We start from the raw sequence: 57,671 nt of genomic DNA, 5'->3' as shown, positions 1-57,671 counted from the left end.
GTACAACAAGGTATCGCTGAAGAATTAGGTATCATCGACATCGCTAAGGAACACGTTCAAGGTGACGCAATCGACTTAGCAGATGCTACTCCATGGACTTACCCAAAGAACATCTACGCAGCTGATTACCCAGACTGCAAGGACGCAGACTTAATCGTTATCACTGCTGGTGCTCCACAAAAGCCAGGTGAAACTCGTCTTGACCTTGTAAACAAGAACTTGAAGATTTTATCATCAATCGTTGAACCAATCGTTGAATCAGGCTTTGATGGTATCTTCTTAGTAGTTGCAAACCCAGTTGACATTTTGACTCACGCAACTTGGAAGATCTCAGGCTTCCCTAAGGATCGTGTTATCGGTTCAGGTACTTCACTTGACACTGGTCGTCTTCAAAAGGTTATCGGTGAAATGGAACACGTTGACCCACGTTCAGTTAACGCATACATGCTTGGTGAACACGGTGATACTGAATTCCCAGCATGGAGCTACAACAATGTTGGTGGCGTAAAGGTTAGTGACTGGGTTAAGGCTCACGGTATGGATGAATCTAAGCTTGAAGACATCCACAAAGAAGTTGCTAACATGGCTTACGACATCATCAACAAGAAGGGTGCTACCTTCTACGGTATCGGTACTGCTTCAGCAATGATCGCTAAGGCTATCTTGAACGACGAACACCGTGTACTCCCACTTTCAGTAGCTATGGATGGTCAATACGGCTTACACGACCTTCACATTGGTACTCCTGCAGTTGTTGGCCGCAAGGGTCTTGAACAAATCATCGAAATGCCATTAAGCGATGATGAACAAGCTAAGATGGAAGCTTCTGCAAAGCAATTGAAGGAAGTTATGGACAAGGCCTTCAAGGAAACTGGCGTTAAGGTTCGTCAATAATCCATTAAACTTTAATTAAAAAAGCATCTCCGTGTAGTGACCCTCGAAATTCGGACATGAATCTCGAGGGTTTTACTATGTCTAAACTAACTAAAAAGGATAAAATTCATATTTTTGAAGAATGGACTTTAGAAAATAAACGTGGAACGTACTTAAGTAAGAAATATGGTATCAGAAGAGAAAAGGTAAATTATCTAATAAATTTAATTAAAATTCATGGCTTATCAGTACTTGATAAATCTTATACGCATTACTCAAAAGAGTATAAAGAACATGCCATAAAAAGAGTGCTTTTAGGAAATGAATCGATTAATGCAGTAGCACTTGATCTAGGTTTGCCTGGTAATGGTATGTTAAGCAATTGGATTCGCTCTTACAAAGAAAATGGATATAATGTCGTTATCAAGAAGAAAGGACGACGAATCCATGAGCAAGAAAGAGTTAAACGAATTAGAACGGCTCAAGCAAGAAAACGCCAAGTTGCGTCGCCAGAATTTAAAGCTTACTGTCGAAAACGCATATATAAAAAAATTGGATGCCTTGGTTCAAAAAAGAAAGAGCCAACCAAAACAGAAATAGCACAAGCTGTTACCGAATTGAGGCATGAACTGGGGCTCGCAGTAAAGAAGATCATTGAAATTATTAACGCTAATGAAGATCTGCCGCACATCTCGCGCAGTAACTACTATGACGTTTATACTCGTGAGGATAAGGATCAAGTTCATCATAGTGATGTGATGATGCGCATTCGGGAGATCTATGATGAGATTAAGAATCGTTATGTTGCCCCAGGTTATCGTCGTATTACACATATTTTGCATCGTGAAGGCTATCAGATTAATCGTAAAACTGTTAATCGTTTAATGCGCAAAATGGATTTGTACGGTTATGTGATGAAGCGTAGACATCCATATAGCAGCTATCAAGGAGATATTAAAGGCAGAATCAAACCAGACTTAATTAAACGCAAATTCTTTGCTTTAAGACCGAATATGAAATGGTATACCGATATTACCGAATTCAATCTAAGGGGTAAGAAACTCTATTTATCACCTATTATTGATGGCTGCGGACGTGATATCGTTGCTTATAATATTTCTTGTCATCCTAATCTGAAACAAGTGATGTCAATGTTGGATAATGCTTTTAAAACTAATCAGGCACTAAATGGTTTAATCTTTCATACAGATCGAGGCTGGCAATACCAACACAAGGCTTATCAACATGAACTAGCTATTCGCGGTATTGAACAAAGCATGTCTAGAAAAGGCTGTTCTCCAGATGATGGCTTAATGGAGGGCTTCTTTGGCATTCTCAAACGTGAAATGTTCTATGGCCAGGAGAAGAAATATGCTTCACTTGACGAATTAGAGCAAGCTATCAGAAAATATATAGACTATTACAATACGGAAAGAACTAAGGATAAACTAAAAGAACTTACTCCGATAGAATATCGGAATAAGTCCTTAGTCGCATAATATCAATAAAGTGTCCGAAAAATGCGGGTCACTACACCGCTAAGAAGATGCTTTTTTATTTGCCTAACTATTGTTAAAATATAGTTGATTATCTTAGCTGGTCTTTAATTAATATTTAATTAACTCATTGATTATGCTATAATTACTTGTAATATTTTACCTTTGGAGGCGAACTCATGCTTATTAAATCTTTAGTTATTAAGAAAAATTATTTAACTACAGTTAATGAAAAAGCCACGTTAGCAGAAGCATTAAAAGTCTTAGAAGATTCAGGTTATAGATGTGTGCCTATTGTAGATGATACTGGTACAATTTTCCGCGGTAACATTTATAAGATGCACATCTATCGTCATAAGTCACAAGGCGGCGATATGAATTTACCTGTAACCTACTTGCTTAAGAACGCAACTAAGACCATCAAGGTTAACTCACCTTTCTTCAAGGTATTCTTTAACATCAAGGACTTACCATACATCGCTGTTTTGGATGAAGAAAATCACTTCTACGGTATTCTTACCCACTCAAGATTGCTTGATATGTTGTCAGATGCTTGGGATATCAAGAACGGTTCCTACGTTTTAACTGTTTTGTCAGACAACGCACGTGGTAACTTGATTAAGATGTCTAAGATCGTGTCTAAGCACACTAACATGTCTAGTGTAATGACACTTGATGCGGCAGCTGGTGAACTTCAAGGCGACTTCGTAAGAAGAACATTATTCACCTTACCTGCTGGCGTTTCAGAAATCACTATGAAGACTATTGTTGATAAGCTGCAGAAAAAAGGTTTTGTCGTTTCAGAAATCGAAGATTTGCAAGCTGGTATGACAATCATGAGTGATGAAAACCCTGGCGTATTTATTGAACGCCCATCACAAGACTAAATGAAAATTTGACCTTAATAAAAAGCTTCTAGAAATTCTAGAAGCTTTTTTGTCTGCCTAATATATTTAAATATTACTTTTCGTAGTAAACACGTGGCAAACGATCATTTAATAAGCAAGCTACTTCGTAGTGAATAGTATCAACGTAGTCAGCTGCAGCCTTAATGTTGTTAGGAGCAGTAGGATCAGCTGAGATGATTTCTACCTTAGTACCTACTGGCATCTTTTCTGGCATTTTTACCATAAATTGATCCATACAAATACGACCAACAATTGTGCAATACTTGTCTCCTACCTTAACCTTGAATCCTTGGAACTTTCTGATCCAGCCGTCGGCATAACCAACAGGTACAGTACCGATAATCGTATCTTCATCAGCCACAAAAGTTGAACCGTAACTTACACCGTCACCCTTATGAATTGTCTTAACATGAGTCAATTCACTTTCAAATGACAAGGCTGGTTCAAGCTTAAATGCAGGCTTTAAATCAGGGGTATCAGGAGTTGAAGATGGGTTTAAACCATAAATTCCGATACCAAAACGAACTAAATCACTCTTGATGCCACTGTGGAAAATACTTGCGGCAGTGTTGTCAATGTGGATCCACTTTGGCTTAACTGTTAACAAGCTTTCCATATGTCTGAACTTCTTAATTTGACGTTCAAAGTAAGATTCATCGCTACTGTCTGCAGAAGCAAAGTGAGCAAACATGCCCTCTACAAAGAAGTTGTCATTGTTTTCCAAGAACTTGTTGGCAGCAATAAAGTCCTCATCTTCGTTAAAGCCGATTCTGCCCATACCTGAATCAATACCTAAATGAATCTTCAATTGTAAGTTGTCTTTTTCTAGGTACTTTTCAGCTTCTTTAAGCCATTCTAAGTTTGGTACAGTCAATGAAACGCCATTGACAGCGGCAATTGGTGCATATTCAGGTGATACAACACCTAAAACCAAAATTGGCTTAACAATGTCGTTGTGACGCAATTGCAAAGCTTCATCCAAAATAGCAACACAAAAACCAGCTGCACCGACTTCATCAGCTACTTTAGCAACTTCAACTGCACCGTGACCATAAGCGTTGGCCTTAACAACTGCCAGCATCTTTTGACCTGGTTCAAGATGCTTCATTTCATTTTCAAGATTTCTTCTAATCGCACCCAAATTAACTTTTACTACTGCAGGACGATGATAGCCTGGAACCATTATTAATTTTCCTCCAAAACTACAAATGTAATAATTTCATGATTATCATGTGTGATACTTGGGAAAATCTTCCCATCAAACTTGGTTGAGGTCATTACAGGATGACCCAAATCATCCCATAGGGTTTCAACGTCTTGAAAACCGACGTACTTGCCAAGACCTGTCCCCATTGCTTTAGAAAAAGATTCTTTTAGTGAAAAACGACCACCAAGATATTCAACTTTTCTTTTGCCCTTCATCTTTTGATATTGAGCAAATTCGTTTGGAGTCAATACTTTTTTAGCAAAGGCATCACCTTTGTCTACAATTTTCTTTACTCGTTCAACTTCAACTGAGTCGATTCCTACACCTTTAATCATAATTTTCACCTCACACAATGACATCATTATAATACAAAAAAGAAGTTGTCAGAATAACAACTTCTTTTTTAGGATAAAAATTAATCTTTTTTATTCTTGATAATAAATTCATGACCATTGCCACGACCGCGCTTACCACGATTGCCATTATGACGATAGTTGTGGTTGTTGCGACGGTGATAATTACCATTGCCATGTCCACGATTGTTGCGTCCCTTGCCGCGACCGCCACGGTGGTGACGACCATCTCCCTTGTATGGAAGTGGCTTTTCTGGGGTGATCTTAACCTTAACGTCAGTAGAATCTTTAGAAAGATTCTTCAAGAAGGCTGCAACCAAATCAAGTGCTGAGTAGTTATCAAGCAGTTCACTAGCTTCTTGCGTGTACTTGCCCAAATCACCATTCATCAAATCTTCGATTTCAGCTTCAGCTTGCTTCAATTGACCACGGAAAGCTTGCGCATCTGTAGGTGGACGAAGTGGTGACATCTTCTTCTGGGTTAATTGTTCGATGGTTCTCATGTAGCCAATTTCATTTGGCGTTACAAAAGTTACTGAAATTCCGTTTTGACCGGCACGACCAGTTCTACCAATACGGTGAACGTAAGAATCTGGATCTTGCGGAATATCGTAGTTATAAACGTGAGTAACACCTGAAATATCAAGTCCACGAGCAGCGACATCAGTGGCTACCAAAATATCAAGCTTACCTTCACGGAATCGCTTCAAGACGGCCATTCTGCGAGCTTGTGACAAGTCACCGTGAATACCGGCTGCATTATAGCCACGAGCTTGCAAGCCACGTGTCAGCTCATCTACGCGGCGTTTAGTACGACCAAAGACCAAAGCCAAGTCTGGACCTTGAACATCGATTAAACGACACATAATGTCGAATTTTTCTGATTCTTTGGCACGAACAAAGTATTGATCGATTAAGTCTGCAGTTAATTCCTTAGCCTTAATTTGAACAATTTCAGGATGGTTCATGAACTTTTCGCCAATACGTAAGATTGGCTTAGGCATCGTTGCACTAAAGAGCAAAGTTTGCTTGCGGTTCTTGGCATACTTCAAAATGCTTTCAATATCTTGTATAAAGCCCATATCAAGCATTTCGTCTGCTTCATCTAGAACAACAGCCTTAACTTTGTCCAAATTAATTGTGCCACGCTTTAAGTGATCCAATAAACGTCCTGGAGTACCTACTAAAATTGATGGTACATGGTGCTTTAAAGAACGAATTTGACGACCAATATCAGCTCCACCATAAACTACTTGTACGTGGGCATGTTCATCACGACCTAGACGGAATAATTCCTCTTGAGTCTGAATAGCCAACTCACGCGTTGGTTCAATAATGATCGCTTGAATTGCTTTTTCTTTTTTATCAATAGTTTGTAAAATTGGCAAACCAAAAGCAGCAGTCTTACCTGTACCAGTTTGTGCTTGACCAATTACATCCTTGCCCGCTAAAGCAAGTGGAATAGTTTGTTCCTGGATTGGAGTTGCTTCTTCAAAGCCTGAGCGTTTAATTGCCTTAAGAAGCGCATCGTTTAATCCTAATTCTGAAAATTTCAAAAAATTTATTCTCCTATCTTAGTCGGGCTAAGACATTTTCAAGGTGCATCCCGTGTGAACCCTTTAATACAACAATGTCGTCCGGCTTAATATCATTTTTAAGATCGTCGATCATACGATCCATTTGATCTTGTGTATAATAATGCAAATGTTCTGGCTTATACTTGTCTTTCAATGCATCGTACAAGTTCTTCATTTCAGGGCCGTACAAATATACTTCATTGATGATTTGTGGATCCAAAGTATCACTTAAACCAGCGTGAAGTGCAGGAGAGTTCTTACCTAATTCAAGCATATCGCCCAAGACGGCAATTCTACAACCGTCGTCTTTAACTTCAACTTGACCAAAGCTAGTAACAACGGCTCTAACAGCAGTTGGGTTAGAGTTATAAACGTCGCTCATAATTGCTTCGCCGGCATCGCCCTTTTCCCACTCCATTCTGTTAGCAGTTGGCTTGAAGTTAGAAAGTGATGAGGCAATTTCTTCATCGCTTTCGCCAAAGTGACGACCAACACTAATTGCAGCCATAGCGTTTGAAACGTTGTGCTTACCAATCATTGGGATTGAGAACTTTTGCTCTGAATCGTTAATAGTGAAAGTAGCATGGTGCATGTAGCTCTTAAAGCCAGTAGCGTGAACTGTATCTTCATCCCTGAAGCCAAAGGTAGCCTTAACTTGATCAAGCTTCTTAGCACGTTCTTGTAACAATGGTTCATCACCGTTGAAGATAAATTCACCGTCTTCACGCAAGAAGTCGGTAATTTCCATCTTGGCATCGGCAATCTTGTCACGTGTACCAAAGAATTCGATGTGAGCTTCACCAATCATAGTGATTACGGCTACATCAGGATGAGTCAATTCACTTAAGTGGTGTAATTGACCAGGTCTGTCCATACCCATTTCAAGTACCAAAATTTCAGTATTTGGCTTCATTTCAAGAATGGTCATTGGCACACCAATCTCGTTATTAAAGTTGGCTTGTGTCTTATGAACGTTAAAACGCTTGGACAAAACGGCAGCTACCATGTCTTTAGTAGTAGTCTTACCATTTGAACCAGTAATACCAACTACAGTTGGGTTAACCTTGCGTAAGTAGTAGCGTGCCAAATCTTGCATTGCGCTAAGTGGATCATCTACTTCGATTACCGCAATATTCTCTGGTTTGTTAGGGTGTCCCTTCTTCCAAAGCGTAGCAGAAGCACCATTACTAATAGCACCAGCTACGAAATCATGTCCGTCACGTTCACCTTCAAGTGGTACAAACAAACCACCATTTGTGATCTTTCTGGAGTCAAAGGCAACAGAAGTAATAACTGTTTGATCGTCGCCTTCACAAGTTGTATTTAAAGCCTTGGCAATTTCCGCCATTTGCATTTTCATTGAATAATTACTCCCATAAAAACAATTTTATACAGACACCATTATACTGTCTTTCAAGTATTCTGCCAAATAATCTATAACAAAAAAGCAGCCCCCAATGGGACTGCTTCCACCAGATAAAGGTTTACTTCTTCAAGCCGTACTTCTTGTTGAACTTTTCGATTCGACCATCTGCTTGAGCAAACTTTTGCTTGCCAGTGTAGAATGGGTGTGAATCTGATGAAACTTCAACACGTACTAATGGGTAAGTCTTACCTTCGTAGTCGATAGTTTCTTCTGGCTTCAAAGTTGAACCAGCTAAGAACTTAGCACCAGTAGCTGAGTCCATGAAAACTACTTTTTGATAATCTGGATGAATACCTTGTTTCATAATTTATTACTCCTTTGCCATGACCGTATTACAGATCATAGATTAATCGATTAACGTAGACTAGAATACCATCTTCAAGTTATTAATTCAAGATATTTTTTCAATAACTACTACTTAATTATTTTGCAGGCAAAAGCTTCATATGGCTTAAGAGTAATATCGTTTAAATCATTTCTTTCGTCATAGTTAGCAACCAAAACTTGGTCGATCTGATCAGCTGAATTAAACTTCTGCTCCCTACCAGATAAGTTGGCAACTACTAGCCACTTTTCATCACCTAATACGCGGTAGTATGCAAGGACTGCATCCCCTGTATCAGGAATCAATTCGAAATCACCGTTTACCACAACATCATTTTCATGCCGCAACTTAATCAATTTTTGATAAGTGTAAAAAATTGAATCTGGATCAGCCAATGCTTTTTCTACATTAATATCAACATAGTTAGAATTAGTTGCTAGCCATGGCCTACCATCTGAAAAGCCGGCATTCTTATCATCATTCCATTGCATAGGACGACGAGCATTGTCACGGCCCTTAACATTGATGGCATGAATCAGCTCATCTTTGTCATTGCCTTCAGCTAAACGCTCGTTGTACATATTAATGCTTTCGATATCTTCTACTTCACTAATATCTTTTACCGGACAATTAGTCATGCCGATTTCTTCACCATTAAAGATGTATGGTGTGCCGTGCATCATGTGCAAAACGATGGCAAACATCTTAGCACATTGTACGCGATATTCTTTGTCATTGCCCCAGCGAGAAATTACTCGTGGAATATCATGGTTTTCCCAGAATAAACTGTTCCAAGCATGGTCAAAATCAATCTCAGTTTGCCATTTAACTAAAACTTTCTTCAATTCGCCCAGATCGAGCGGACGCAAATCCCACTTTTCTTTACCTGGTTGTTGGTCTAAAGATTGATTTTCAAATTGGAAGACCATCGATAATTCATGACGTGCAGGATCAGAATATTCTTCCGCAATCTTTGGTGTTGCATTCCAAGTTTCACCAACTGTCATCACATCACGCTTGCCAAAAGTATTCTTGTTCATTTCTTGCAAATATGGATGAAGCATTGGGCCATTTTCACGAATCATCTTGTCGGGATCCTTACCGATCAATTCGATCACGTCCATCCGGAAGCCGCCGATACCCTTATTAAGCCAGAAATTCATCATGTCGTAGATCTTATGGCGCAATTCTGGATTCTTCCAATTTAAATCTGGCTGTTGATCAGCAAAAAAGTGTAAGTAATATTGACCTGTTTTTCCATCAAATTTCCAAGCTGACCCTGAAAAGGCTGACTTTAATTCATTAGGTTCATGACCATCAACTGGATCACGCCAAATATAATAGTCACGATAAGGATTATTTTTACTCTTTCTAGACTCAATAAACCACTTGTGTTGATCTGAAGTATGATTGACTACCAAATCCATAACAATGCGAATATGATGTTCTTTTGCCTTTTTAATCAGTTCATCCATATCAGCCATCGTGCCATATTGCGGATCAATAGCCTCATAATCTGAAATATCATAGCCATTGTCGACGCCAGGTGATTGATAAACTGGTGAAAGCCAAATGGCATCAATCCCTAATTTTTCTAAGTAACCTAATCTTGAAATAATTCCTTGCAAATCCCCAATTCCATCGCCATTGCTGTCTTGGAATGACTTAGGATAAACTTGATATACAACTGCTTTTTTCCACCATGGAGTCATATCGTGTTCCTCTAATTCTAAAAATTTACTTTCTTACTATTAAGATAAAAAAAGATGTAAGCACTTGCAAGAAAATGGTAAACTGTTAACGGTATCAATTTTTATTTGGAGGATTTTTATGTCAGAGCTCCCTTTTAAAGCCGTCGCAGTAGATGTCGATGGTACTTTTGAAAATGATAATAAGGAATACAATCACGAAATGTTTGGCGAAATCTTATATAGATTACACAAACACGGTGCTCATTTCATTATTGCAAGTGGTCGTCCTGCTGGTCGCCTAAATGATGATTTTGGCGACTTTATCGATTCCGTTGACTTTGTAGCAGATAATGGCGCTGTTCTTGTTCGTGATGGAAAAATCATTCGTACTACCTGTTTTTCTAAAAAATGCATTTTAAATCTGATCGATTATTTTCGTTTACGCTACCCTGGAGCTGTTAAGACTTTATTAGTTAGTGGAGTTAAACACTCCTACTTTCTAAAAAGCACCCCACCACCCTTTAAACGTAGCCATCATTACTTTTATCCTAACAGCATTGAAATTGATGACTTCTCTCAAATCCCATCGGATGACCAATATACTAAAGTTACCGTTGATTATCCTAGCAAGGTACGACATGAACTAGAATATGGTTTTAATAGTCGCAGTATGGAGAAGATTCATGTTACCACTAGTGGCTGGAATTATATGGATATTATCCCTCAAGGCGTTAATAAAGCTACTGGATTAAAAGAATTTCTAGCCTACCTTGATGTACCAAGAAGCGAATTAATTGCTTTCGGTGACGGTGAAAATGACATTGAAATGCTTAAACTGGCTGGTTTTAGCTATGCAATGGAAAACGGCCAAGATAGCGTTAAAAAGATTGCCAAGTTTATTGCTCCAAGCAACAACGACAACGGTGTGTTCAAAGTATTAAATAAATACCTAAATGAAGCCAATAACTAAAAAGAGCTGCTGAGAAAAATCCCAACAACTCTTTATTTTTGCTTATTTTTATTTTGGACGATGTGTTCGGCATATGGATCTAATTGATCACGACCACTCTTAACGCCCCAGTAATAGAATAAAAGTGAAACGACAATGATAACGACAAAGTCAAATGGGTACTTGATCCAGTTTTGACCGCCAAAGCCGTTACTGCCGATATAGGACATAAACGACATAAAAATCAAATAGCCAATCATCCACCAGCAATTATGCAACTGCTTCTTTAAATCTGAATGCTGGTAGCGAATTTCATAATAGAAGTAAATTGGCAAACCTAGCGCAATTACCAAGATAACTTGAATCGTTGTTGGCCACATTGACCAATATATTGCCAAACTAGTTAAGACAAAAGCAATTGGTGCTAGCCATGGCATGTAACGTGGCTTAAATGGACGAGCAAGATCTGGACGAATTTTTCTTAAAGTCATTACCGTCACTGGACCAGTTAGGTAGGCAATCAAAGTAGAAGCTGTAATTACAGTAGCCAATAGGTTCCAGTTTCTAAATAAGCTAACCAAGATCACGGCCAAAATCAGATCGGTAGCCATTGCGTAACGTGGAATCATGTACTTTTGATTAATTCGTCCTAACCACTTAGGCAAATGACAAGTATGAGTCATAGCGGCTAATGCTCTTGAAGCAGTAGCTACGAAAGCAACTCCTGTACCAAACGGCGAAACAAAAGCATCAAGATAAAGCAAAATCACCAACCAATTGATGCCCATTAAAATTGCTAAATCCGCAAATGGCGAGGTGAAATCAATACCATGCCAACCTACTTTGGCTAGCATGCTTGGCTCCACAGCCCCGATAAATGTAACCTGCAACATAATATAAATTGCAGCCGTAATCAACATAGAGATAAGCACACCACGCACAATATTTTTGCGTGGATTTTTTAATTCTCCACCCATATTGATGATCGTTTGAAAGGCATCATAAGACATAATAATCCCTGAAACTGATGTAGCCTCAAAGATTGAACGTGAACCATATGGCATAAATTCATGGATATTTGTACCAAAGTTATGTTCATGGAATCCACTACAGATCAACGTCACAATTGTTAAAGTAGGTAACAGAATCTTGAAAATCGAGATTAAATTGGTAAAGTGCGTCATAATTTTTACTGACCAAAAGTTAATCATAGTAAAAATAAGCATAAAGATAAAAACAACGCCGATTCCTTCAAAAGTAATATCGCCATTCTTAATGAAGTTCTTCGTCCAATTAGCCCAACTCCACGGCCATGAACTCATATATTGCACGGCGGCTACGGCTTCCATCGGCACTAATGTAACCAGCGAAATCCAGTTAGCCCAAGCCGCGATAAAACCTAACAGCGGTCCGTGGCTATACTGCGCATACCGGCTCATCCCACCACTTTCAGGAAACATCGAACCTAATTCTACATAGGTTAACGCAATCGCAATAATAATTACTGCACCCAAAATCCATGAAAGAATGGCGGCTGGACCAGCAATCTTTGCGGCTGATCCTGAACCAAACAGCCAACCAGAGCCAATCAATGAATTTAGCGCCAGCATAATGGCAGAAAATAACCCTATTTTATGTCGTTTTAGTTTTTCCAAATCATCACTTATCCTATCCTCACCCCAATATCATACATAGCTCTGAATTATAACAAAAAAGCCCCTAGTTTTCTACTAGGGGTTAGCTACTTTATTCAACTGGATGCTTTTGCGTTAAAGCATGTACTTCATCTTTAACATGTTCAATCGTCTTTTCATCTTTTGGATTAGATAAGATTTCGATAATCAATGAAGCCGTCTTCTTAGCATCATCTTCATTAAAACCACGGCTGGTAATTGCTGGTGTACCAATTCTTAAACCACTAGTAACAAAAGGACTACGCTTATCACCCGGAATTGATTCCTTGTTAGTCGTAATGTTAACAGAATCAAGCAAGTTTTGCGCATCCTTACCAGTCAAACCAGTGTCAGTAATATCAATGATCATCAAGTGGTTATCAGTACCACCTGAAACCACCCGAATATTGTCTGATTGAGCAAAAGTTTCGGCCATTGCCTTAGCATTCTTTATTACTTGCTTAATATAATCAGTAAATTGTGGTTGCAAATCCTCATAAAAAGCCTGTGCTTTCCCTGCAATTACATGTTCAAGTGGACCGCCTTGAATGCCTGGGAATAAAGCTGAATTAATTTTTTTACCGATTTTAAGATTATTAGATAAAATCATCCCACCACGTGGACCACGCAAAGTCTTGTGCGTTGTAGTCGTGACCACATCGGCAACCGGAATCGGACTAGGATGTTGACCGGTGGCGACCAAACCAGCAATATGGGCCATATCTACCATAAGATAAGCACCAACTTCATCGGCAATTTCACGGAACTTTTGCCAATCAATAATTCGGCTGTAAGCAGATGCACCAGCTACAATTAATTTTGGCTTAACTTTTAAAGCAGTTTCTCTAATCTGATCAAAATCTAATTCTTCAGTTTTTACATTTAAACCATAGCTATAGGAATGATATTCTTTTCCACTAAAGTTGACTTTAGCTCCATGGGTAAGGTGACCACCGGCATCCATCCCCATACCCAAGATAGTATCGCCTGGTTTTAAAAGTGCCTGATAAACTGCCATATTCGCTTGCGAACCAGAATGAGGTTGAACGTTAGCAAACTTCGCATTGAATAATTTCTTAGCATAATCAATAGCAAGCTGTTCAACCTTATCGATATATTGGCAACCACCATAATAACGTCTACCAGGATAACCTTCGGCATATTTATTGGTTAAAACAGAGCCTTGTGCTTCACGAACGGCATCAGAAACAATATTTTCTGAAGCAATTAGCTCAATGGTATTCTGCTGGCGTTTTTCTTCTTGATGAATTGCATCCCATAATGCGGGTGATTTTTCTGCATATTTCAAGGATTTAGCCCCCTTATTATTTTTATTGAAATTATACTATTAATAAGAATGATTTACTATTCTAGCACTGTCATCAGATAAGCTCGATTGCTACGAGGAAACTCTTTTCTAAAAGCTGCTTGTACAGCATGTCGACAAGTAGATATTTCTTTTAATGAATAATTTTTAGAAAAATGCAAATAACCATTTTCAATTAAAGTTAATTCAGTGCCATTATTTTTAACTGTAATAGAGCGGTCCTTTTTAGCAGTGAGCAGTTTAATTTCACGATATTTACTTTTATCGTTACATATTCTTTTAAGCAAAGTAGTTGCCTGCTTAACAGGAATCAAACGCATACAATTCTTCCTTTCAATTTTTGAAAAGTACTCTTCAAATCCAATAATGGTTGTCATCTACTATATTTTTTCTTACAATAAAACCGTCTGTAAAAATACAGGCGGCTTTATTGTATTATGGGACATCATGCTTAGCTTCACGGAAAGCTAAGCATGTTTTTTACACGCCAAATAATAAAACGCCGTTTTTATAATTCTATGTGTACTAATTAATGAAAAAACGTAAAAAAGCTGCTTTTTGTTAAACTTAAAGGAAATACGATGTCAATTCAAATTAAAGCAATTCATAATCAAATAGATATTAATTTACCCAATGAACCATTTAAAATCTGGGGTCAAATGATTCCTAGTCTAGAAAACGGAAAATGGGATTATACTATTAAAAGATTTGAACAAACTTCAACTCAATGTTTTCCCAATGAAAATTATGATTATGATGATAATGCAATCTACTTAGGTGCTTATGAGGGCGAAAAATGCATTGGCTTAGCTATCTTGCAAAAAGACATGTTCAAGTATCTTTATTTAGATGATCTAAAAGTTAATTCTGCTTACCGTAAACATGGTATTGGTAGCAAACTTATCGCAGCCTGCATGAATGAAGCAAAAAAGAGAAAAATGCAAGGCATCTATACTATCGGGCAAGATAACAACTTATCTGCTTGTCTATTTTATCTAAAAAATGGTTTTGAAATTGGCGGCTTTAACAATCGTAATTACCGTGGCACACCACAAGAAAACAAAAATGATATCTACTTTTACAAAGATTGTGATGCCAATGCTTAAATTGAAATTTAGTCGTAAAGGCTGTAAAGCATTTTTTAAAAAACATCCTCAAGCTAAAAAGTTAGCTCAAACCAAAATTACAACTGCAATTACTAAAGAAGTGCAAACCGGCATGACAAAAGTCAAGGTTGCCACTCAACAGAAAATTAATGGACTTCCCTGCTATGAAATGCGACTAAATTTAGGGAAAATGGGTTCCGTCAGAATTGCTTTCACAGTTTATGATAACCAAGCTCAAATTCATTATCTAACTACTACATTGCAAAAAGACGAATTTAGTAAAGAATTAGAAAAAATTTTGAATTAACGCATTCTTTAGCCTTTCCCCGAATATTTCTTTATTAAGATAAACCTATTCAAGCTGAAAAAGATGATTTATCTAAAATTTTGTGCTATTCTGCTATACATCGAAAGAAAATATGTTTATAATTTTTAGGTTGAATAGGGGTGAAATTTCTGATCATGAAAGGTGTTAATTATACAAAAAAACATCACATGTATTTAATGAATCATGTTAATGGTGATGTTATCGAAGTTAAAATGGACCACAAAGATAAGTCTTTCAAAAAATTAAGACTCTATCGTCAAGACGGTTTAGGAAACTATTATTTGGATCCACACGCACAATTGGAAGATCAGAATGGTTTGGCCACTAAGGAGAACATCGTCAATGCTGGTAAGAAAGTGAGCCAACACATTGCCGATACAAAGAATTGGCACCATAAAGTTCATCCAATCTTTAACGCTGATCATAAGATCATCGACTTTGAGCCTAGAATTGCATTAAAACATTATACGCATATTCAAAATGCTAAGAGATATTTGCGTCACCTTAATAATCATCACGCCGATTTTTTATTCCGGCGTAATAATAAGGGGCGTTTATTAGCACCATGGAATTATGTAAAGGATGTCATCTACGAAGATCGTAACAAAGAAATGGTTCTAGCTCATAAAGTGCACAAATTATCTAAATAATGAGAAAGCTCTCAGCATTGTTTCGATGCCGAGAGCTTTTTTGGTGGTCTATTCCCTTATTCTCCATCACAGCTACAGCAGCTTTAGCATAATCACGTTTGTATTCCTGATTAACTTGATTCCAATTAACATTTTTAAAGTGCTTTTTCTAGACAATCACTTACAACATGTCTATAGTAAACACAAAGAGGCGATTTTATTATGGAAACAAAACAATTCTGTTACAGAAAAGCAAACTTTCAAATTTCTAAAGCCCCAACTTTTGTAGAAGACTCTAGTAAAAAATTAAAGAAAATAAAAAAACAAATCAAACAAAATATTAAGCACATTGATAAAGCACAAGCTAAAATGAATGCTCGACATGAATATAGCATTCTAATTGTATTACAGGGTATGGATGCGGCTGGTAAAGATAGTATGGTTAAGCATATTCTCTCTGGCGTTAACCCTAGCGGCTTTAATGTAGCCAGTTTTAAACAACCAACAGCAGAAGAATTAAATCATGACTATCTTTGGCGGGTTAATCGAGAATTGCCACCACGTGGACATATAGGTGTGTTTAATCGCTCTTACTATGAAGATGTTTTAATTTCACGTGTTCATCCACAGATTATATTGAATGATAATTTACCAAATATTCATTCTCTAACAGATATCGATGATCATTTCTTTGAGAACCGTTATAAAGATATTCGTAATTATGAAGAATATTTAACGAGAAATGGCTACGTAATTCTTAAATTCTTCCTCCATATTTCTAAAGATGAACAAAAAAGACGTTTTATGGCAAGAATTCAAACACCAAAAAAGAATTGGAAACTATCTTCTTCTGATATTAAAGAACGTCATTATTGGAATAAGTACCAAAGTGTTTATGAAAAAGCCATTAATGCCACAGCAACTGAGAAGAATCCTTGGTATGTCATTCCATCAGATGATAAATGGTACTCACGTTTAATCGTATCTGATATTCTGACTAAACGATTAGAAAAGTTACCATTAGCTTATCCAACGATGTCTCCAGATCAAGAAAAGGAATTGAATTTAGCTAAGCAATTACTACAGGATGAAGATAAATATTAATGCAATATAAACATACTAACCTAGTGTTGGATCATGAATCGACGGATTCGTGATCTGGCACTTTTTATTTTGTCTAAAATAAAAGGTGAAGATAAAGCAAACGAAGTCTTGTCCCTTTTGGCACACTATTTAGAGATGAAAAGATAGTATCATAACTACAAAAATATATTATTATACTTTTTCCTTGCTCTTTTCTAATTCAAGTAAATACTTCTTATTTTCTATTCCCGCTGCATAGCCGGTTAAACTACCATTTACACCAATCACACGATGACATGGTATTAATATCAAAATAGGATTAGTATGGTTAGCCATGCCAATTGCACGAGCAGCCTTCGGCTTACCCATCATCTGTGCGACTTCACCATAAGTTCTTGTTTCGCCATAAGGAATTTTTTGAAGAGTTTGCCAAACCTGTTCTTGAAAATCAGTCCCTTTAGGTGCTAATGGTAAGTCGAAATTTGTACGTTGACCTGCCAAGTATTCTTTTAGCTCTTGAGCACATTTTTTAACTAATTCGTTGGCATCCTCAGATAGTAATCTATTCTTTTCAACCTCAATAGGCTTAATCGCAATAATTGCTTTATCATTTGCTGTAATTTTGAGAAGACCTATTGGTGTTTCTAATGTCAGGCTATAGTTTTTCAATTCTTCACTTTCTTTTGCTTGGGATGTTCCTGTTAACTTTGCTGACATACATCGACCAGCACAAAAAATAAAAACGCCGCTCAATCTATTAACTTGGGTAAGTTATTGAGTAGGCGCATGTCGAAAATATAACTTTTAGCCACCGCTCTTAAGGCGGGCTGCAAAAAGAGATCTACGGATCTCTTTTTTCTTTACTTAAATTAAAACAAATTTACATCTAAAAAGCCCGCAAAATTAATTGTGAGCTTTTCTTATATTCATTTCTATTCCCATTCAATAGTGGAAGGTGGCTTACTCGTTACATCGTAAACTACACGGTTAACGTTATCTACTTCGTTAACGATTCTATCTGAAATGTGACCAAGTACGTCCCATGGAATTTTCGCAAAATCTGCAGTCATACCGTCAATTGAAGTTACGGCACGAATACCAATGGTGTAGTCATAAGTACGACCATCACCCATCACACCAACTGAACGAATTCCTGGCAAAACAGTAAAGTATTGCCAAATCTTTTCTTGCAATCCAGCTTTCTTAATCTCGTCACGCAAAATCGCATCAGATTCACGCACGATCTTCAGCTTAGGTTCAGTAACTTCGCCAAGAACACGAATACCAAGACCTGGACCTGGGAATGGTTGACGCCATACTAAGTCATGTGGAATACCAAGTTTTTCACCAAGTTCACGAACTTCATCCTTGAACAACTTGCGAAGTGGTTCAATAAGTTTAAAGTGCATGTCCTTAGGAAGACCACCTACGTTGTGGTGTGACTTGATAGTTTGAGCAGTATTAGTACCTGACTCAATGACGTCAGTGTACAAAGTACCTTGTGCTAAGAAGTCAACATCCTTAATCTTTTTAGCTTCTTCGTTGAAGACTTCGATAAATTCCTTACCGATGATCTTACGCTTCTTTTCAGGATCAGTTACGCCCTTAAGCTTGTCCAAGAATCTCTTTTGTGCGTTAACACGGATAATGTTAACACCGAGGTCCTTGTTCAAAGCCTTCATAACTTGGTCGCCTTCGTCCTTACGAAGCATCCCGTGATCAACGAAAATAGCAGTCAATTGATTACCAATTGCCTTGTGAAGCAAAGTGGCAGTAACACTTGAGTCAACACCACCAGAAAGACCTAAGATAACCTTCTTGTCACCGACTTCCTTACGGATTTCGCCAATCTTCATGTCGATGAAGTCATCCATCGTCCAGTTAGCTACGGCACCACAAACGTCAAAGGCAAAACGCTTCAAGATGTCCAAACCATATTCTGAGTTACGAACTTCAGCGTGGAATTGGATACCGTAGAACTTTTTGTCTGGGTTATCAATTGCAGCGATTGGACAGTTCTTGCTTGAAGCAGTTACTTCAAAGCCCTTAGGTGCTTGGGTTACTAAGTCACCGTGGCTCATCCAAACGTATTGCTTGCTTGGTAAGCCCTTGAATAAAGCACTGTCTGGATCTTCGACAGTAATGTTTGCTCTACCGTATTCCTTGTTATCAGCAGGTTCAACCTTGCCGCCCAAGTCATAGCTCATCAGTTGCATCCCGTAACAAATACCCAAAATAGGAATACCTAATTTAAAGATTTCAGGATCAACCTTCAAAGCACCATCGTCATAAACACTGTTTGGACCACCTGAGAAAATAATTCCTTTAGGATTCATTTCCTTGATCCTGTCAATTGAAAGATCGTGGGGCAAAAGTTCTGAGTAGATGCCAAAATCACGAATGCGTCGAGTGATTAATTGATTGTATTGACTACCAAAGTCAAGAACAATAATCTTGTCAAAATCGTCTAGATTTTTAGCCACTTGATTCTCCCTCTTTTCAACTACACATTTTTAATCAACTTTACTAGGAATTTTCAAAAAGGTCAATCAATATTTATGAAACCGAAGTTAAATGTTCAGCTTTTAGGTAATGCAACTACCAGTTGCAACCGCTAGTTGCCTAAGACGCAAGCAAAAAGTTCTTGTTAGCAACTAATTTTTTTATAAATTAAAATCATCACCAAAACAGAAAGGACGACCAATTATGAAACTAGGTCAAAAAATTGCAGAATTACGCAAAAAATCTGGTCTTTCTCAAGAAGCTTTGGCTGAAAAAAATGAATGTCAGTCGCCAAGCCGTTTCTAAGTGGGAAAGTAATCAATCGATTCCTGATATTGAAAAGATTGTCGATTTATCAGAATTATTCGGTGTTACCACTGATTATTTATTAAAAAATGGTACACCTTCTTTTGAATTACCCGGGAAAACAACGGAAGAAGAAACTAAAAAATTACCCAAGATTAGTGATCATGAAATCACTCAATATTTGGAAGTTGCAAAAAATGCAGCTCATTTTGAAAGTTTAGCTCTTGCTCTAATTTTTCTATCAATTGCAGCATTTTGTCTATTTTCTTCTTTCACATTTATCTCTCCTAATATTTTAGGGACAGTATCATATGTCTTACCTGTTATTATTGCCATTGCATTGGGCTGCTTTATTCATGGAAGATTAATAATGCGTGAATATAAATTACTCAAGAGCAATTCGATTTAACGACCGCGCAAAAAGTCAGCTAATTTAACTGCCACGGGAGTTTTACTTTGCATTCTAAGCTCGGCTCCCCTTCTTGCGCTCATTAGCTTTGCCAAGCTTGGTTCATCTACACCATCAGTAGACACGATGACTGCATTAGGCGTCATCATTTTACTGATCATCGTCGCTACCGGTGTCGCATTCTTCATCGCATCTAATCGCTACATCAAAATCTATGAAAAACTAGAATACGAGAACTGCACTCTAGACGAGGAAACGACTAAACAAGTTGAAGCCGAAAAAGAACAATATGCTTCAACCTACACAGCAATGACGATCACCGCCACCGTTTTATGCATCATCTCCGCCATTCCAATTCTCTGCGGCGCATTCTTCACCCAACATCTTTCCGGCAATCAAATCGATTCACTGATGACCGGTTCAGTTGCCATCACCCTGATTTTAATTGCTATCGGAGTTTTCTTCTTTGTCAAAACCAACACCATCGAAGATGGCTACGACATTCTTCTTCAAGTTAAAGACTACACGCCGCAAAACAAGCTGGGCCGTAAAAAGATGCGCAAATACGCTACTATCTACTGGCTAATCATGACCGCCATTTATCTTGGCTACAGCTTCTCTACTGAAAATTGGGAACACAGCTGGATCGTTTGGCCTATCTCCGGAATTACCTACAGCATTTTAGAAAAAATCTTCAGTATGAAAAGCGACGGCGTCGCCTCCGATTAGAAATAATCGAACATTAATGCTTAATTTCCCACTTGTGTTCGGCAATGTATTTTGTTACTATTAAACCAACACAAGAATATCTATATATCGTCGAAATAAGGTCGACAGTTTCTACCCACTACCGTAAATGGTGGACTATAGGTGAATGAAAGTTAAGAAAAACATCTTAAGGACTTCTTTTACCTAAACGTAGGTAGAAGAGGTCCTTATTTCTTTAGGAGGATTAAGTAGTTGAAGTTATTAGAAGACAGAATTAAACGAGATGGGGAAGTTTTAGACGGCGATGTTCTTAAGATTAACTCATTCTTGAACCACCAAGTTGATCCCAAGTTAATGATGCAAGTTGGTGAAGAATTCAAGCGACTTTTCGCCGATGAAAAAATCGACAAGATTTTGACCTGTGAAGCATCAGGTATCGCACCTGGCATCATGACCGCTTATCAATTGGGCGTGCCAATGGTCTTTGCCAGAAAGAAGAAGCCATCTACTCTTAACGACGCAGTTTACTGGGCAGATGTCTTCTCATACACCAAGAAAGTTACCAACAAGATCTGTGTTGAAGAAAAATTCTTACACAAAGGTGAACACCTTTTAATCGTTGATGACTTCGTTGCCCACGGTGAAGCCGTTAAAGGTATGGTTAACATTGCTAAACAAGCCGGCTGTGACATCGTTGGTGTCGGTGCCGTCGTTGCCAAAACCTTCCAAGGCGGAAGCGACTGGGTTAAAAACGAAGGCTTACGCTTTGAAGCTCTAGCAAGTATCGACAGTTTCAAAGACGGTAAAGTACACTTCGAAGGAGAAGAATAAATAAAAAATGGCACAAAAAGAAGTTAGTCACAAAAAAGCTGCTGTCTTAGGTTTGCAACACCTGCTCGCCATGTATTCCGGCGCTGTTGCCGTTCCTCTTTTGATCGGTTCCGCACTTAAATTCAATAGCGAACAAATGACTTACCTTGTTTCTATTGATATCTTCATGTGTGGTCTTGCCACCATGATCCAATTGTTCCGCAACAAATACTTTGGTATCGGCCTTCCTGTTGTTTTAGGCTGTGCCATCCAAGCTGTTGCCCCACTTGAAATGATCGGACAAAAATTTTCGATCAACACGATGTACGGCGCAATCATCGTCGCCGGTATCTTCGTTTTCCTAGTCGCTGGTTGGTTCTCAAAAATTAAAAAGCTGTTCCCGCCAGTCGTCACAGGAACTTTAATTACAGTTATTGGGTTAACTTTGGTTCCTGTTGCTGTCCAAAACATGGGCGGTGGCAATGCTCAAGCCAAAGACTTCGGTGATGCGAAAAATCTTATCGCTGCCTTTCTTACCATCCTCATCATCGTTGCCATCGAAGTCTGGACCAAAGGATTCCTTCGTTCAATTTCTGTTTTGATCGGATTAATCGCCGGAACCGTTATTGCAAGTTTCATGGGACTTGTTTCCTTAAAACCAGTTATACAAGCTTCATGGTTCCACCTGCCACAGCTTTTCTACTTCGGAGCGCCTGAATTTGAATGGTCGTCTTGTTTAACAATGATCATCATTGCATTGGTTTCTATGGTTGAATCAACCGGTGTCTTCTTTGCAATCGGCGACCTGCTTCATAAAGATATTACCGAAGATGACCTTAAACGCGGTTATCGTGCCGAAGGACTGGCACAAGTCTTCGGTGGGCTTTTCAACACCTTCCCCTACACTACATTCTCACAAAACGTTGGCCTGCTTCAATTATCTGGTATTAAAACAAAACGCCCAATCTACTGGGCTGCCGGCTTATTGATGGCTATGGGTCTTCTTCCTAAAATCGGCGCTTTAGTAACCATTATTCCTGATTCTGTCTTAGGCGGCGCCATGTTAGTCATGTTCACCATGATCGCCGTTCAAGGGATCAGAATGTTAACCAAAGTTGACTTTGAAAACAACCGTAACATCTTGGTTGTAGCTATCTCTATCGGATTAGGTTTAGGCGTTACCGTTTACCCACAAATTTTCCAAGACCTTCCTCAAACTATTCAATTGTTCTTGGGTAACGGTATCGTAGTAGCCAGCATTTGTGCTACTTTGCTTAACCTTATATTTAATGGAAGAAGTGGTGCCAAATAAGCTGAATATCCCATTTCATAATTTATAAATCTCACATATTTTTTCTATAAATATTTCTTTAGACCCTACATAAAACGCCTGACAAAAAATCAGGCGTTTTACTTTTTATGATAATGTCGTCTAGGTGCTCGATCAGGTGCGAAGAACGAAATGATGAGCAAAACTAAGTACATGATTAAGGTGATTTTAGGCAAAAGAATTAAAACTACAGCTAGTGGCATCCCGATCAACAGCGTTCTAACTAACGCGGTCTGCCAAACGGCTCCCTTATGAACACGGCCATAATTGCCAGCCACAAAGATCCAAAACGCACACACTTGCACCAACAGATAAACGCCGCCGTAGACTGCTAGCGCCATTTGCGAAGGATCAATGATAATCCACTTAGTCATCACGGGAATAAACGATAGTGTCAGTAGAAAAAAATCTGCGATGACGACCTGCTTCGTCGCTCTTTTAAAGGTGATAAAAATGCGGTGCGCATCATACCAAAAGTCGCCGTCACTTCTAAGTGCAGGAATCGACAACACCATAATCGTAATAATAATCGCAATCACGCCATCGTTAAAAGTGAGTAGGTGTTCTCTTAGCGATGTCTGAAATCGTTCAAAAAATCTATCCTGCTTGTCTTTTTCCATACTCATTCTTCCCCTTAATCTTAATCATTCTCTATAATAGGAATAGAAGAAAAGTTTTTCAATAGCGAGGAAAATATGCCGAACCAATATCATAATTTCAACAATCAAAATCTCGAAAGCCACATTCTATTTTATGGTGAGCAAGCTTGTCAGCCTGACGAATACTTCGAAGGCAATAATTTGCGCAAAAACGATGTCCTCTATTACATCATGTCGGGTAAAGGCACTTTTACTTCAAGCGGCCACCACTCAGTCAAATTAAAAGAAGGCGACCTATTCTACATTCCACGTAGTCAAACCTGCTACTTTCAAGCAGATCATGATGAACCATGGCAGTATTTCTGGATTGGGTTAGCCGGTCCTGGCACCAACCAGATGATTAAGGCTTCTAATTTACCTAATAAAAACTTTTTGCGGCAGATTCAAAACACTAAGTTCTTCACGACTTTACATAAAATCTACGGCATTTTAAACAAGAAGACCTCGCTACTTAATAACATTCAAATTGCCTCTCTCACCTATCAGCTCTTCTATCACCTCGTTAACGAATTTCCTGATCACCCACCGGTTCGCAAAACACCTAAGGTCGATCAATACCAAATCGCTATTGATTATTTGAACAAAAACTACACCGACCCTACTTGCAACATCGTGGAGCTCTGCAACCGGCTTGGCGTTTCGCGTAGTTTTTTGTATGCCCTATTTAGAAAGAATACCAAGATTTCACCGCAAAAATATCTGATGCAATTGCGGATGGAGGCCGCTAAGAAGGAGTTGCAAAATACTACGCATAATTTAAAGCAAATCGCGCATACGGTCGGCTACGGCGACGAATTCACCTTCTCCAAGGCATTTAAACGATATAGTGGCGTCAGTCCTAACGTATTTCGTGGAAATTAATGTCTTTTTTGCATACAATATTAATATGAAGTAAATCTTATCTAGTAAAGGAATGATCAAATGAAACAAACAGAATGTACTACTATCTTAGTAGGTAAAAAAGCAACTATTGACGGTTCAACTATGATCGCTCGTAGTGAAGATGGTGGTCGTGTTATTATCCCTGAAGGCTTCAAGGCAGTTAACCCAGAAGACCAACCTAAGCACTACACTAGCGTTATCAGCAAGCAAAAGATCGACGACGAAGATTTAGCTGCAACTCCTCTTCGTTACACCTCTGCACCTGATGTTTCAGGTAAAAACGGTATTTGGGGCGCAGCTGGTATCAACGCTGAAAACATTGCGATGACTGCTACTGAAACTATCACTACCAACTCACGCATCCAAGGTGTTGACCCACTTCTTGACCCATCAGAAGGCGGTTTAGGTGAAGAAGACTTTGTTACTTTAACTCTTCCATACCTTCATTCAGCATTTGACGGTGTTAAGCGTGTAGGTTACCTTGTTGAAAAATACGGTACCTACGAAATGAATGGTATGGCCTTCTCAGACAAGGACACTATTTGGTACCTTGAAACTATCGGTGGCCACCACTGGATCGCACGTCGCATCCCTGACGATGCATACGTTATCGCACCAAACCGTTTGAACATCGATGAATTCGACTTCGATGACACTGACAACTTCGCTGCAGCAAGCGACTTGAAGGACTTAATCAGTGAATACCACTTGAACCCAGACCGTGAAGGCTACAACATGCGTCACATCTTTGGTTCATCAACTATCAAGGATGCTCACTACAACAACCCACGTGCTTGGTACATCCACAACTACTTCGACCCAGACTTCGGTGGCACTCCTGCTGACCAAGATCAACCATTTATTTGCCACGCAAATCGTTTGATCTCAATCGAAGACATCAAGTGGGCTGAAAGTTCACACTACCAAGACACTCCATACGATGCATATGGTGATCAAGGTACTCCTGAACAAAAGAAGACCTTCCGTCCAATCGGTATCAACAGAAACTTCGAAACTCACATTTTGCAAATCAGAAACGACGTTCCTGCAGAAATCGCTGGTGTTCAATGGTTGGCATTTGGTCCAAACACCTTCAATTCAATGGTGCCATTCTATACTAACGTAACTACTACTCCAGAAAGCTTCCAAACTACTCCTAAGTTCAACTTGAACAAGATTTTCTGGCTTAACAAGTTGACTGCACAACTTGGCGACACCAACTACCGTGTATACGGCGAACTTGAAGATGCCTTTGAACAAAAGAGTTTGGCACAATGCCACAAGATCCAACACGACACTGACAAGGAAGTTAAGGATCTTTCAGGTAAGGAATTACAAGATAAACTTATTGCAGCTAACCAAAAGATGGCTGACACTGTTTACAACAACACTGTTGAACTTCTTGGTCAAATGGTTGACGAAGGTCACGGCTTGATGACTTTGAAGTACGACTTGCTCGATTAGTAAAAAACCAAATTTTAGATAATAAAAATCGCATGGCGAATGTCATGCGATTTTTTTGTACAAAAAAAGACGGAACAGCCTACCCTGCTATTCCGCCACAATATATGATTTTACTAATCTAAAATAATTATGCAAGTCCTGCTTTTATATATTATCTAAAATGCCGGGAACGGAAGGGTCATCTTTGATACTCACATCAGCACCAAGTTGACGCAACTTCTCTTCGACACGGTCATATCCACGCAAGATATTACCTGCCTTGTCGATTATCGTTGTTCCTGTAGCCATTAAACCTGCAATCATTAAACATGCACCTGCTCTAATTTCACCGGCAGTTACTTCTGCACCGTGAAGTTGAGGGGTTGGATGAGCCAAGATAATATTATCTTCAACCTTAATGTTAGCACCCATCTTTTGCAATTGCGCAATATGACCAATTCGCTTTGGATAAATGTTATCGATCACTACGCCTTCACCAGACTTAGCGGTCAAAAGAAGTGGCGTAATTGGCTGTTGTAAATCTGTCGCAAAACCTGGATAAACATCAGTCTTAACTTGCACCATCTTCAAATCACCGGCTGGGTACACATAAAGTGAATCTTCATCCGCATCAATAACAACGCCCATTTCCTCTACCTTAGCTAGGTATGAATCAAGGTGTTCCTCAATAATATTATGAATTCTAATGCCATTGCCGATGCATGCAGCAAGCGATACATAAGTACCTGCTTCAATTCGATCAGGAATAATCGTATGTGGAATTTGTGCCTTAAGCATGTCCACACCTTCAATTCTGATTGAGTCAGTACCTGCACCACGAATAACTGCCCCCATGTTGTTCAAGAAGGTAGCTAAATCAATGATTTCTGGTTCTTTGGCTGCATTTTCAATAATAGTTTGGCCTTGCGCAGTCACACTGGCCATAATAATATTCATCGTAGCACCAACGGATGGCATCTTAAGGTGAATCTTCGCACCATGCAAGCCATCTTCAGGAGCCGTAATTATAATTTGATCATTTTCATTTTTTACGCTGGCGCCTAAGGCTTCAAAGCCCTTAATATGTTGGTCAATAGGACGTGGTCCAATATCGTCACCACCAGGGAAGCCCACAACTGCTTTGCCAAATCGACCAAGAAGTGCACCCATAAAGTAATATGAAGCACGCAAACTCTTAATCTTACCAGCTGGCAAAGGACTCATCTTAATATCGGTTGGATCAATGCACAAAGTTGTCTCTCCGAAGTCACAATGCACATCCATCTCACTCAACAAGTCCATCAAGTTAATAACATCAGCAATTCTTGGGACGCCTTCCAAAGTTACCGGTGTTCTAGACAAAATCGATGCCGGAATCAATGCAACAGTTGAGTTCTTAGCTCCACCAATCCAAACATCACCCTGCAGGGGCTTTCCACCATGAATAATCATCTGCTTCATTGGCGAAAACAAATCCTTTTCTACTTTCAATTAATCATAATAATGTTAAAGGATATTCGCAAAAAAAACAAGAGCTGAGTCCCTCGGTTCTTGTTTTCTTAAGATTTTGTATAATTCAAATCTATTATTCTAGAATTTTTCAGCTGGAAGACCACTAGCTGCACCAATAAATGACTTGAACAAGCCTTCTGGACGTTGTGGACGGCTCAAGAATTCTGGGTGGTATTGAGCTGCGATGAAGAACTTCTTCTTTGGCAATTCAATAATTTCAACTAAGCGGTTGTCTGGTGAAACACCTGAGAAGACCATACCGGCCTTTTCAAATGCGTCACGGTACTTGTTGTTAAATTCGAAACGGTGACGGTGACGTTCTTGAATAACATCTTGGTCGTCGTAAGCTTCACGAGTCTTAGTACCCTTCTTAAGAGCAGCTGGGTAAAGACCTAAACGTAAAGTACCACCGATATTTTCTTCGTCACGCTTGTCAGCCATGATGTCGATAATGTTGTTCTTGCAGTCTGGTTCAGCTTCTGCAGAGTTGGCATCTTCAAGGTGCAATACGTCACGGGCAAATTCAACACTAGCCATTTGCATACCCAAGCAAATACCTAAGAATGGGATATCATTTTCACGAGCGTACTTGATAGCAGTGATCATACCTTCAAGACCACGAGTACCAAAACCACCAGGAACGATTAAACCATCTGAACCCTTCATGATTTCTGCAATGTTGTCTTCAGTTACATCTTCAGCTTGAACCTTATCAACTTCAATCTTAGTGTTGTAAAGGTAACCTGCGTGTTGCAAAGCGTCAGTAACTGAAATGTAGGCATCTTCAAGTTCTACATACTTACCTACTAAAGTAATCTTAGTCTTGTGCTTCAAGCTCTTAGCACGTTCGTCAAGCTTCTTCCAAGCTTCCATGTCAGCTTCTGGCTTTGGACTTTCAAGGTGCAAGAAGTCACAAACTTTTTGATCCATTCCTTGCTTTTGGAAAGCCAAAGGCACATCGAACAATGAAGGAGCATCAATTGATTCAATGATTCGGTCAACAGGAACATCGGTGAAGGTTGAGATCTTGTCCTTGTGTTCTTGGTCGATTGGCTCTTCCGCACGAAGAACAAGCATGTTTGGTTGAATACCGATGCTGCGAAGTTCTGCAACTGAATGTTGAGTTGGCTTAGTCTTCATTTCGTGAGCTGCATGAAGAAGTGGTACTAAAGTACAGTGAATGTACATTACGTTGTCTTCACCAACTTCACGACGCATTTGACGAATAGCTTCCATGAATGGAGTTGATTCGATATCACCAACAGTACCACCAATTTCTGAAATGATTACGTCAGAATCAGTAGTAAGAGCTGCACGCATGATCTTCTTCTTGATCATGTCAGTAATATGAGGAATTACTTGAACTGTTGCACCATGGTAGTCACCACGACGTTCTTTTTCCAAAACTTCTTGGTAAATCTTACCAGTAGTTACGTTAGAGTACTTGCTAGTTCTAACGTCTACGATTCTTTCATAGTGACCTAAATCAAGGTCTGCTTCTGTACCATCGTCGGTAACATAAACTTCACCGTGTTGGTATGGGTTCATTGTACCTGGGTCAATGTTGATGTATGGGTCAAACTTTTGCATGGTTACCTTTAAACCACGATTCTTGAGAAGTCGACCTAGACTTGATGCAGTAATACCTTTACCAAGTGAAGATACGACACCGCCAGTTACGAAGATGTATTTTGTCATTTTCTGCTCCTTTATTATTTATCCTTCAAACAAAAAAGCTCCCTCAAATTAGGGAGCTAAACGCACATAGGGTGCCCAAGAAAAATACTATCTGCTTTTTCTTCTTAAGTCAAGCGTCAAGCAAATTAATTATCTTCTTCGTCATCATCGTCATCGTTTAATTGTGACAATTGACCTTCGATACCGTCTGGCAATACGTCATCAGTATCATCGTTATCTTCATCGTAATCAGAATCGTCGTCGCCGTAGTCGTCATCGCTATCATCAGCAGTGGCATCTAAGTCGTCGTCTTCTGGGTCGTCATTGTCGTAGTCGATGATGTCATCGTCACCAGTTGCACTGGCTAAGAAGGCATTAACCTTCTTGTGGTGCTTACGTGCATCGTCTTCGTCTTCATCTTCTGGGTGGTTAACTTCTTCGTCAACTGATTCGTATGGGAACCATGAGCGAAGTGCCCAAACATTTTCACCCATGGAAATAAATTCACCATCGGTGTTCATGTCAGTATAGAATTGTGGCAAACGTTCACGAATTTCTTCGTCACTCTTGTTCAAGTATTTTTGTACGGCATTAACAATATCGGCAAATGCCATTCTCTTACCATTATCTTCCAAAATTGCACGAGCAACTTCGATCATTGATAATTCGTCGCGGTTTTTGTCTTTAAATTTGTCTAATCCCACAGCTGTACGTCCTCTCTTTTACAATCTTTACTATTCTACTAGGCGTTTAAGTAAAAATCAACGTGACTGCATAGTTACCTATTAAGTATAGTCCATTAAAGAGGTCATATTCAACCCGAAGTTTATGAGAACCTTCATCTTCTGTGTATTCGAGCAGGTTGGTCACGCTGACCATATCCATTTGTCTGCCTTCAACTACATAACGGCAGCTCTCCTTTTCACCGGGAACAAACTTCATGAACGAGTAGTTGTTGTGATCAACGCCTCGTCTGATCAACAATTTGTCGTCCTTTAAAAGCACTTTGACGGGAATTGCACCCTCTTCAGTGTAGGAAATGCGAATAATGTCCCCGTCTTCGGTCATCTTTCCTGGTGCTGTTCTGGTAAAAGTTTCAGTATCGTTATCTTGAGTAATTTTGCTAGTTAAATTGATTGTAATATCGGTCACGCTCTCATCCCTTCCGTTAAGCACTTCAGACACATCTTTGCTATAATTTATATAGGTATACTCTATTTTAATATATTTTTTCAAAAATTAAATTAACAAGCTTGGTGAATGTTTATGGCAAGATTTCAAAGTGAAAAACTAAAACAAGAAGTTGTACTCCGTGACCCGGTGCACGGCTACATCCATATTGAAGATAAAGTTATCTTCGATATCGTAAAATCAAAAGAATTCCAGCGGATGCGCAGAATTAAGCAGCTTGGACCTGTCAGCTATGTCTTTCCTGGGGGAACGCACACCAGATTTGAACATAACTTGGGCGTTTATGAATTAACGCGCCGCATCTGCGATATCTTCGCAAAGAAATATCCTTCGATAATACCAGGAGACGGCCTCTGGGACGATGATAACCGTCTGTTAGTAGAATGTGCCGGCCTGCTTCACGACATCGGCCACGGCCCTTATTCGCACACATTCGAGCACCTTTTTGGCACCAACCACGAAAAGATTGGGCAAAAGATCATCAAGGATCCTAATACTGAAATCAACAAGGCATTAAAACAAGTTGCGCCAAACTTTCCTGAACAAGTTGCTAGCGTAATTGCTAAAACTTACCCTAACCCTCAAGTAGTTAAGATGATTTCAAGTCAGGCTGATGCCGACAGAATGGACTACTTGCAACGTGATGCCTACTTCACTGGCGTTAACTACGGACGCTTTGATTTATCCCACATTTTGCGCGTGATTCGCCCATACCAAGGTGGCATTTGCTTTACCAATAACGGGATGCACGCGGTAGAAGACTATATCGTATCACGTTACCAAATGTACCAACAAGTCTACTTCCACCGCGTTGGTCGTTCAATGGAAGTTATCTTGCACCACTTGCTTGAACGTGCTCAAGACATTTACAAAGAAGGCAATTTAAAAGTTACACCAAGTTTGGCCAAGTTTTTGGCTGGCAACTGGACGCTTGAAGACTACTTAAAGTTAGACGACGGCGTCATGGAAACTAACTTCTTGATGTGGACAGAAGCGCAAGATCCCATTTTATCTGATTTAGCCAAGCGCTATTTATACAGAAAGCCACTCGCTAGCGTCAGAATCGATGAAGAAACTAAGAACTTGTTGCCAAAATTGAAGAATTTGATCAAGCAAGCCGGCTTCAACCCAGATTACTACACCGCTACTAACTCAGCTTTTGACGAACCATACGATGCTTACAAGCCTACTGGTAAAAATGCCAACAGCCAAATTGAAATCATGCAAGATGATGGTAGCTTAATCGAATTATCGCAATTAAGTCCATTGGTTTGCGCCTTAAACGGTACCTTCCAAGGTGACGAGCGTTTCTTCTTCCCTAAGACAATGTTGTCCCACAATGAAGAGCAGCCTCAGATCTTTGACCCACTTTACGAGCAATTTCAAAAATATATTAAAAATGGTGCATTAAGGTACTTAAGAAGACCTAGAAAAAGGTAGAATATAAGGTGAAAGTGAGGTATTTGTTATGAACAATGATGTAAGAACTCAAATCAACCCAGAGGATGAACCAAAACGTGCTGAAAAGAGTGGCTACACTCAAGTGAAAGACCTGATGAACACTATTCACGGCTACTGCATGGATTACACTAATGCATCTTTCAAATTTATCCATGAAAATAAGGATTTAGTCAAAGATATTGTCGACATTAGTTGTAAGACAGCAATGGTCGCTTGTGTTGCGACAGCTAGCGTAAGCATTGCTAAGTTCATGTCAGACGTTAAAAAATAAGTAGATCAAAATAGCCTAGTTCAAACGAACTAGGCTGTTTTTTATTGCTTATTCAGTTCAAGTAAAAGCGAATACAAGGCACCATATAAGTTAGAATCGTTGCCATGCTTTGCGGCAATAATTTTTGGTGGGATCATCTGCTTGCCAATCATTGGGTTGATTTCCAGGATTTTAGCTAATTGATTATTGATTTCTTCAATCAAGATTGGCTGGTTGCTGATGCCACCACCAATCACAAACTTCGAGGCATTGATCACAGTTTGAATATTAATAATCATAATCGCAACGTTGCGGCAGTAAAGTTTAAAAATTGCCAATGCACGTAAATCACCATTATTGATCGCTTCAAAGGCAGTAAGTCCATCATCTAAATCTTTATTTCCAAGAGCTAGATTTACCTTTTTAACCATATTAACGGCAGAACAATTATCACCAGTATATGCAGCCTTGTTCTTTGTGCCGATACCAGAATTAGTAATCATCCAACTAAGCTCACCGGCTTGGAAAGTCCAGCCATGCAAAAGATGATTATTAACAACGACACCGCCGCCAACGCCGGTGCCTAGAGTAATTGCAACACCAGTATCTACTCCGCGCAATTCGCCAAGCCATTGCTCTGATAAAGCTGCTGCTTTGCCATCATTCTCCACACTGATTGGCACATTGTATTTATCCCCTAATGCGTCCTGAAGATTCAAACCATCAAGGAACTTTAACGCACCACCGAAATAAATGATCTTATTTTCAGTATCGATCTTACCTGGTGCACAGATTGCGATACCTTCAAATTGATCCTGATATGAATCGATCACCTCATACATGTTTTCCATAAATGCCGTAAGATTTTTTGCATCTGTTTTAACGCGGTCTTTTTCTAGAATATGTCCTTTTTCGTCGATTAAGGCATACTTCAGATTCGTTCCGCCAATGTCAATTGAGAGATATTTTTTCATTATTTTCCCCTATTAAAAATGAGCTTCTATCTACAAATTAAATGATAGAGATAAAAGCTCATTTTTTCTACTTTAAATTATTTTTCTTCTTTAGCTTTGGCAGCTTGTTCTTGTTTGTAAAGCATGTTGTCATAGCTACGTGCAAATGGCAAATATACAAAGAATGAAATGATTAAGATAATAGCCTGCCAAATAGCAACTTTCCAACCACCGATTAAGAAACCAGAAATTACAGGTGGAGTAGTCCATGGAACCTGGACCCCGTTAAGGTATGGCAAGATACCTGCTTTGATTAACAAGTAAGTTGAACCAGCTGAAAGTGGTGGCATGATAAAGAATGGAAGTGCAAGCATTGGGTTCATAACAATAGGAACACCGAATAATACAGGTTCATTAATGTTAAAAATACCAGGAACCAATGCCAACTTACCAATACTTCTCATTTGAGCTGATCTAGCCATGAAACACATGAAGACAACCAAACCGATAGTCATACCTGCACCAGTTACAGTTGAGAATTGGTCAAACAAACCTTGAATAACGATGTGACCACCGTGTGCAGCGTCTACGTAACCGTATTTCTTAAAGATAGCTGCGTTTTGCAAAGCGTTGGCACTCAAAATTGGACCAGCAATACCACCAACCAAAGTTGAACCGTGAACACCAAAGAACCAGAAGAATGGTACTAGCAAAGTCAAAACTAAGATACCACCAAATGAGTCGGTTATACCTTGAAGTGGTGTTTGAATAGTTGCGTAAATCCATTGAGTTAAAGTAGTATGAGCTACCTTTTCAAAGAAGATATATACAAGAAGCCATAATGCAGTCAATACAGCTGCTGGGATCAAAGCAATAAATGAGTTAGCAACTGCAGGTGGAACTTGTTCAGGCAACTTAATAGTAATCTTACGCTTAACAAACCAACTATAAATCCAACCAGTAACTAAACCAACAATGATCGCAGCGATCATCCCTTGACCCCCAAGCCAAGTACGATCAATAAATCCTGTTAAAAGAGTTGGAGCCTGTTGAGCAGAAACAACGGTTTTAGTTCCGTTCATAACTGGAGTAGTAGAATTCATCAAAATTAGGAATCCTACGAAAGCAGTCATACCAGCAGGGAGTCCTTCAACCCCTTCATTCTTAGCCCATTGATAAGCAATACCAACAACGGCAAATACAGATACAATACCAAATGAAGCATTGTAAGCTTGATTCCAAAATGGAGTCAAACCTGTTTGATTCATCCAATTAGCAACTGCTGGAATTGGGAATGAAGCAAGCAGTAAGAATAAAGAACCGATCATAATGAATGGTAATGACAAAAGCATACCGTCCTTTAAGGCAATAATAGCTTTTGTATTAACAAACTTCATAATTGGCGGCAATATTTTATTGTTAATAAAATTCTTCATAAAAAAATTCCTCCAACTTTTTTATTAACGTGTTTTCATTTGACATCTTTAATTCTATGAAAGCGTTTGCTATTAGACGAGGCTTTGGGAGGAGATAGGTATCATACTGTTTTTAAGCTCAATATTTCGTGATTGGAACACAGTGTTCCAATATAGTACAATTAGTTTAAAGTTTTCACATTAAGGAATAAGATTATGGCATTTTTTGGATTTAAAGATTTATCAAAACTATCTACCGTTGATATGACTATCTATCGTTATATCGAACAAAACAATGATAAGGTAATTTACATGCGCGTCAGAGACATTGCCCAAGGAGCGCACGTCTCTAGTTCTTCTGTTATGCGCTTTATTCATAAGATAGGTTTTAACAGCTTCCCTGAATTCAAAGCTTATTTAAAAAACAATCACCAAAGCCTGCACAACGTGAAAGTACATTACGTTACCGAAGATAACTTCCCTAGCGATACTTTGAGCAAGCTGAACATCGTTGCAGATAAAATCTATCAAGCAGACAACATTATTACTATCGGAATGGGTGATTCAGCCTTTTTAGCAGAATATGCCGCAAGAAAGATGGCAGCTCTAGGATTAAACACCTCTCCTGTCACGGATCCGTTCTATCCGCTCGTTTCCAAATTGGAAAATACTACCAATAACGTCATTATTTGCTTTTCTGTATCAGGCAATACCACTGAAATGGTGGAAATGATCAATCGATTTGTCAACAATGACGATATCCTTCTAATCAGCATCACCGGCGATGAAACTAGCGCTATCGCAAAAATGAGCCGTTATTCCCTTACCTACCATGAACAAATGGTTAGAAAAGAAGCTTACGACTTTTCTTCACAAGTACCTGTAATGTATTTGGTTGAAGGAATCGTCAATATTTTAATTGAAAAAGAAAAACAATAAATAGATGAAACACCCTGTTTCACTTTAGGTACAACCAGCCATTTTATCGAACCATTCCTAAAAGCCCCTTTTGTCTATCATTTATGAAATCGATTTCATATAATGCTTATAACAAGTTAGACAAAAGGAGTTTTTTATTATGACTGAATCTACTTTCCCTAAAAACTTTCTATGGGGTGGCGCCGTCGCCGCTCACCAACTCGAAGGTGGCTACAATGAAGGCGGCAAAGGCATCTCAATCGCCGACCTCATGACTCTCGGCGGACCAAATCACCCTCGTGAATTGACTGCCACCATCGAAAAGGATAAATACTACCCTAACCACAAAGCCATTGATTTTTATCATCACTATAAAGAAGACATCAAATTAATGGCCGAAATGGGTTTCAAGGCTTTTCGCACCTCAATTGCCTGGACCAGAATCTTCCCTAATGGCGACGAAACACAACCCAACGAAGCAGGATTAAAATTCTACGACGACGTCTTCGATGAATGCTTAAAATACGGCATTGAACCAGTCGTAACCCTTTCTCACTTCGAAATGCCATATCACCTTGTAACTGAATATGGCGGCTGGAGCAATAGAAAGTTGATCGACTTCTTCACTCGCTTTGCTCATATTTGCTTCGAACGCTATCACAACAAGGTCAAGTACTGGATGACCTTCAACGAAATTAACAATCAAGCTAACTATGAAAGTGATATCTCCGTTTACGAAAACTCAGGCATCAAATTCAAGGAAGGCGACGACAAGCAAAAGCTAATGTACCAAGCTGCTCACTATGAAATGGTCGCTAGTGCTGAAGCCGTACAAATTGGTCACGCAATCGATCCAGATATGCCAATCGGCTGTATGCTTGCCTTCTGCCCAATTTATCCTGCATCCCCTAAGCCAGAAGACATCCTCTTTGCCCAAAGAGCAATGGACTCTCGCCTCTACTTCGGCGACGTTCAAGTTAACGGTGAATATCCAAGATGGCTTACTCAATACTTCAAAAACAAAAACTACAACTTAGACATCACCGATAAAGATCTCGAAATCTTGAAACATGGTACAGTTGACTACATCGCCTTCTCCTACTACATGTCCTTTGCAGTTAAATACACTGACCACATGGATTATCGCGAATATAGTGATTTAGTTGAAAATCCATTCGTTAAGGCAAGCGATTGGGGGTGGCCTGTTGATCCAGTTGGTTTGCGCTACTCCTTAAACTGGATGACTACTCGCTGGCACAAGCCATTATTCATCGTTGAAAATGGTCTTGGCGCTTACGACAAACTAACAGACGATCACAAGGTTCATGATGATTACCGCATCGAATACTTGCGTAGTCATATCAAGGAGATGAAAAAAGCTGTCACAGAAGATGGCGTAGATTTATGGGGCTACTTGCCATGGGGATGCATCGACTTAGTAAGTGCATCAACCGGCGAAATGAACAAGCGTTACGGTTTTATCTATGTTGACGAAGATAATCATGGCAATGGCTCTATGAAACGCTACAAGAAGGATTCATTCGACTGGTACAAGAAGGTCATCGAATCTAACGGAGCCGATTTATAAAATATTTACTTTTCATTACATTTATTTCAAAAACTCTCTCAAACATATGAAAAAAACGGCTAGTCAATTAGACTAGTCGTTTTTCTTATCTTCAAATAATTTTTACTTGTTCTTGTCAGCTTCGTATCTGTTATCGAACAATGGGCTAAGTGCCTTGTGTTCTTGGATGCACTTAATAGCATCACCCATAAGTGGGCCAACAGATACTAAAAGCATCTTGTCCAACTTCTTTTCAGCTGGTTGGTTGATTGAGTCAGTAAGAATTAAGTTCTTAATTGGTGAATCATTCAATCTCTTGATGGCTGGGCCTGAAAGAACGGCGTGAGTTGCACTAGCGTAAACTTCAGTAGCACCTGCATCGATCAATGCTTGAGCTGCTAAAGTAATAGTACCAGCAGTATCGATCATATCGTCGATAATGATTGCACGCTTGCCCTTAACATCACCGATAATGTTCATAACTTCGGCAACGTTAGCCTTAGGACGACGCTTATCAACGATAGCGATAGGACAACCTAAGAATTCAGCAAGCTTTCTAGCACGGTTAACACCACCGTGGTCAGGTGAAACAACAACTGCGTTTTCTTCAAGATGATTACGTAAGAAGTAGTCAGCAAGAAGAGGAGCACCCATCAAGTTATCAACTGGAATATCGAAGAAGCCTTGGATTTGTGGTGCGTGCAAGTCAAGTGAAAGGATACGATCTGCACCTGCAGTTTGAAGCATATCAGCAACAAGCTTAGCAGTGATTGGTTCACGTGCACGAGTCTTACGGTCTTGACGAGCATAACCATAGTAAGGCATTACAATGTTAATTGTACGAGCACTAGCACGACGTACAGCGTCGATCATGATCAAAAGTTCCATCAAGCTATCGTTTACTGGATCACTTGTTGATTGAACAAGGTAGACGTCTTTACCACGTACAGTTTCATCAATATTAATTTGAATTTCGCCATCACTAAAACGTTCAACGCTTGACTTAGAAAGTGGAATGCCAACACGGTCCGCAATCTTTTGAGCCAATGGCACGTTTGAGTTGAGGGCAAAAATCATCATATCGTCTTTATAGGACATAATTTCCTCCGTAAAAAAATTTAACCAGCTCTATTTTAGCAAAAGTTGTTTCAAAAAGAACTACATACTCTTTAATTATAACAAGATTTTTGCTTCAATAGTAAAAAAACAACAAAAGCACTAACTATTAAGTCTTAAAAAAGTTAGAATATATGTGTACTTTCGAGTACAACGAAAATATCCTAAAAAATAAGACGTAACATCTATTGGATGTACGCCTTATTTTTGTTTTCAGTACTATTAGTTGTTGCTAGTAGTAGTACCTACTTGAGCATAGTCATTAATGTTCAAAGCTTGAGTGTAACCGTTAGTTACGATTGCCAAAGTAGTGTTGTTGTTAGTAAATTGAACGTTGCTTTCTGGAACGTTGTTTACTGAAGCTACTAATTTAACAATTGCGGAAACTTCATCTGGAGTTAAGTTGCTTAAGTTAGCTACAGTAACCTTCTTACCGTCAAGCTTAGCCTTTGCACTAGTGATGTTAGCGATAGCTTCGTTAACTTGTGCAACAGTTGCGCTAGCGTTGTTGTTTACAGCAGTAGCGTCAGTAATTGCCTTGTCGTATGCACTCTTAGCACTTGATGAAGCAAGCTTGTAAGCATCTGTGTTCTTAATAGCGTTTGCTTCGTTGATGCTTGGAGTAAGCTTAGCCTTATCAGCTGCAGTAGCTACAGTAACTTCAGTTAAAGCTTGTTCTGGAGTGTTAACTGGGCTTAAAGTCTTGCCACTGTAGATAACGTCAGTAGCCTTTAAGTAGCCTCTGCCACTAGCTAACTTGTAGAACAATTCTGGAGTGCTGTTAGCTGAGGTAGCAATGTATCTTAATTCTGAAACTTGTTGCTTTTGGCCAGCACCGAATGATCTAGTTGAGTCTGCTTGACCCTTGATGTCGTAAAGTGGAGCAACCTTAGTAGTAGTTACGATTGATGCATTCAAATTAGTATCGTATGATGAGTTGTCATCTACAGTTGCGCTGCCGTCTGGTTCGTTAACTGGATCAAGCTTGCTTGAAACCTTACCAACATTAGCAGCCTTTACGAATTGATCGTCACCGATCTTGTAGTAAAGCTTAGTACCAATGTATCTTGCTTCAGTAGCCTTTACCTTCTTGCCCTTCTTAACGGTCTTCTTTTCAGTATCACCGTTACCATCGTAGATGTAGGCATTCTTCTTCATGGTAATAGTTACGCTGCTGGCTGAGTCAACGTTGCTTGCCTTAACAAATGCAGTACCTGCAGCGTTAAGTTGGTAGTAATCCTTACCATTGATAGTGTCAGTACCGTATGTGTTAACAGTAGTACCCTTAGTAAGCTTTGTCTTACCGTTGTACTTCTTGATACGCTTGCCATTTTGGTCGTAAACGTATGCGTTGTGGATCAACTTAACCTTGATAGCATCCATGTCTGAATCCTTCTTAGTTGAAGTCTTCTTGGTTGAAGTGGTCTTGCTAGTAGTTGACTTCTTAGTTGAAGTGGTCTTCTTAGTGGTTGAAGTGGTAGTCTTGCTTGATGATGAAGCATTTGCACCACCAACTACATTTGCGGCCTTAATGTAAGCATTGTTGCCAAGGCTATAGTAAAGAACACCTTTGATCTTAGTAGTGCCGTTTGACTTTACAGTTACACCCCTTGCAATAGTAGTGTATTTTGCACTGCCCATGTATTTATCAAGACGCTTACCATTCTTGTCGTAAACATAAGCGTTACGAGCTAAAGTAATGTCGTTTGAAGATGCCTTTGAAGTAGCCTTTGATGAAGTTGACTTCTTAGCAGTAGTCTTAGTTGCTGCCTTCTTTGATGAAGTACTCTTTGAGTTTGACTTACTATCAGTAGTCTTCTTGGTTGAAGTAGTAGTCTTCTTTGCAGTGGTCTTGCTTGATGACTTAGTAGTTGTTGCAGCTTGAACTGAGTTTTGGGTGTTAGCTACAAGTGGACTAACACTCATCAATGCGGCTGCTGATACCATAATCAACTTATGATTTAATTTCATCTATTGTTTACCTCAAATCTAAACTAAAAATTAAATTCATTTATATATTGTAAATCCAAAACCGAATTTTGCCAATTTTAGTACAAAAAAAGACATCTTTTCTTAACAAAAAGGTATCTTTTATTGCAAATTATTACTTAACAGTTACATCTGAAGCTTTAACGTAGTAACGGTTTGGTTGTAAAGCGTAGTACTTAACACCTTTGATAGTCTTAGTACCTAAGCCATTAACAGTTACGCCCTTGCCGATGTACTTAGTGTTTAAGTAATTGTTTACACGTTTACCATTCTTGTCGTAAACGTAAGCCTTGTTCTTCATAGTAATCTTTACAGGCTTAACGGCTGCCTTCTTGCTAGTAGTCTTCTTAGTTGAAGTTGACTTAGTAGTAGTCTTGGTAGTCTTTGAGTTGCTGTTTGACTTAGTTGAAGTCTTAGTAGAGGTCTTCTTTGAAGAAGTGTCTGACTTAGTGGTCTTAGTAGTCTTCTTTGCAGTGCTCTTCTTAGCAGTTGAAGTAGTAGTTGTTACCTTCTTGCCGTCTGACTTAAGAGTGTATGTAGTGTTGCCTGACTTGTAAGTTACTGTACCTTGAGTTGCTGAAGCTGGAATCCAGTACTTCAAATCAGTTTGGATACTGTAGTAAACTTGACCATTGATAGTCTTAACGTTCCAAATAGTGTACTTGCCACCCTTAGTAGCAGTCTTTGAAGTCTTCTTACCGTTTCTGTCAACGAACTTCATGGTCTTAGTCATTTCAACACGACTATTCTTGCCGTAGGTGTTGTTAACGCCCTTTGCATGTGCAACTGGTGCAGCTTGTACGCTACTTGATGCCATACCTAAAACTGGACTAACGCCCATTAAAACTGCTGCTGATACCATCATTAACTTATGACTTAACTTCATAAATATATACCTACCTCGTTAAAAATATTCTGTGTAAATATATTGTAGGGCTCTTATATAATTTTGCAAATAAATACTTTAGCCTTAATACTTTTTTATCAAAAGAACCCTAGTCCGTTTGAACTAGGGTTGCTGCTTTATTTTTTATTTAAAACTATTCCCAATCTTTGTCTTTTGAAAGAGGAAGTTTGTGCCAGTAGTCTGGCTTGTTGACTTGACGACCACGAGCAATTGCCATGTCGTACTTGTCTACGTCCTTAGTGATGGTTGAGTCAGCAGCAATAAATGTATGATCAGCAACATTAATTGGAGCGATCAAAGTTGAACCAGCACCGATGAATGAGTGATCACCAACATTAGTATGGAACTTCTTAACACCATCGTAGTTAGAGAAGATGGTACCACAACCGACGTTAATATCCTTACCCAAAGTAGCATCCCCAACATAAGTCAAGTGACCTACCTTACTGTTTTCGCCAATTTCAGCCTTCTTGATTTCAACAAAGTTACCAATGTGAGCACCCTTGCGAATAACTGCCTTTGGACGAAGGTGTGAGTTAGGACCAATATCAGTATTGTCATCCATTTCAGCTTCTTGAAGAGTTGAAGAAGTAATGGTTACGTGGTTGCCGATCTTAGAATCAACAATTCTTGAACCATTAGTGATGTAACAATCACTACCGATTTCGGTGTTGCCCTTAATCACAACGTTGCCTTCAATTACAGTATCGTTGCCGATCTTTACGCCAGCATCAATATAAGCAGTATCAGGATCGATGAATGAAACACCGTTACGCATGTGTTCTTCGTTGATTCTTCTTTGCATGGTCTTAGTTGCTTGTGCTAAGGCAATACGGTCGTTTACCCCAAGACTTTCACTGAAGTCTGGCATCTTGTAAGCACCAACGCGTTCGCCACTGTTACGCAAGATTTCGAGCACATCAGTCAAGTAGTATTCACCTTGTGCGTTGTTGTTGTCAACGTGCTTCAAAGCTTCGAAAAGCTTCTTGTTGTCAAAGCAGAATACACCAGTGTTAATTTCCTTAACCTTTAATTCTTCTGGCTTACCGTCTTTTTGTTCAACAATTCTTAAAACGTTGCCTTGGTCATCACGAATGATTCTGCCGTAGCCAAATGGGTTAGGTGCTTCAGCAGTCAAAACAGTAGCAGCGTTGCCCTTTTCTGCGTGGTACTTGAACAATTCGTCAAAAGTTTCGGTGGTAAATAAAGGAGTATCACCAGTAACTACCAAAGTAGCACCGTCTTTATCACCTAATTCTTCCTTAGCAGTCATTACCGCGTCACCAGTACCAAGTTGCTTTTCTTGGAAAGCAAAGTCAGACTTGCCGTCTAAAACCTTTTCAACTTCGCCAGCACCTGTACCAACAACAGTAACGATCTTGGCAGGGTTAACGCCACGAGCGGCATCAACTACGTGTTCAACCATAGTCTTGCCACAAACTTTGTGTAATACCTTATATAACTTTGATTTCATTCTGGTGCCCTTGCCTGCAGCAAGAACAACTACATATTTTTCCATTAGTAATTAACCTCTTAATAATTAAAACTTGGTTCTAGTATACCATTTTAAAAACGGTCGAAATCAGTTTCATCTAAGAAGTTGCCAGGTTCTGCTAAAATAAGCTTCTTTTCGGTATCAATCTTGCTGATCTTAACCAGTGATAGATAGTTGTTGATTAACTTTTCTTTATCAAAATCAGCTTCGCAAAGTACGCACACGCCGGCAATAGTTCCGTCAAATTCCTTAACTAGTTCCTCCATACCAGTTAAAGTGCCGCCGCCTTTCATAAAGTCGTCGACGATCAAAACTTTAGAACCCTTTTTAAGTGCGCGAGTAGGCAATTCCATCTTTGATACACGAGATAAAGATGAAGAAATGTAGTTTACTGAAACTGTTGCACCTTCGGTAACCTTTGAGCGTTTTCTTGCGGTCACGAATGGCACATTAAGGTATCGGGCTATGGCTTGAGCTAAAGCAATACCCTTAGTTTCAACTGTCATTACGGCATCGACATCTTCATATGCATAGCGAGTTGCGATCAATTCACCAATACGACGCAAGTCTTGCGTGTCGCCCAAGATATCTGACAGGTAAACAAAGCCCCCTGCCAAAATTCTGCTTGGATCTTCGATTCTTGATGACAAATCTGATAAATACTTTTCTGCGTGCTTTTGACCTAAAAATGGAATGTAGCGTACGCCACCGGCTGCGCCTGCTACGGTCTCCAACACGCCGTCTTGATTGCTTGCAAGCGTATGCTTCAAAATAGCTAAATCTTCTGAAATAGATGATTTAGCTGCACCGTAACGCTTAGCAAAGAATGGTAGTGCAATTAGCGTATGAGGACGTTCCATTAAATATTTGGTCATATCCACCAATCTTTCTGAACGTTTCATGATATTTCCTTTCTAATGTTTGGTTTTATACTTAATAAATATACTCTAAAAGACAAAAAAAATCACTAACATTTCAAAAATGCTAGTGACTTTTTGTAAATTATAATTAAACTTCGGCTTCTTCAGCCTCATCATCAAACTCTAATGCAATATTCTTAGTTAATAAATCTGTATAACTGTAAGAAACGTGTTTAAAGTTATTTTGATGTTGATCTAAATCAACCACAAACACTGCAGGGAATGTTTCTCTTAAAATTCCCCGTCTTTTTGTAACCTTCTTACGACCCGCTTGAGCTACTACTGTTATGGTATCACCTAAGTGAGAATCCAACTTCTGTTTAATTGTCATAATTGACGTTGGCACTAAGCAACAACTCCTTCTTACGAATTTTACCATAATTATATAATAAAATCAATATTGTACACTATTTAGCAGGAATATTGCTAGCTATTTTGATAAATTGTTCAATTGTTAAATCTTCAGGTCTAACTCTCGGATCAACGCCCAATTCTTTAATCAAAGCTGCACGCTGATCATTATCTGGAATCAAAGTCTTCAAGTTGTTGTTCAAAGTCTTTCTTCTTTGTGAGAAGCACATCTTCACTACCCAGATAAAGTGTTTTCTATCGTTAATCGCTGGCTTTTCAGCAAGTGGCGTCAAAACAACTACCGCAGAATCAACCTTAGGACGTGGCATGAATGATGAGCTCTTTACTTCAAGCGCCAGCTTAACGTTCATTTCAGTTTGAACGGAAATAGTGAGTGGCCCATATTCCTTGTTGCCTGGCTTTGCTTCAAGTCGTTCAGCCACTTCTTTTTGCATCATCAAGGTTAAACTGGCAAAGTGCAAATCTGATTCAGCCAAAGCAAAAATGATTGGCGTTGTAATGTAGTAAGGCAAGTTAGCGACGACCTTAATTGGCTTACTCATATCGAAAAAGCCAGCCAAGTCTTCTTCAAAGTTAGCCTTCAATACATCCTTAAGTATCAACTTAAAGCGTTCATCTAATGGCGCATCCCCAATCTTTTTGGGTAATTCATTATGCAAAATTTCAGGCAAGCTGTCGTCGACTTCATAAGCAAACACCTTAGCTCCAGCTAAAAGCAATTGCTCAGTCAATGATCCAATCCCAGGACCAATTTCAATTACTTGATCGCCAGGTTGAATATCAGCTGACTCGACAATACCCAAGATAGCAGCTTGGTCAACTAAAAAGTTCTGTCCTAAATTTTTCTTAGCTTTAACAAAGTAACGGTTAATGATCGCTCTTGTTCTGACTGGTGAGCCAATTGGAATATTATTTGCCATTTTCAATCTCCTCTACAGCCTGCTTAAGTTCATCAAGTGAAACGCCAAAGGTATGCAGGCGATTGTAAAATTGCTTGGAATTGCCGTAGCCTACGCTTAACTTAATACCGACTTGTTCGCGTAATTTCCGTGAACCACTGCCGCCTGCTAAACCTAGCTTGCGATATTCAGTTTCAGTTAAATCGCTCTTTTGCGGATCAACTTCATGCAAATCCTTCAGGGCCCGTTCAAGCGCTTCTTTTGAGGCATGCTCAACGCCAAGGCTGCCCTTTTTATGAGGCTCGCCTTCCTTACGCGTAATAAAGGCCTGCTTAGCGTTCGGAACCGCATTAGTTACAATACGACGAATTCGTTCGCCATTAAAGTCAGGATCCGTAAAAACAATAATTTGTCTGGTCTGACTTAACTTTTTTATTTGCTTTAAAACAGCATCAGAAACAGCTGAACCGTTTGTTTCAACCGTCTCAATTCCTGGGAAAAATTGTTTTAAACGGATAGTATCGTCTTTCCCCTCAACAACGATTACCGCATCAAAATTCTTTTTATTTAAGACCATAAACTCTCACTGTATTTTTATAAGTAGCGTCTGCCACTTCTTCAAGTGGAATATTCTTCAACTTAGCGATGGCTTCGGCCACATAACGCACATAACCCGTCTCGTTTTGGTGACCGCGGTATGGCTTAGGCGTCAAATATGGCGCATCAGTTTCAACCAAGATTCGATCAAGTGGAGCTGCCTTGGCACTTTCATGCACTTCCGTTGCCTTAGTGAAAGAAACAACACCGGAATATGAGAAGTAGACGTTTAAATCTAAGAACTTGTTTAACCAATCAACGCCACCATTAAAGCTGTGCAAAATTGCCCCATATTCAAGATTGCTGTGTTTCAAAATGTCGTAGCAATCTTCAAAGGCATCCCTAGTATGGATATCAACCGGCATCTTCAAGTCATGTGCTACTTCAATTTGTCTTGCAAATACTTCACGTTGCACATCGCGAGGTGATTCGTCCCAATAATAATCAAGACCAATTTCCCCCATCGCAACTACCTTAGGCATTTTCAATTGTTCAACCAGCTTATCTTCGGCCTTTTGATCATAGTCTTTAGCAACATCGGGACAGTAACCGACCATCGCATAAACATTATCAAATTTTTGTGCCAAATCGACTGCACGCTGGTTAAAATCAGGATCTTGTCCTGCGCAAATCACCTTGGTTACACCCAAAGCTTTTGCGCGTTCAAGGTAATATTGTTCCTTGCCGCGAAACGGCTCATCGTTTAAATGAGTATGGTTATCAATGATTTTCATTAACCTAATTCAGCTCCGTTTGCGTGTTCGTCACCAACAATTGCCAACTTGATCTTGCCGTCTTTTTCACTAGACAAAAGCATACCTTCACTTAAGTGACCAAGCATCTTACGTGGCTTCAAGTTAGTAACTGCCAAGACCTTCTTATCAAGCAATTCGCTTGCGTCTGGGTAGAACTTGCGGATACCACTCAAAATTTGACGTTCCTTACCATCGCCAAAGTCGAGCTTGAACATCAACAACTTCTTTGAACCTTGAACTGGTTCTACTGACAAAACTTGACCTACTTGGATCTTAACCTTGTCGAAGTCATCAATGGTAATTTCGTTACCCTTCTTTTGTTCGCTTCTAGTGGTCTTCTTTGGCTTAGCCTTAGCCATTTCATCCTTGATGTACTTAACTTCTTCTTCAGCCTTAAGTCTTGGGAAGATTGGCTTTGGCTTTTCGATTACCTTAGTGTCCCAAGCAAAGTCGCCAAATGATAAGCCTCTTTGGTCTTCATCGTCCCAGTTCAAGCCAAGTTGTTCAAACATCTTAGGTGCAGTTTCAGTCATTACTGGTTCAATCATAATTGCGATCAAACGAAGACTTTCTGCCAAGTTAGACATTACGTGTGAAAGTTCTTCCTTCTTGCCTTCCTTGTTAAGAACCCAAGGAGTAGTTTCATCGATGTACTTGTTAGCACGAGCGATAAGCTTCCAAATACTGTCTAAAGCTTGTGAGAAGTGGAGTGAATCCATGTATTCTCTGTATTCGTCGATTACGCTAGCAGCAGTATCTTGCAAATCCTTGCCAAACTTGTCTTGTGCGACAGGAACTGGATCAACGTGGCCATCTTGGTATTGGTTAATCATTGAAACAGTACGGTTCAATAAGTTACCCAAGTCATTTGCCAAGTCGTAGTTGATTCTTTCAACGAAGTCTTCTGGAGTAAAGATACCGTCAGCGCCAAATGGAAGTGCACGCATCAAGTAGTAACGAAGTGGGTCAACGCCGTAACGGCTAGTAAGTGATTCTGGGTAAACTGCGTTACCTTTAGACTTAGACATCTTACCGTTCTTCATTAATACCCAGCCATGACCAATAATGTGCTTTGGAAGTGGCAAATCAAGAGCCATGAGCATGATTGGCCAATAAATAGTGTGGAAACGAACGATTTCCTTACCTACCAAGTGAACATCTGCTGGCCAGTACTTCTTAAACAATGAATCATCGTCTGAGCCGTAACCTAAGGCAGTGATATAGTTTGAAAGAGCATCGATCCAAACGTAAACAACGTGCTTAGGATCGCTTGGTACAGGAATACCCCAGTCAACTGTAGTACGAGTAACTGAAAGGTCTTCAAGGCCTGGCTTAATAAAGTTGTTGATCATTTCCTTTTCACGAGAATGAGGCAAAATAAAGTCAGGGTGTTCCTTGTAGTATTCAACCAATCTATCAGCGTATTTGCTCATCTTGAAAAAGTATGAAGGTTCCTTAACCAAACGTACTTCGTGACCACTTGGAGCCTTACCGCCGATTACGTTACCGTCATCATCCTTATAAACTTCGGCAAGTTGTGATTCAGTGAAGTATTCTTCGTCTTCAACTGAGTACCAACCAGTGTATTCGCCTAAGTAGATGTCGCCCTTCTTTAAAAGCTTTTCAAAGATCTTTTGAACAGCCTTAACGTGTTGTTCATCAGTAGTTCTAATGAACTTGTCGTAAGAAATATCAAGGCTCTTCCATAATTTCTTGTAAGAATCAGCCATCTTGTCAACGAATTGTTGTGGCTTGATTCCTTGTGCTTCAGCCTTTTGTTCGATCTTTAAGCCATGTTCATCAGTACCTGTTAAGAAGAAGGTGTCATAGCCTTGTGCGCGCTTGTAGCGAGCCATAGTATCAGCTGCGATTGTAGTATAAGCATTACCAATAGTTAATCTACCGGATGGGTAGTAAATAGGGGTTGTAATGTAAAAAGTATCTTTATCAGCCATTAATATTCATGCTCCTTTATTGTCTAAAATATCTATTCTATCTTACCACGAAAACAATATTAAAAAGGAATTGGAAATAATCCAATTCCTTTTTTCTAAAATTTTCCATTTTTCAAATATATTTTCTTCACGATCGTGTTAAGCAAAATATAAATTATTTCAAGAACCAACACAACCAGCATAAAGCTGAATGGCAAATTCGTCATCCCTAAGCTTGAAGCGATGCTGGAAGATGGCAATGCCGAACCCCAAATTGCTAGTGCAAAGGTAACCAAGAAGACGATTGGTGTTGCATGTTGACCAAAGAATGGAAATCTTTCGTCACGCAAAACGTGGATTGCCATTTCTCTTGTCCACAGTGATTCAATAAAAATCCCTGAGTAAAACAGTGAAATGAAGACCCAGTGATGGTAGTTTGAACCAACCAAATATGGACAAACCACGTAAAACATCATTGCCATCGCAATAAAGTCGATAATCGCAGGAATCGGGCCAAAGGCTAAAACAAACTTAGGCCATTTTCTGATCGACCATTTCTGTGGCTTTTTAACATAGCTCTTCGAAACACTATCGAATGGAATTACCAAACAGCTGATGCTGTAGATCAAATTAAGAATCAACAATTGCAGTGGCAATAATGGTAAGAATGGCAAAATCAGTGAAGCCACAACCATGGTGATGATACTGCCGAGGTTGGTTACAAGGAAGGTCTTGATGTACTTCATCGTATTGGAGAAGACCTTTCTCCCCGTAATCACCATTTCTTCAAGCAGCTGCAAATCTTTTTGTTTAAAAATGATATCTGCAGATTCTCTCGTAATATCAACTGAGTTTTCTGAGGTAACCGTCACGTTAGCCACCTTCATGGCAAGAGCGTCTTTATTGCCATCGCCCATGTAGCCAACTGTATGACCATTTTTCTTTAACGCTTCAATGATCCTAGTTCTAAGTTCTGGCGTTAAATGAACAAAGATATCGCACTTTTCAACGATCTCAGCTAATTCTTCTGGACTCGCCTTTTCGATTTGTTCACCATCGTAAACAGTATCAACGTTTAAGCCCACCTGCAAAGCAATCGCACGCGTTACCGCCTCATTGTCACCGGTAAAGATTTTGACATCGATATTGTCATTTCTAAGAGCTTGTAAGGCTTCCTTAGTACTTTCCTTTGGTGGATCTAGATATGCAAGATAGCCCACAATGGTTAAATCATTTTCATCCTTAGCTGAAAATTCTCCAACTGGAGCTGGATTTAACTTGTAGCCTACTAAAAGCACACGCAAGCCATCATCGTTTAATTCATCGATCTGCTTTAAGATCTTTTTGCGCCAGTCATCGGTCAACTCTTCACTTTTACCGTTAATTTCTACTTTATCAGAAATATTGAGCATCCCTTCAGCGGCGCCTTTTGTAACCAACATGTGCTGGCCGTGGTGTTCATCGTTATCAACCACCACGACGCTCATTCTTTTGCGTGTATAATCAAACGGAATTTCGTCGATCTTGTTGTAGTCACGCTGGATTTCATTGACGTCAAGCTCGTCACCCGCCGCATCGATTACGGCCTTATCAATCAAATCCTTCATTCCAGTTTGATAGTAGGCATTCAAATACGAGAACTTCAAAATTCGCGGCGTTTCTTGCATCTCCAAGTCATAGTGCCGCTCCAGCACTACCTTGTTTTGCGTTAAAGTCCCCGTTTTATCGATACAAAAAGTATCAATTGAGCCCAGATTTTGAATGGCATTCATCTGCTTGACTACGACACCTTTTTTGGACATTTCCAGTGCCCCTTTAGTCAAGTTGCTGTTAACGATAATTGGCAAAACTTCTGGCGTAATCCCTGCGGCGGCCGCCAAGGCGAAGATCAAACTTTCACCCCAGTCACCCTTAGTCAGGCCATTAATAATGAACAAAAGCGGAATTAAAATCGCAGCCGTGACGATCAAAATCTTGGCTAACTGTCTCATCTCACGATCAAATAAGGTCGTCTTTACCTTCTTGCGTGAAATTTCCTGCACCTTTTTGCCAAAGACAGTATTGTTGCCGACCGCAAAAACAATGCCGCTACCCGAGCCAGAAACAATCGTCGTTCCCTCATATAAAATGTTAGGGTAGTTCAAATAGTCCTGCATACTCGGTTTAATGGTCACATTGGCCATTTTTTCTACTGGTTCCGAGTCGCCATCCAAATAACTGTATGAACAAAACAGGTCCTTACTCGTAAGGAGCTTCATGTCTGCAGGAATCATGTCGCCGGCAGACAAATTAATCACGTCGCCCACAACTACTTCGTCGGTGGGCAGTTCCACGTTTTTACCATCCCGACGAATGTTAGTCGTTACCGAAACCATGTCCATCAATTTTTCAGTTACTTTGGCAATCCTAATCTTTTGGGCAAAATTTACTACCACAGAAATGATCAACATAATGATCATCACAATGACTGTATCTATATCACTATTATCTTGTGGCACCAATATATAACTAGTAAATGAAGTTAAAATAGTTAATCCAATTAAAGCAAGCGTGAACGGAGTAGCGATTGATTCCCACAGCAATCGCCAATTAGAAGCATTGGAGTTAGTCCTAATCCTATTTTCGCCATATTCTTTTCTATTTTCTTCAGCCTTATTCGTGGAAAGTCCTTCAGCACTTGCCTGAAGTCGCGCTAGCGTCTCACTACGCGATTCGCGTGCAATCTGCTGAATCCTTTGAATGTCGACATTTGACTGCTTTTTGCCAGCTGCTTTTACCATTCTTTGCTCCTCTCATTTAATTGACAAGCAAAACAAAAAAGCCACCTACTGTTTCTGTAGGTGACCTAATAAGGCTTTGTCATACTCGTCGTTCAGTTTTAACACTACGTGACGTAAGCACATGCTAGCTATCTGGATCTCGCCTTAAGTCGACGACACCTATTTAACCCGTTGGCATCTCTGGATGTTTCTGGGCGATAGCGTGTGTTCACGTAGGAGTCTCACCTAACAGTTTAATTGCTAATTATATCCACAAGAAAGTGTAAGGACTAAATTTAAATAAGTCAAGCCACCTAATTGCGTGAATTGTAGTTATTGCGGCCGAATCTTCTTAAAACATAAACGATTCCAACGATCAAGAATGCTAGTGCTAACGCAATCGGAAGCGCTACGCGATGTGGATGCGAAATTTTATCTTGCTCGCTGCTCGATAAATCATATTTGTCTAGTGCATATTGATACTGCTGATCCACCTTGGTAGCACAAGCTCTAAACACGAAGCGTAATCCTTCATTAAAGGTGGCATTATCTTGACTGCGCAACTTATCTACTTCAGCTCTAATAATGTTGGTCCGTGCGTCAGCCGTAAAGGCGCCATGCAGGTCCTTAGTAGAAAAGATTTGCACGTTGCGCTTCTTGCCTTTTTGTCCAACCACGATAAATACCGATCGCTTAGTACGGTTCAACGCCTCAGGAGTGAGTTTATTCAGTCTCTTAACCGTAATCACAGAGATCTGCGGCTGCTCCTTAGTTTGAAAATAGCGATTATTCTTTTCAGTAATTAAAGTCTTAGTTTCTTTATTCAGAATATGAGCATGGTCTTCAATATTAGGCTGCACAAATCCCGTAGTCGTTAAAAAGACTAACAACAAACCTACTAAGCCAACTAAACTAATTCTCGTCTTCTTCAAGTTTATGGGCCAAACCTTCCACATATTTTCGATCGATCTTAATTTGCTCATATGGTACCCCGCAATCATGAAGCAACTTCAATGCTAGTGGATTATCACGATAGTCAAAATAATAATTTATCTTTTTAATGCCTGCTTGCACTAAAGCCTTGCAGCAGTTGTAACAAGGAAAATGGGTCACGTAAATTTCGGTATTTTCAGTAGAAACACCAAATTTTGCACATTGAATGATGGCATTCATCTCTGAGTGAATCGTTCTTACGCAGTGGCCGTCAACCATTTGGTGGCCAACGTCATCGCAATGCGGCTGTCCTGAAACCGAACCGTTATAGCCAGTACCGATAATGCGGTGATCTTTGACTAAAACGCTGCCGACTAGCGCTCTATTACAAGTAGAACGCTGAGCAATTACTAACGCCTGCATCATAAAATATTGTTTCCATGGAATTCGATCATGCATGACTTTGCCCCTTGCTTTTATTTATCTATTCTTAAAGTAGTTCAAGCCGATAGCATCACGAACTTGTTGCAAAGTTTTGTTAGCTACCTTGTTAGCCTTCTTTGAGCCTTCCAAAAGCATCTCGTAAACTGCATCTTCATCTTGAGCAAACTTTTCACGACGTTCACGGATAGGTGCAAGTTCTGCTTCAAGGACCTTGTTCAAGTAACGCTTAATCTTAACGTCACCCAAACCACCCTTTTGGTATTCTTCCTTAAGTTCCGCAACCTTGTCCTTGTCTGGGTCAAAGACATCAAGGTAAGTAAAGACAGTGTTACCTTCGATCTTGCCTGGATCTTCCACGTGAATGTGGTTTGGATCAGTGTACATTGACATAACTTTCTTTTGGACGGTCTTGGCATCATCAGCTAAGTAAATAGCATTGCCAAGTGACTTAGACATCTTAGCATTACCGTCAAGACCTGGAAGACGACCTTGACCCTTTGGTGGGAAGTAGCCCTTAGGTTCAACCAAAATATCGGTGTTGTAAACTCGGTTGAAAGTTCTAACGATTTCACGAGTTTGTTCAAGCATTGGTTCTTGGTCATCCCCTACAGGAATAATAGTTGCCTTAAATGCAGTAATATCTGCAGCTTGAGAAACTGGGTAGTTCAAGAAACCGACAGGAATGGAATCTTTGAAGTCCTTTTGCTTAATTTCAGTCTTCACAGTTGGGTTTCTTTCAAGACGAGCAACTGTTACTAAATCCATGTAGTAAGCAGTCAATTCAAACAAAGCTGGAATTTGTGATTGTACATAGATAGTAGACTTGTTTGGATCAAGACCAACAGCTAAGTAGTCCAAAGCTACTTGGATCAAGCTGTTGCGGATCTTTTCTGGATTACGAGCATTGTCAGTTAAAGCTTGCGTATCGGCAATCATAATATAAGGATCATACTTGCCTGAATTTTGTAATTTTACTCTGTTCTTTAAAGAACCAATGTAGTGACCTATGTGAAGTTTACCAGTTGGACGGTCACCGGTTAATAAAATTTCTTTTGCCATGCTTCTTACTCTTTTCTATTATTAATGTTTATTTTTTATTTAAGTAATTACTTAATTTTAACAAATATTAGGCTATGATTAAACTAATCGTAGGTGATCAAAATGTGTAATCAATTTCGTATACCCAAACTCGCATTAATCAAACAATATCTAACTGAAGACCTAGATCTGCCTTTAGTTGAATCAAAAATAAATGATGAAGAAAAAGACGTCTTTCCTAACCAAACAGCGCCAGTTTTGCTTTATCAAAACAACCAGCTGCAATTAGTAAATAAAAACTGGGGCTATCCTAGTCCCGTCGATGCAAATAAGCCGCTATTTAATGCTAGAATCGAGCGTTTTTATGAACCAAAACCATCAATGTGGGATGAGTCCTTTGCCAAGCAGCGCTGCATTATCCTAGCTAGCGAATTCTTCGAATACGCCAAAAACACTTATCAAGCAGATAATGGTAAGAAATACCATGAACGCTATAGTTTTAAAAGCAAACAACCAATTACGATGATTGCTGGTATTTATGACCATAATAATTTTGCCATGGTGACGACCGACCCGAACTCAGATATGCGGCCCATTCATAACCGGATGCCGCTGGTCATTGAACCAAGCGAACTGCGCCGCTGGCTCTTTCAAAACTTTACCAGCTTAATCAACAGAGATAGTATTTCACTTTCTGTCCAGAAGCAGCCCCACAAAAAATAATTGTTCTATTGCCCGAAAGCATGATAAAATAAAGATATATTGCGGGTATAGTTAAATGGTAGAACGACAGCTTCCCAAGCTGTAGATGCGGGTTCGATTCACGCTATCCGCTCTAACCAAAAAACAGGGATGAATTTTTCATCCCTGTTTTTGTTTTATCTTGTTTTCTTTTTAAACCATGATCACAGTTAGAACACTGCTTAAGATTGCCAGATAGATTGGCATATAAATCGTTTGTGAATATAAATAGCTCCAAGCAAAGAGCATGCCGTAAATTGCTTCAATAATGAAGTTAATGAGTGAACTTTGATAATTCAATACGCTGAAGATCAAACCGGAAACGATGATTCCCACAACGGCAACTTGAACGCTATCTCTACGGAAAGCATAGTTGAATAAAAAGCCCGTTGCTAGGAATTCCTGCAGAATCGGTAAGATGATTCCTTGAACGACGATCAAGAACCAGAACATCCCTGTTGACTGACTCTTAAGATAAATCGTCTGGAAATCATACAGAGGTATTTTGCCATACGCCTGCAAATATGAAATCGAAATTCGAGTAGCCGTCAGCACCAGCGTTAATAAAACTACCGCCGAGAAATTCCCCAGCCACGGCAATTTAAAATCACGCGCAAAAAAGCGATTCTCACGATTATAGCGATATACATAAAACAGTAAAATCATCGCAGCCACGACACCGAATAAAATCAGGTCCCAGACATGCAACGGCGACTTTCTAGTAACAAGCTTCACTACTGCAAAGACCATCAGGTAACAGATTAAATACACTGCATAGCGAATGACATTGCCCTCTCTCGATTCTGGCGTATTCAAGATTTTCACTCCTATTCTGGATTGTATCCTACAAATCCCATATTATACCAAAAAAATACAGTTAATTGAATACAGATTATTTTACTTCCACAATAGTTACCTTATATTCTCCGGCCGGTGCACCAACTGTTGAAGTCGTCCCTGCCTCTTTTTTCATAATTGCTTGGCCCAGTGGTGAACCAAAGGAAATCTTGCCATCGGCTAAATCAGCCTCCATCCGGCCAACAATCTTATATTCTTCAGTATCTTCATCATCGTCAAACTTCAAGACAACGGTTTTGCCCAAATCAACCTTGCCATCGTCCTTAGTTTCAACGATTTCCGTATACTTTAATTGTTTGCCTAAGTAACGCTTAGCTTCAGTATATTCCGTATTTTCTGAAAGGTCGCCGAGCGCACGTGCTGCCTGCAAAATTTTAATTCTGCGTGGACGACCCTTCTTTAAGCGAGCAATTTCATCTTCAATTTGTTTGTAGCCTTCTGGCGTCATCTTTTGAAAATATACCATAATAGTTATTTCTCCTTTTGCTTTTTAATTATGTAAGAGTTTTCCACAAGTGTTAATCCTTAATTTGATCAACTTTTTAATCAAAAATTAGCACTATATGTTTTTGAGTGCTAAATAGTTTAACTTTGTTTCAAAACGACTACAATAATCAGTGTAAGGAAAAAGAGATCAGATAAACAAATGATTCGCTCCTTACAAATTAACTTAGACAAAAAATGAAAGGAAGTTTTATTTATGGCAAACGATATGATGAATCGTCGTAATGATATGATGGATGCAATGAACGACTGGTTTGGTTTTCCAAGAAACTTCTTTGATGACAGTGAAATTGAAAACATCATGCAATCAGATGTTGCTGAAACTGATAAAGATTATGTAGTTAAGATTGATATGCCAGGCATGAACAAAGATGACATTAAGCTTAACTATAAAGATGGTGTTTTGAGTGTTGCCGGCACCAGACAAGCCTTTAAGGACACCAGCGACAAGAACAGAAACATCATTCACCAAGAGAGAAGCGAAGGCAGTATCTCAAGAAGCTACAGATTACCAAATGTAGTTGCAAGTGACATTCATGCAAAGTATGATAATGGTGTATTGACCATCACTTTGCCAAAGCAAACCGCTAGCGATGATGGCAATTCTATCCAAATTGATTAATTATTAGATAATTGCAAGAAATCTAATAAGTAACGGATAAATAATTCTCTGAAGCGAGTTCATGTTGAACCCGCTTTTGTTTTGGCTTAAAATAGAGATAATTTAAGAAAAAATTAAAAATGAAAAAGGAGATTTTTTATGGCTCATGAATTAACTGTACAAGAGCTGGAAAAGTTTTCTGCAGACTTTAACAAGAACCCAGAAAACAAAGTTATTGCTCGTGCTGCACAACGTAGTGGTGTGCTTGAAGCATCATACAATGATCGCGTTCAAAGTAAATTAACTCGTGTCTTCTCTACTGAACTTGACACTGACAACGTTACTAACCAAAAGCATTCAGGTCGTTGCTGGGAATTCGCAACCTTAAACGTTTTGCGTCACGCTTTCGGCAAGAAGTACAAGGCTAAGAACTTCACCTTCTCACAAGCCTACAACTTCTTCTGGGACAAGATTGAACGTGCCAACATGTTCTACAACAGAATTTTGGACAGTGCTGACATGCCCCTTGATTCTCGTCAAGTTAAGACTGACTTAGACTTCGCCGGCTCAGATGGTGGTCAATTCCAAATGGCAGCCGCATTAGTTGAAAAGTATGGTGTCGTTCCTTCATACGCAATGCCTGAAACTTTCAACACTAATGACACTACTGGCTTCGCTACTGCACTTGGTGACAAGCTTAAGAAGGATGCTTTGGTTCTTCGTCACCTTAAGCAATACGGCAAGGACGACGAAATCGCAAAGACTCGTGAAAAGTTCTTGAGCGAAGTTTACCAAATGACTGCTATTGCCGTTGGTGAACCACCTAAGACTTTTGATCTTGAATACCGTGACGACGACAAGAAGTACCACTTGGACAAGAATTTAACTCCACTTGAATTCTTGCACAAGTACTTAGGCGACGTTGACTTTGACGACTACGTTGTTTTAACTAACGCACCTGACCACGAATACAACAAGTTGTACGGTCTTCCAGCAGAAGACAATATCGAAGGCTCAATCAGAATCAAGCTTTTGAACGTACCAATGGAATACTTATCTTCAGCCGCTATCGCTCAATTAAAGGATGGCGAAGCTGTTTGGTTCGGTAACGATGTTCTTCGTCAAATGGACCGTAAGACTGGTTACCTTGACACTAACCTTTACAAGTTAGATGACTTGTTTGGCGTTGACTTCAAGATGTCAAAGGCTGACAGATTAAGAACTGGTGTCGGCCAAGTTTCACACGCTATGACTTTAGTTGGTGTTGATGAAGACAACGGCGAAGTTCGTCAATGGAAAGTTGAAAACTCATGGGGCGACAAGTCAGGTTCAAAGGGCTTCTACGTAATGAACAACGAATGGTTCAACGACTACGTATACGAAGTTGTTGTTCACAAGAAGTACTTAACTGACAAGCAAAAGGAATTAGCTGAAGGCCCAATCACTGACTTACCAGCATGGGATTCATTAGCTTAATGAATAAATTTGAGTATATTAAAATAGCCAGATCCACTAAGGACCTGGCTTTTTAATATCGATTCAATTTCTCAGAATTTATGATATTTATTTATAAATATAGCTTCCATCTGGATAAAAAGTTATAATTTTCAAATTTTTAAATAAAGAAAACATTTCATGTATCGATTCTTTATTTGTCAACTACCCTAGACTGAAGTCTAGGGCTTAGTGGCTCGTTAGCTTGCGCTAACCAGAACACCAACTTGCTTAGATACGGACTTGACTTACCAGCAATAGTCTTTTGACTATTGCCGATAGAGGTCGTCTAATTACCAAAGCCTTTTAAGTCCGCGAGTTGCTAACGGACTGCAGCCTTTCTAGGCTGCTTTTTTTATTTTAGGATTCTG

General features: G+C 39.4%; 57 protein-coding genes, 1 tRNA gene and 2 riboswitches (1 of these 60 running past the window's edge). Of the genes, 23 read left to right on the top strand and 35 right to left on the bottom strand.

Annotated elements, in window-relative coordinates:
* The 3 genes from BN1206_RS00995 to cbpA form a co-directional block, all read left to right on the top strand.
* A protein-coding gene (locus BN1206_RS00995) for an L-lactate dehydrogenase (protein WP_013437112.1) crosses the window boundary here: on the top strand, positions 1–894 show its 3' portion. The gene continues 78 nt to the left of window position 1, outside the view; 894 of the gene's 972 nt are visible here — the last part of the coding sequence; its start codon lies beyond the left edge, outside the window; the stop codon is at positions 892–894.
* Between the two features lie 77 nt (positions 895–971).
* Positions 972–2,372, top strand: a complete 1,401-nt coding sequence (locus BN1206_RS00990) for an IS3 family transposase (protein WP_052542780.1) — start codon at positions 972–974, stop codon at positions 2,370–2,372.
* A 176-nt stretch (positions 2,373–2,548) separates the two neighbouring features.
* On the top strand, positions 2,549–3,256 hold the full coding sequence (gene cbpA / locus BN1206_RS00985) for a cyclic di-AMP binding protein CbpA (RefSeq protein ID WP_013437111.1): 708 nt from the start codon (positions 2,549–2,551) through the stop codon (positions 3,254–3,256).
* A gap of 73 nt (positions 3,257–3,329) precedes the next feature.
* Here the strand turns inward: cbpA and alr are convergent, their stop codons facing one another.
* From alr to BN1206_RS00955, 6 genes are all read right to left on the bottom strand, one after another.
* Positions 3,330–4,460 (bottom strand): alanine racemase, encoded by a 1,131-nt coding sequence (gene alr, locus BN1206_RS00980; protein WP_013437110.1) that lies wholly within the window; start codon positions 4,458–4,460, stop codon positions 3,330–3,332.
* Between the two features lie 2 nt (positions 4,461–4,462).
* Positions 4,463–4,819 carry a holo-ACP synthase gene (gene acpS / locus BN1206_RS00975; protein ID WP_013437109.1) on the bottom strand — a complete coding sequence of 119 codons (357 nt, stop codon included), beginning with the start codon at positions 4,817–4,819 and terminating at the stop codon, positions 4,463–4,465.
* An 80-nt stretch (positions 4,820–4,899) separates the two neighbouring features.
* Entirely contained in the window at positions 4,900–6,393 is a 1,494-nt protein-coding gene (locus BN1206_RS00970) for a degradosome RNA helicase CshA (RefSeq protein WP_052542778.1), read from the bottom strand.
* A 13-nt stretch (positions 6,394–6,406) separates the two neighbouring features.
* On the bottom strand, positions 6,407–7,774 hold the full coding sequence (murF, locus tag BN1206_RS00965; RefSeq protein ID WP_013641455.1) for a UDP-N-acetylmuramoyl-tripeptide--D-alanyl-D-alanine ligase: 1,368 nt from the start codon (positions 7,772–7,774) through the stop codon (positions 6,407–6,409).
* Positions 7,775–7,898: 124 nt separating this feature from the next.
* Complete coding sequence (locus tag BN1206_RS00960; RefSeq protein ID WP_013437106.1) at positions 7,899–8,144, bottom strand: type B 50S ribosomal protein L31; 246 nt, start codon at positions 8,142–8,144, stop codon at positions 7,899–7,901.
* A 110-nt stretch (positions 8,145–8,254) separates the two neighbouring features.
* Positions 8,255–9,877, bottom strand: a complete 1,623-nt coding sequence (locus BN1206_RS00955; RefSeq protein ID WP_013641453.1) for a glycoside hydrolase family 13 protein — start codon at positions 9,875–9,877, stop codon at positions 8,255–8,257.
* Positions 9,878–9,995: 118 nt separating this feature from the next.
* Here BN1206_RS00955 and BN1206_RS00950 point away from each other — a divergent pair, with 118 nt between their 5' ends.
* Positions 9,996–10,826, top strand: coding sequence for a Cof-type HAD-IIB family hydrolase (locus BN1206_RS00950; RefSeq protein WP_013641452.1), 831 nt, complete (start codon positions 9,996–9,998; stop codon positions 10,824–10,826).
* A gap of 32 nt (positions 10,827–10,858) precedes the next feature.
* Here the strand turns inward: BN1206_RS00950 and BN1206_RS00945 are convergent, their stop codons facing one another.
* The 3 genes from BN1206_RS00945 to BN1206_RS00935 all read right to left on the bottom strand — a co-directional run bounded on the left by BN1206_RS00945 (position 10,859) and on the right by BN1206_RS00935 (position 14,125).
* Positions 10,859–12,460 (bottom strand): APC family permease, encoded by a 1,602-nt coding sequence (locus BN1206_RS00945; protein ID WP_041806862.1) that lies wholly within the window; start codon positions 12,458–12,460, stop codon positions 10,859–10,861.
* A gap of 91 nt (positions 12,461–12,551) precedes the next feature.
* Positions 12,552–13,787: a serine hydroxymethyltransferase gene (glyA, locus tag BN1206_RS00940; protein ID WP_013437103.1), complete on the bottom strand. Its 1,236-nt coding sequence runs from the start codon at positions 13,785–13,787 to the stop codon at positions 12,552–12,554.
* A 56-nt stretch (positions 13,788–13,843) separates the two neighbouring features.
* Positions 13,844–14,125, bottom strand: a complete 282-nt coding sequence (locus tag BN1206_RS00935; RefSeq protein WP_013437102.1) for a hypothetical protein — start codon at positions 14,123–14,125, stop codon at positions 13,844–13,846.
* Positions 14,126–14,386: 261 nt separating this feature from the next.
* On the opposite strand from BN1206_RS00935, the gene BN1206_RS00930 reads away from it, so the two are divergent.
* From BN1206_RS00930 to BN1206_RS00915, 4 genes are all read left to right on the top strand, one after another.
* Positions 14,387–14,911, top strand: coding sequence for a GNAT family N-acetyltransferase (locus BN1206_RS00930; protein ID WP_052542776.1), 525 nt, complete (start codon positions 14,387–14,389; stop codon positions 14,909–14,911).
* Positions 14,898–15,218: a hypothetical protein gene (locus tag BN1206_RS00925; RefSeq protein WP_052542774.1), complete on the top strand. Its 321-nt coding sequence runs from the start codon at positions 14,898–14,900 to the stop codon at positions 15,216–15,218. The genes BN1206_RS00930 and BN1206_RS00925 overlap by 14 nt, the downstream gene beginning before the upstream one ends.
* 155 nt (positions 15,219–15,373) lie before the next feature.
* On the top strand, positions 15,374–15,889 hold the full coding sequence (locus tag BN1206_RS00920; RefSeq protein ID WP_013437099.1) for a hypothetical protein: 516 nt from the start codon (positions 15,374–15,376) through the stop codon (positions 15,887–15,889).
* Between the two features lie 201 nt (positions 15,890–16,090).
* A complete protein-coding gene (locus BN1206_RS00915) occupies positions 16,091–16,972 on the top strand; it encodes a PPK2 family polyphosphate kinase (protein ID WP_013437098.1) in 882 nt (293 codons plus the stop codon).
* A gap of 171 nt (positions 16,973–17,143) precedes the next feature.
* Here the strand turns inward: BN1206_RS00915 and BN1206_RS00910 are convergent, their stop codons facing one another.
* Together BN1206_RS00910 and guaA are read right to left on the bottom strand one after the other, a co-directional pair.
* A complete protein-coding gene (locus BN1206_RS00910) occupies positions 17,144–17,668 on the bottom strand; it encodes a methylated-DNA--[protein]-cysteine S-methyltransferase (RefSeq protein ID WP_013437097.1) in 525 nt (174 codons plus the stop codon).
* Between the two features lie 215 nt (positions 17,669–17,883).
* Positions 17,884–19,434 (bottom strand): glutamine-hydrolyzing GMP synthase, encoded by a 1,551-nt coding sequence (gene guaA, locus BN1206_RS00905; protein WP_013437096.1) that lies wholly within the window; start codon positions 19,432–19,434, stop codon positions 17,884–17,886.
* Positions 19,435–19,657: 223 nt separating this feature from the next.
* Here guaA and BN1206_RS09980 point away from each other — a divergent pair, with 223 nt between their 5' ends.
* Both BN1206_RS09980 and BN1206_RS00900 read left to right on the top strand, forming a co-directional pair.
* Entirely contained in the window at positions 19,658–19,759 is a 102-nt protein-coding gene (locus BN1206_RS09980) for a helix-turn-helix domain-containing protein (protein ID WP_022087217.1), read from the top strand.
* Positions 19,731–20,168 carry a helix-turn-helix domain-containing protein gene (locus BN1206_RS00900; RefSeq protein WP_022087216.1) on the top strand — a complete coding sequence of 146 codons (438 nt, stop codon included), beginning with the start codon at positions 19,731–19,733 and terminating at the stop codon, positions 20,166–20,168. Before BN1206_RS09980 ends, BN1206_RS00900 begins: the two co-directional genes overlap by 29 nt.
* Here the strand turns inward: BN1206_RS00900 and BN1206_RS09835 are convergent.
* Positions 20,165–20,317 (bottom strand): hypothetical protein, encoded by a 153-nt coding sequence (locus tag BN1206_RS09835; protein WP_013437094.1) that lies wholly within the window; start codon positions 20,315–20,317, stop codon positions 20,165–20,167. The two genes, BN1206_RS00900 and BN1206_RS09835, sit on opposite strands and share 4 nt — an antisense overlap.
* On the opposite strand from BN1206_RS09835, the gene BN1206_RS00895 reads away from it, so the two are divergent.
* The 3 genes from BN1206_RS00895 (at position 20,295) to BN1206_RS00885 (ending at position 22,998) form a co-directional block, all read left to right on the top strand.
* Positions 20,295–20,897: a hypothetical protein gene (locus BN1206_RS00895; protein WP_013437093.1), complete on the top strand. Its 603-nt coding sequence runs from the start codon at positions 20,295–20,297 to the stop codon at positions 20,895–20,897. The genes BN1206_RS09835 and BN1206_RS00895 overlap by 23 nt on opposite strands.
* Before the next feature lie 60 nt (positions 20,898–20,957).
* Positions 20,958–21,055: riboswitch (purine riboswitch) on the top strand.
* A 73-nt stretch (positions 21,056–21,128) separates the two neighbouring features.
* Entirely contained in the window at positions 21,129–21,707 is a 579-nt protein-coding gene (locus tag BN1206_RS00890; protein ID WP_013437092.1) for a xanthine phosphoribosyltransferase, read from the top strand.
* Positions 21,708–21,714: 7 nt separating this feature from the next.
* Positions 21,715–22,998 carry a nucleobase:cation symporter-2 family protein gene (locus BN1206_RS00885; RefSeq protein ID WP_052542771.1) on the top strand — a complete coding sequence of 428 codons (1,284 nt, stop codon included), beginning with the start codon at positions 21,715–21,717 and terminating at the stop codon, positions 22,996–22,998.
* A 98-nt stretch (positions 22,999–23,096) separates the two neighbouring features.
* Here the strand turns inward: BN1206_RS00885 and BN1206_RS00880 are convergent, their stop codons facing one another.
* Positions 23,097–23,636 (bottom strand): TMEM175 family protein, encoded by a 540-nt coding sequence (locus BN1206_RS00880; RefSeq protein WP_013437090.1) that lies wholly within the window; start codon positions 23,634–23,636, stop codon positions 23,097–23,099.
* A 75-nt stretch (positions 23,637–23,711) separates the two neighbouring features.
* Here BN1206_RS00880 and BN1206_RS00875 point away from each other — a divergent pair, with 75 nt between their 5' ends.
* Both BN1206_RS00875 and BN1206_RS00870 read left to right on the top strand, forming a co-directional pair.
* Complete coding sequence (locus BN1206_RS00875; RefSeq protein WP_013437089.1) at positions 23,712–24,536, top strand: AraC family transcriptional regulator; 825 nt, start codon at positions 23,712–23,714, stop codon at positions 24,534–24,536.
* A gap of 60 nt (positions 24,537–24,596) precedes the next feature.
* Positions 24,597–26,021, top strand: coding sequence for a C69 family dipeptidase (locus BN1206_RS00870; RefSeq protein WP_013437088.1), 1,425 nt, complete (start codon positions 24,597–24,599; stop codon positions 26,019–26,021).
* A 144-nt stretch (positions 26,022–26,165) separates the two neighbouring features.
* Here BN1206_RS00870 and BN1206_RS00865 read toward each other — a convergent pair whose 3' ends face one another.
* The 4 genes from BN1206_RS00865 to BN1206_RS00850 all read right to left on the bottom strand — a co-directional run bounded on the left by BN1206_RS00865 (position 26,166) and on the right by BN1206_RS00850 (position 30,341).
* A complete protein-coding gene (locus BN1206_RS00865) occupies positions 26,166–27,461 on the bottom strand; it encodes a UDP-N-acetylglucosamine 1-carboxyvinyltransferase (RefSeq protein WP_013437087.1) in 1,296 nt (431 codons plus the stop codon).
* A gap of 129 nt (positions 27,462–27,590) precedes the next feature.
* On the bottom strand, positions 27,591–29,210 hold the full coding sequence (locus BN1206_RS00860; RefSeq protein WP_013437086.1) for a CTP synthase: 1,620 nt from the start codon (positions 29,208–29,210) through the stop codon (positions 27,591–27,593).
* Between the two features lie 125 nt (positions 29,211–29,335).
* Complete coding sequence (gene rpoE, locus BN1206_RS00855) at positions 29,336–29,893, bottom strand: DNA-directed RNA polymerase subunit delta (RefSeq protein ID WP_014565544.1); 558 nt, start codon at positions 29,891–29,893, stop codon at positions 29,336–29,338.
* A gap of 46 nt (positions 29,894–29,939) precedes the next feature.
* Complete coding sequence (locus tag BN1206_RS00850) at positions 29,940–30,341, bottom strand: YwiB family protein (protein ID WP_013437084.1); 402 nt, start codon at positions 30,339–30,341, stop codon at positions 29,940–29,942.
* A 114-nt stretch (positions 30,342–30,455) separates the two neighbouring features.
* Here BN1206_RS00850 and BN1206_RS00845 point away from each other — a divergent pair, with 114 nt between their 5' ends.
* Complete coding sequence (locus tag BN1206_RS00845) at positions 30,456–31,820, top strand: HD domain-containing protein (protein WP_052542769.1); 1,365 nt, start codon at positions 30,456–30,458, stop codon at positions 31,818–31,820.
* A 28-nt stretch (positions 31,821–31,848) separates the two neighbouring features.
* Positions 31,849–32,112 carry a hypothetical protein gene (locus BN1206_RS00840; RefSeq protein WP_005724095.1) on the top strand — a complete coding sequence of 88 codons (264 nt, stop codon included), beginning with the start codon at positions 31,849–31,851 and terminating at the stop codon, positions 32,110–32,112.
* A 41-nt stretch (positions 32,113–32,153) separates the two neighbouring features.
* On the opposite strand, the gene BN1206_RS00835 is transcribed toward BN1206_RS00840, so the two are convergent.
* Together BN1206_RS00835 and BN1206_RS00830 are read right to left on the bottom strand one after the other, a co-directional pair.
* Positions 32,154–33,065, bottom strand: coding sequence for an ROK family protein (locus tag BN1206_RS00835; RefSeq protein ID WP_052542768.1), 912 nt, complete (start codon positions 33,063–33,065; stop codon positions 32,154–32,156).
* 77 nt (positions 33,066–33,142) lie between these two features.
* Positions 33,143–34,480 (bottom strand): PTS sugar transporter subunit IIC, encoded by a 1,338-nt coding sequence (locus tag BN1206_RS00830; protein ID WP_013641443.1) that lies wholly within the window; start codon positions 34,478–34,480, stop codon positions 33,143–33,145.
* A gap of 195 nt (positions 34,481–34,675) precedes the next feature.
* Between BN1206_RS00830 and BN1206_RS00825 the strand changes: the two genes are divergently transcribed.
* The gene (locus tag BN1206_RS00825; RefSeq protein WP_013641442.1) at positions 34,676–35,398 is read left to right on the top strand and encodes a MurR/RpiR family transcriptional regulator; all 723 of its coding nucleotides are present in this window, start codon (positions 34,676–34,678) and stop codon (positions 35,396–35,398) included.
* Positions 35,399–35,537: 139 nt separating this feature from the next.
* Positions 35,538–36,965, top strand: coding sequence for a 6-phospho-beta-glucosidase (locus BN1206_RS00820; RefSeq protein WP_013641441.1), 1,428 nt, complete (start codon positions 35,538–35,540; stop codon positions 36,963–36,965).
* Positions 36,966–37,067: 102 nt separating this feature from the next.
* On the opposite strand, the gene BN1206_RS00815 is transcribed toward BN1206_RS00820, so the two are convergent.
* From BN1206_RS00815 to trpS, 14 genes are all read right to left on the bottom strand, one after another.
* On the bottom strand, positions 37,068–38,042 hold the full coding sequence (locus BN1206_RS00815) for a ribose-phosphate diphosphokinase (RefSeq protein ID WP_013641440.1): 975 nt from the start codon (positions 38,040–38,042) through the stop codon (positions 37,068–37,070).
* A gap of 240 nt (positions 38,043–38,282) precedes the next feature.
* Positions 38,283–40,031 carry an SLAP domain-containing protein gene (locus BN1206_RS00810; RefSeq protein ID WP_052542767.1) on the bottom strand — a complete coding sequence of 583 codons (1,749 nt, stop codon included), beginning with the start codon at positions 40,029–40,031 and terminating at the stop codon, positions 38,283–38,285.
* Positions 40,032–40,164: 133 nt separating this feature from the next.
* Positions 40,165–40,935: an SLAP domain-containing protein gene (locus BN1206_RS00805; protein ID WP_013641438.1), complete on the bottom strand. Its 771-nt coding sequence runs from the start codon at positions 40,933–40,935 to the stop codon at positions 40,165–40,167.
* A 154-nt stretch (positions 40,936–41,089) separates the two neighbouring features.
* Complete coding sequence (gene glmU / locus BN1206_RS00800) at positions 41,090–42,475, bottom strand: bifunctional UDP-N-acetylglucosamine diphosphorylase/glucosamine-1-phosphate N-acetyltransferase GlmU (protein ID WP_013437076.1); 1,386 nt, start codon at positions 42,473–42,475, stop codon at positions 41,090–41,092.
* A 47-nt stretch (positions 42,476–42,522) separates the two neighbouring features.
* Positions 42,523–43,353: a pur operon repressor gene (gene purR, locus BN1206_RS00795; RefSeq protein ID WP_013437075.1), complete on the bottom strand. Its 831-nt coding sequence runs from the start codon at positions 43,351–43,353 to the stop codon at positions 42,523–42,525.
* A gap of 106 nt (positions 43,354–43,459) precedes the next feature.
* A complete protein-coding gene (locus tag BN1206_RS00790; protein ID WP_052542764.1) occupies positions 43,460–43,717 on the bottom strand; it encodes a Veg family protein in 258 nt (85 codons plus the stop codon).
* A gap of 61 nt (positions 43,718–43,778) precedes the next feature.
* A complete protein-coding gene (rsmA, locus tag BN1206_RS00785; protein WP_046432966.1) occupies positions 43,779–44,663 on the bottom strand; it encodes a 16S rRNA (adenine(1518)-N(6)/adenine(1519)-N(6))-dimethyltransferase RsmA in 885 nt (294 codons plus the stop codon).
* On the bottom strand, positions 44,653–45,219 hold the full coding sequence (gene rnmV, locus BN1206_RS00780; RefSeq protein ID WP_013437072.1) for a ribonuclease M5: 567 nt from the start codon (positions 45,217–45,219) through the stop codon (positions 44,653–44,655). The genes rsmA and rnmV overlap by 11 nt, the downstream gene beginning before the upstream one ends.
* Positions 45,206–45,973 carry a TatD family hydrolase gene (locus BN1206_RS00775; RefSeq protein WP_052542762.1) on the bottom strand — a complete coding sequence of 256 codons (768 nt, stop codon included), beginning with the start codon at positions 45,971–45,973 and terminating at the stop codon, positions 45,206–45,208. Before BN1206_RS00775 ends, rnmV begins: the two co-directional genes overlap by 14 nt.
* Positions 45,973–47,949, bottom strand: coding sequence for a methionine--tRNA ligase (metG, locus tag BN1206_RS00770; protein WP_013437070.1), 1,977 nt, complete (start codon positions 47,947–47,949; stop codon positions 45,973–45,975). The genes BN1206_RS00775 and metG overlap by 1 nt, the downstream gene beginning before the upstream one ends.
* 95 nt (positions 47,950–48,044) lie before the next feature.
* A complete protein-coding gene (gene mgtA, locus BN1206_RS00765) occupies positions 48,045–50,708 on the bottom strand; it encodes a magnesium-translocating P-type ATPase (protein WP_052542760.1) in 2,664 nt (887 codons plus the stop codon).
* Positions 50,709–50,784: 76 nt separating this feature from the next.
* Positions 50,785–50,948, bottom strand: a riboswitch (M-box (ykoK) riboswitch).
* A 53-nt stretch (positions 50,949–51,001) separates the two neighbouring features.
* Positions 51,002–51,643 (bottom strand): TPM domain-containing protein, encoded by a 642-nt coding sequence (locus tag BN1206_RS00760; protein ID WP_179943688.1) that lies wholly within the window; start codon positions 51,641–51,643, stop codon positions 51,002–51,004.
* The gene (locus BN1206_RS00755) at positions 51,600–52,079 is read right to left on the bottom strand and encodes a ComE operon protein 2 (protein ID WP_013641434.1); all 480 of its coding nucleotides are present in this window, start codon (positions 52,077–52,079) and stop codon (positions 51,600–51,602) included. The genes BN1206_RS00760 and BN1206_RS00755 overlap by 44 nt, the downstream gene beginning before the upstream one ends.
* A gap of 21 nt (positions 52,080–52,100) precedes the next feature.
* Entirely contained in the window at positions 52,101–53,123 is a 1,023-nt protein-coding gene (trpS, locus tag BN1206_RS00750) for a tryptophan--tRNA ligase (protein WP_052542759.1), read from the bottom strand.
* Positions 53,124–53,225: 102 nt separating this feature from the next.
* Between trpS and BN1206_RS00745 the strand changes: the two genes are divergently transcribed.
* On the top strand, positions 53,226–53,825 hold the full coding sequence (locus tag BN1206_RS00745; protein WP_052542757.1) for an SOS response-associated peptidase family protein: 600 nt from the start codon (positions 53,226–53,228) through the stop codon (positions 53,823–53,825).
* 41 nt (positions 53,826–53,866) lie between these two features.
* Positions 53,867–53,937 (top strand) — tRNA-Gly (locus BN1206_RS00740).
* A gap of 59 nt (positions 53,938–53,996) precedes the next feature.
* Here the strand turns inward: BN1206_RS00740 and BN1206_RS00735 are convergent.
* Together BN1206_RS00735 and greA are read right to left on the bottom strand one after the other, a co-directional pair.
* Positions 53,997–54,659 (bottom strand): CPBP family intramembrane glutamic endopeptidase, encoded by a 663-nt coding sequence (locus tag BN1206_RS00735; RefSeq protein ID WP_022087203.1) that lies wholly within the window; start codon positions 54,657–54,659, stop codon positions 53,997–53,999.
* 76 nt (positions 54,660–54,735) lie between these two features.
* Positions 54,736–55,167 carry a transcription elongation factor GreA gene (gene greA / locus BN1206_RS00730; protein ID WP_013641432.1) on the bottom strand — a complete coding sequence of 144 codons (432 nt, stop codon included), beginning with the start codon at positions 55,165–55,167 and terminating at the stop codon, positions 54,736–54,738.
* A 234-nt stretch (positions 55,168–55,401) separates the two neighbouring features.
* Here greA and BN1206_RS00725 point away from each other — a divergent pair, with 234 nt between their 5' ends.
* Both BN1206_RS00725 and BN1206_RS00720 read left to right on the top strand, forming a co-directional pair.
* Complete coding sequence (locus BN1206_RS00725; protein ID WP_013437062.1) at positions 55,402–55,827, top strand: Hsp20/alpha crystallin family protein; 426 nt, start codon at positions 55,402–55,404, stop codon at positions 55,825–55,827.
* Positions 55,828–55,965: 138 nt separating this feature from the next.
* Positions 55,966–57,282 carry a C1 family peptidase gene (locus tag BN1206_RS00720; protein ID WP_013437061.1) on the top strand — a complete coding sequence of 439 codons (1,317 nt, stop codon included), beginning with the start codon at positions 55,966–55,968 and terminating at the stop codon, positions 57,280–57,282.
* Positions 57,283–57,671 lie beyond the last annotated feature (389 nt).

Origin of the sequence: Lactobacillus sp. OTU4228 (assembly GCF_001006945.1) — a bacterium.
Classification (GTDB): Bacteria; Bacillota; Bacilli; order Lactobacillales; family Lactobacillaceae; genus Lactobacillus; species Lactobacillus amylovorus.
This window is presented reverse-complemented; position numbering and strand designations above follow the sequence as displayed.

Bases quoted from the DNA above. Each gene is read 5' to 3' on its own strand.
- rnmV (WP_013437072.1), bottom strand. From the start codon at position 45,219: ATGGTCTTAAATAAAAAGAATTTTGATGCGGTAATCGTTGTTGAGGGG.
- BN1206_RS00920 (WP_013437099.1), top strand. From the start codon at position 15,374: ATGAAAGGTGTTAATTATACAAAAAAACATCACATGTATTTAATGAAT.
- BN1206_RS00910 (WP_013437097.1), bottom strand. From the start codon at position 17,668: ATGTCAGCAAAGTTAACAGGAACATCCCAAGCAAAAGAAAGTGAAGAA.
- BN1206_RS00815 (WP_013641440.1), bottom strand. From the start codon at position 38,042: ATGTCCTATAAAGACGATATGATGATTTTTGCCCTCAACTCAAACGTG.
- murF (WP_013641455.1), bottom strand. From the start codon at position 7,774: ATGAAAATGCAAATGGCGGAAATTGCCAAGGCTTTAAATACAACTTGT.
- BN1206_RS00865 (WP_013437087.1), bottom strand. From the start codon at position 27,461: ATGAAGCAGATGATTATTCATGGTGGAAAGCCCCTGCAGGGTGATGTT.
- BN1206_RS00845 (WP_052542769.1), top strand. From the start codon at position 30,456: ATGGCAAGATTTCAAAGTGAAAAACTAAAACAAGAAGTTGTACTCCGT.
- metG (WP_013437070.1), bottom strand. From the start codon at position 47,949: ATGGCTGATAAAGATACTTTTTACATTACAACCCCTATTTACTACCCA.
- mgtA (WP_052542760.1), bottom strand. From the start codon at position 50,708: ATGGTAAAAGCAGCTGGCAAAAAGCAGTCAAATGTCGACATTCAAAGG.
- BN1206_RS00990 (WP_052542780.1), top strand. From the start codon at position 972: ATGTCTAAACTAACTAAAAAGGATAAAATTCATATTTTTGAAGAATGG.
- rsmA (WP_046432966.1), bottom strand. From the start codon at position 44,663: ATGGCAAATAATATTCCAATTGGCTCACCAGTCAGAACAAGAGCGATC.
- greA (WP_013641432.1), bottom strand. From the start codon at position 55,167: ATGGTATATTTTCAAAAGATGACGCCAGAAGGCTACAAACAAATTGAA.
- BN1206_RS00840 (WP_005724095.1), top strand. From the start codon at position 31,849: ATGAACAATGATGTAAGAACTCAAATCAACCCAGAGGATGAACCAAAA.
- BN1206_RS00895 (WP_013437093.1), top strand. From the start codon at position 20,295: ATGACTGCATTAGGCGTCATCATTTTACTGATCATCGTCGCTACCGGT.
- BN1206_RS00775 (WP_052542762.1), bottom strand. From the start codon at position 45,973: ATGAAAATCATTGATAACCATACTCATTTAAACGATGAGCCGTTTCGC.
- BN1206_RS00925 (WP_052542774.1), top strand. From the start codon at position 14,898: ATGCCAATGCTTAAATTGAAATTTAGTCGTAAAGGCTGTAAAGCATTT.
- BN1206_RS00900 (WP_022087216.1), top strand. From the start codon at position 19,731: ATGAATGTCAGTCGCCAAGCCGTTTCTAAGTGGGAAAGTAATCAATCG.
- BN1206_RS00935 (WP_013437102.1), bottom strand. From the start codon at position 14,125: ATGCGTTTGATTCCTGTTAAGCAGGCAACTACTTTGCTTAAAAGAATA.
- BN1206_RS00860 (WP_013437086.1), bottom strand. From the start codon at position 29,210: ATGACAAAATACATCTTCGTAACTGGCGGTGTCGTATCTTCACTTGGT.
- BN1206_RS00805 (WP_013641438.1), bottom strand. From the start codon at position 40,935: ATGAAGTTAAGTCATAAGTTAATGATGGTATCAGCAGCAGTTTTAATG.
- BN1206_RS00760 (WP_179943688.1), bottom strand. From the start codon at position 51,643: ATGTGGAAGGTTTGGCCCATAAACTTGAAGAAGACGAGAATTAGTTTA.
- BN1206_RS00820 (WP_013641441.1), top strand. From the start codon at position 35,538: ATGACTGAATCTACTTTCCCTAAAAACTTTCTATGGGGTGGCGCCGTC.
- BN1206_RS00720 (WP_013437061.1), top strand. From the start codon at position 55,966: ATGGCTCATGAATTAACTGTACAAGAGCTGGAAAAGTTTTCTGCAGAC.
- BN1206_RS09835 (WP_013437094.1), bottom strand. From the start codon at position 20,317: ATGATGACGCCTAATGCAGTCATCGTGTCTACTGATGGTGTAGATGAA.
- cbpA (WP_013437111.1), top strand. From the start codon at position 2,549: ATGCTTATTAAATCTTTAGTTATTAAGAAAAATTATTTAACTACAGTT.
- BN1206_RS00930 (WP_052542776.1), top strand. From the start codon at position 14,387: ATGTCAATTCAAATTAAAGCAATTCATAATCAAATAGATATTAATTTA.
- purR (WP_013437075.1), bottom strand. From the start codon at position 43,353: ATGAAACGTTCAGAAAGATTGGTGGATATGACCAAATATTTAATGGAA.
- BN1206_RS00960 (WP_013437106.1), bottom strand. From the start codon at position 8,144: ATGAAACAAGGTATTCATCCAGATTATCAAAAAGTAGTTTTCATGGAC.
- BN1206_RS00810 (WP_052542767.1), bottom strand. From the start codon at position 40,031: ATGAAATTAAATCATAAGTTGATTATGGTATCAGCAGCCGCATTGATG.
- alr (WP_013437110.1), bottom strand. From the start codon at position 4,460: ATGGTTCCAGGCTATCATCGTCCTGCAGTAGTAAAAGTTAATTTGGGT.
- BN1206_RS00880 (WP_013437090.1), bottom strand. From the start codon at position 23,636: ATGGAAAAAGACAAGCAGGATAGATTTTTTGAACGATTTCAGACATCG.
- BN1206_RS00725 (WP_013437062.1), top strand. From the start codon at position 55,402: ATGGCAAACGATATGATGAATCGTCGTAATGATATGATGGATGCAATG.
- BN1206_RS09980 (WP_022087217.1), top strand. From the start codon at position 19,658: ATGAAACTAGGTCAAAAAATTGCAGAATTACGCAAAAAATCTGGTCTT.
- BN1206_RS00885 (WP_052542771.1), top strand. From the start codon at position 21,715: ATGGCACAAAAAGAAGTTAGTCACAAAAAAGCTGCTGTCTTAGGTTTG.
- BN1206_RS00755 (WP_013641434.1), bottom strand. From the start codon at position 52,079: ATGCATGATCGAATTCCATGGAAACAATATTTTATGATGCAGGCGTTA.
- BN1206_RS00950 (WP_013641452.1), top strand. From the start codon at position 9,996: ATGTCAGAGCTCCCTTTTAAAGCCGTCGCAGTAGATGTCGATGGTACT.
- BN1206_RS00825 (WP_013641442.1), top strand. From the start codon at position 34,676: ATGGCATTTTTTGGATTTAAAGATTTATCAAAACTATCTACCGTTGAT.
- acpS (WP_013437109.1), bottom strand. From the start codon at position 4,819: ATGATTAAAGGTGTAGGAATCGACTCAGTTGAAGTTGAACGAGTAAAG.
- BN1206_RS00745 (WP_052542757.1), top strand. From the start codon at position 53,226: ATGTGTAATCAATTTCGTATACCCAAACTCGCATTAATCAAACAATAT.
- BN1206_RS00875 (WP_013437089.1), top strand. From the start codon at position 23,712: ATGCCGAACCAATATCATAATTTCAACAATCAAAATCTCGAAAGCCAC.
- glmU (WP_013437076.1), bottom strand. From the start codon at position 42,475: ATGGAAAAATATGTAGTTGTTCTTGCTGCAGGCAAGGGCACCAGAATG.
- BN1206_RS00915 (WP_013437098.1), top strand. From the start codon at position 16,091: ATGGAAACAAAACAATTCTGTTACAGAAAAGCAAACTTTCAAATTTCT.
- trpS (WP_052542759.1), bottom strand. From the start codon at position 53,123: ATGGCAAAAGAAATTTTATTAACCGGTGACCGTCCAACTGGTAAACTT.
- BN1206_RS00955 (WP_013641453.1), bottom strand. From the start codon at position 9,877: ATGACTCCATGGTGGAAAAAAGCAGTTGTATATCAAGTTTATCCTAAG.
- BN1206_RS00830 (WP_013641443.1), bottom strand. From the start codon at position 34,480: ATGAAGAATTTTATTAACAATAAAATATTGCCGCCAATTATGAAGTTT.
- BN1206_RS00870 (WP_013437088.1), top strand. From the start codon at position 24,597: ATGAAACAAACAGAATGTACTACTATCTTAGTAGGTAAAAAAGCAACT.
- BN1206_RS00835 (WP_052542768.1), bottom strand. From the start codon at position 33,065: ATGAAAAAATATCTCTCAATTGACATTGGCGGAACGAATCTGAAGTAT.